Consider the following 56,032-nt stretch of genomic DNA (forward strand, 5'->3'; position numbering starts at 1 on the left):
AGATCTCGTAGATCGCCTTCATGACGTCCTTCCCTCGGGCTCACGGCGCAGCACGCCGGCCATGCCGTTGTCGAGCAGCTCCCGCCCGGTCAGGCCGGCGAACAGGTTGGGGAAGACCGCCACCAGCCCGGTCCAGCCGGTCTGGTGGGCCGCGCCGAGCCCCGCGCCGTTGTCGCCGTGGAAGTACTCGGCGAACAGGATGTGATCCTTCCAGTGTTCGCTCGCGAAGATCGCCTGGCCTCCATGGCAGGGCCGGTTGCCGTTCTCGTCGGGCACGAAGGTGCGGGTGAGCCGGTCGGAGATCTCCCGGGCCACCTCGAACAGGGTCATCTGATGCCCGGAGCCGGTCGGGCACTCCACGGTGAACTCGTCGCCGTATCCGACGTAGAGGTTGAGCAGCGCCCGGATCATCAGCGCGTTGACCGGGAACCAGACCGGGCCGCGCCAGTTGGAGTTGCCGCCGAACATGCCGCTGTCCGACTCGGCCGGCTGATAGGTCACCCCGTAGGTGCGGTCGCCGACCGGGAACTCGAAGGGGTGCTCGGCGTGGTGCTTGGAGACCGACCGGATGCCGTACGGGCCGAGGAACTCGTTCTCGTCGAGCAGCCGGGCCAGGATCCGGCGCAGCCGTGTCTTCTCGAAGAGCGCGAGCAGCCTTTCCCCGTGCGGGCCGGGAGCCAGGCCGGGCTCGATCATCTCGCGCACGATCGGGTGCCGCTCGGCGAACTCCAGCACGCCCTTGACCAGCTCGGGCCGGTTCTCGATCAGGCGCGGCTGATAGACGGTGGCCGCGGCCAGCGGCAGCAGGCCGACCATCGAGCGCACCTTGAGCCGGCGCGTCGAGCCGTCGGGCATCCGCAGCAGGTCGTAGAAGAAGCCGTCCTCCTCGTCCCACATGCCCTCGCCGGCGGCGGCGTGGTTGACCGCCACCGAGATCCAGGCGAAGTGCTCGAAGTACGTCTGCGCCTGCTCCAGATAGACCGGGTCGGTGGCCGAGAGCTCCAGCGCGATCGACAGCATGGTCTGCGCGTACAGCGCCATCCAGGCGGTGCCGTCGGCCTGGTCGAGGTGCCCGCCGGTGGGCAGCGGGGCGCTGCGGTCGAAGACGCCGATGTTGTCCAGGCCGAGGAAGCCGCCCTGGAAGATGTTGCGGCCGTCGACGTCCTTGCGGTTGACCCACCACATGAAGTTCTTGGCCAGCTTGTGGAAGGTGCGCTCCAGCCAGGCGTGGTCGGCGCGCCCGTTGCGGGCCTTGTCGAGCTCGTAGATCAGATAGGTGGCCCAGGCGTGCACCGGCGGGTTGACGTCGCCGAAGTTCCATTCGTAGGCCGGGATCTGCCCGTTGGGATGCTGGTAGCGGCGGCTGAGCAGCAGATCGATCTGGTTCTTGGCGAAGCCGAGGTCGACGGTGGCCAGCGCGACCGCCTGAAAGCCCAGGTCCCAGGCCGCGAACCACGGGTATTCCCAGGTGTCGGGCATGGAGAAGACGTCGGAGGCGGACAGGTGGTACCACTCGCCGTTGCGGATGCCGGAGCCGCCCAGGGTGTCCTGCCCGTGCTCGGCCAGCCAGCGCTCCACGTCGTACTCGTAGTACTGCTTGCTCCAGAGCAGCCCGGCGACCGCCTGCCGGGTGATCTTCCGTTCGGCCTCGCGGAGGTCCGGGTGCAGGATGTCGGCGTAGAACTGGTCGGCTTCGCTCCGGCGCGCCTCGAAGATCGCGTCGAACGCTTCCTCGCCGGGGCGGCGCGGCTCTTCGCTGATCATGACCCGGATGATCGTCTCGCCACCGGCCGGCACTTCCAACGCGATGTCGGCCGCCGCCTTGGTGCCCGATTTTTCGGGATTCACCGCCTCCTTTTCGCCCTGAACAACATATCGATCAAAGGCGTCCTTGACGTACGGGGTCCGGTTCGTCCCGCCGAAGAGGCGCTCATTGTTCGTCTCGTTCTCGGTGAAGATCAGCGGATGGTCGCCGATGACGGTCCACCACCGCTCCCCCAACTCGGGATGCTCCAGCTTCACCGCGCCGTCCTGCTCGCGCAGGATCGGCCGGGGCGCGCCCTCGTCCCACGACCACGTGTTGCGGAACCACACGGTCGGCAGCAGGCGCAGCATCGCCGGGTCGGGACCGCGGTTGGCCACGGTGATCCGGGCCAGGATGTCCTCGGGGCCGTCCTTGGCGTACTCGATGGCGATGTCGAAGTAGCGGTCCTCACCGAAGATCCCGGTGTCCAGCAGCTCGTACTCGAACGACCTTCGGTCCCGCCCGGCGTTGGTGGCGACGAGGTCGTTGTACGGGAACTCGCGCTGAGGATATTTGTAGACCATCTTCATGTACGAGTGGGTGGGCGTCCCGTCGACGTGGAACCAGTACTCCTTGACGTCCTCGCCGTGGTTGCCCTCGCTGTTGGTCAGCCCGAAGTAGCGCTCCTTGAGGATCGGGTCGTTGCCGTTCCACATCGCCAGGGCCAGGCAGACCTGCTGCTTGTCGTCGCTGAAGCCGGCGATGCCGTCCTCGCCCCACCGATAGGCCCGGGACCGCGCGTGATCGTGGGTGAGGTAGGACCAGGCGTCCCCGCCGGGGCTGTAGTCCTCGCGGACCCCACCCCACTGCCGGTCACTGAGATACGGTCCCCATCGCCGCCAGGCGGTGGCTTCGATGTCGGCGTCGTGCAGGCGCCGTGCTTCGGCGCCGGAAGAGTTGGCCATGCGGTCAGCGTCGGCCTGACCACACAGCGTCACACCACCCGAGGCGGATGACTCCAGGCCTGACCGTGGCGCCGCTGATAGGCCGCCACCGCGTCCTCGACGGTCGGGAAGAAGTGCTCCTCCTCGATCTTCCCGGTCAGCTTGTAGCGGTCGAGCTTGGCCCGCACCGGGTGCTTCATCTCGGCGAACACCAGCGCGACGCCCTCGGCGTCGAGCTCGGCGTCGAGCTCCTCCAGCATGTCGGCGGCCGTGGTGTCGACGTCGGTGATCGGCTCGGCCGCCACGACGATCCACTTCGGGGCCGGGTCGGCATTCGCGATGTGCCGAATCTCCTCGCGGAAGCTGCGGGCGTTGGCGAAGATCAGCGGCGCGTCGAACCGGAACAGCACGAGGCCCGGCATCAGCTCGGCCGCCGGGTGTTCCCGTACGTCATGGAAGCCGTTGATCCCCTCGGCCCGCCCCAGTGTCGTCCGGTAGGGCCACCAGGTGCGCCGGAAGACGTTGAGCACCGAGAGGCCGACCGCGACGGCGATGCCGGGCAGCACGCCGAGCAGCGCCACACCGAGGAAGGCCGCGACCGCGAGCGAGAACTCGACCCGCCGCTGCTTCCACAGCCGGCGCAGGCCCGGGAAGTCGGTCAGCGACATCGACGCCGTGATGACCACCGCCGCCAGCATCGGCTGCGGCAGGTCACGCAGCAGGCCGGGCACGAGGACCAGCATCAGCGTGATCGCGGCCGCGCCGACCAGCCCCGTCACCTGCGTCCGGGCGCCGGCCTGGAAGGCCACCGCCGTGCGGGACCCGCTGGTGCTGACCGGGAAGCCCTGGAACAGACCGGCCGCGAGGTTGGCCGCGCCGATGCCGGCCATCTCCTGGTTGCCGCGGACCTCCTGGCCGGTACGGCCGGCGAAGGCCGAGGCGGTGGAGATGGTGTCGGTGACCGAGACCAGGGTGATGCCGAGCGCGCCGGCCGCCAGCAGGCCCAGCTCCGACCAGCTGACGGTCGGGACGGTGAACGGCGGGAAGCCCTGCGGCAGCGGGCCGACCAGGTCGACGCCCTTGTCCTCCAGATCGAAGACGGCCACGGCGATGATGGCCAGCACCACCGCCACCAGGATGCCGGGCACCTTGGGCAGCCAGCGGCGCAGCACGCCGATCACGATCAGGCCGCCCACGCCGATGGCGAGCGCGGCCGGCACGGTCTCGCCGTCGGCCACGCCCTTGACGAAGCCGCCGGCCTCGGCGAACAAGCCGTCGGCGTCGACCGAGAAGCCGAACAGCTTGGGCAGCTGGCCGATGAGGATGGTCAGCGCCAGGCCGTGCATGTATCCGAGCTGGGTGGGATGCGAGAGCAGGTCGGCCACGAAGCCGAGCTTGGCCACGGCCGCGATGGTCATGAACAGGCCGACCAGCAGCGCCAGCACCGAGGCCAGCGCGACCGCCTTCTCGGGGTCGCCGCCGGAGGCGACCAGCGGGATCACCACCGCTGCGATCATCGGGCCGAGCGACGAGTCCGGGCCCAGCACGAGGACCTTCGAGGGGCCGAAGACCGCGTACGCGACCAGGCACAGGATCGACGTGTAGAGGCCGGTGATCGCGGGCAGGCCGGCCAGTTCGGCGTACGCCATGCCCTGCGGCACCAGCAGCGTGGTCAGCACGATGCCGGCCACCAGGTCGCGGGGCAGATAGCCGGACTTGTAGGTGGCCGCGACCCGCAGGCCGGGAATCCAGTCGGAGCGCGCCATCTCCCACCCCTCTCACGGCGGACGCCGCCCTGCTCTCGCGGGCGGCGTCCTTTTGCTGCGTCAGCTCATTACTGGGCGGCGGTGTCGCCCTTGCCGTGCAGAGCGTCCTGGAGCTCGGCCTCGGCCTCCTTGGACAGCGAGGACTTGATCACCGTACCGCCGTACTGGCTCAGCGCCTCGACGGCCTTGTCCGGCGTGACCGCCTCGACGACCAGGAACAGCGCCGACGTGCCTGGCTGGAGCTCGTCGCGGATGCGGTCCTGGAACTCCTTGCTGATGGCGTTCTTCGTCAGCTTGCCGGTGAGCGCGCCCAGGCCGGCGCCGATGGCCATGCCGAGGATCGGGATGAAGAACAGGACACCGAACAGCAGGCCCCAGAACATGCCCCACGTCGCGCCGGCGCCGACCGGCTGATGATTCGTGGTGACGTGGAACTTGCCCTCCTTGTCCCGAATGATCACCGCGATCGCGTCCGGCTGGATGATGAGATCCTTGGCCAGACGATTCGCCTCCAGCGACGCCGCCGTCGCCGTGGTCTCGTCGGGGTACCCGATGGCGACCAGAGTTGCCATGATTGACCTTCCCCTTCGTACCGCGTGGTAACTGCCGTCGCCGCCGTAGCGGCGGCGTCCCGCACAGTCAGCCATGCGCCGGCGCCCCGGCGACTCACCTCGCGAGGATGAAACCGCCGAGCGTTCATCCCTGTCGGAGGAAGGATCGGCCAGGGCTTTCGGCGAAGGTCGGACGGTATGGAGCAGTACGAGTTCCGGGTCCGCGGGTTCCTCGGCCCCGTGCTTCGCATAGCGCTGGGCGGCCTGCGCTGCCGCGCCGTGCCGCGACAGAGCGTCATTCAGGGCCGGTTGTCCGAAGAGGATCTCGAGCGGCTCATCGAGCGGCTCGACCGGTCCGGGGTGGAGGTGCTGTGTCTGAGCCGAGTTCCCCGCTGAGTCCCGGTCTGGGTCCGCCCATCCCGCGCGGCGTCATCGTCCTGCTCGGCACGGCCTGCCTGGTCGTCGTCGTGGCCGGCATGAAGGGCATCGCCGGCCTGATCGCGCCGGTCATGCTCGCGCTGATGCTCGCCGTCACGGTCAGCCCGCTCACCGAGTGGATGCGCCGGCGCGGCAGCCCGGTGTGGCTGGCCGCTCTCACCACGATCGTCGTCGTCAACGTGGTGCTGTTCGCCCTCGGCGGCGCCCTCTATGTGTCGGCGGCCCGGCTGCTCGAGCTGATCCCGACCTACCAGGACCAGTTCGCGCAACTGCGTGACGACCTGGCCGGGCAGCTCGCGGGCCTGGGCATCAGCACCGAGCAGGTGCAGTCGGCGCTGGCCGGCATCGACTCGGGCACGGTGCTGCACTTCGCCGAGAGCATCCTGGGCGGCCTGGCCGGCGCGCTGTCGAACACCGTCTTCCTGCTCGCCGTGCTGCTGTTCATGTGCCTGGACACCGTCGACTTCCCGCGGCGCCTGGTGTCGTCCGCCGGCGAGCGGCCCGAGGTGGTCGGCGCACTGCGGTCGTTCGCCCAGGGCACCCGCCGCTACCTGCTGGTCTCCACCGTGTTCGGCCTGATCGTGGCGTTCATCGACATCATCGGGCTGTGGGCCCTCGGCGTTCCCCTGCCGCTGCTGTGGGGACTGCTGTCGTTCATCACCAACTACATCCCGAACATCGGCTTCGTGATCGGCCTGGTCCCGCCGGCCCTGCTCGGCCTGCTCGAGGGCGGCCCGGGCCTGATGGTGGCCGTCATCGTCATGTACTGCGCGGTCAACTTCGTGATCCAGTCGGTGATCCAGCCGAAGATCGTCGGCGACGCGGTCGGCCTGTCGGCCACCGTCTCGTTCCTGTCGCTCATCTTCTGGGCCTGGGTCCTGGGCGGGCTCGGCGCGCTGCTGGCCATTCCGCTCACGCTGCTCGCCAAGGGCCTGCTGATCGACATCGACCCCAGCACACGCTGGGTCAACGCGCTGCTCTCGAACTCCGTACCGGCCGAATCGCCCTCTCCGGATGAGGCGCCCCCGGCGCGCTCCAACGGACGATGGCGGCGTCCCCGACGATCCGCTAGGAGCACCCCATGACCACCTTCACGGTGTGGAAATTCGACGACCCGAAACGCGCTGAGAACGTCTTCGGCATCGTCAAGAACGCGGCCGGCGATCACCTGATCCATATCGTCGACCACGCGATCGTCAGCTGGCCCGAGGGCGCCGAGAAGCCCGACATCCACCACTCGCACGACAGCGCGAAGCACGGCATCGGCTGGGGCGCCTTCTGGGGCATCGTGGTCGGCGGCCTGTTCCTCGTACCCATCATCGGCGGCGCGGTCGGCGCCGGCGTCGGCGCGCTGGCCAAGGCGACCGAGGGCACCGGCATCTCCAAGGAACAACTGGAGAGGATCCGGACCGAGGTCACCGAGGGCACCTCGGCGCTGTTCCTGGTCACCGACAGCGGCGACCTGGACCGGCTCGGCGAGCGTTTCCGCGGCGAGCACAGCCAGCTGATCGCCACCAACCTGACCGAGGGCGAGCGCGACATCCTGCTCGAGACCTTCTCCGACGCCAAGGCCTGACATGACACCTGACGAACGGGCCGCGGCCGGCCGACACGCGCTCGAAGAGGTGCCGCTGGAGGCACACGCCGAGGTTCCCACCCCGGCCGGCCGGGACGCCAACGGCGTGCTGGCCGAGCAGGAGCAGACCCGGCTGCCGGAGCTCCTGCCCATCCGGCACGAGCGGATGAGCACCGACCCGTTCGCCTTCTACCGGGCCAGCGCCGCCGTGATGGCGGCCGACCTGGCCGCCGGACCGTCCACCAGCCTGCGGACGCAGCTCTGCGGCGACGCGCACCTGGCCAACTTCGGCATGTTCGCGTCGCCCGAGCGGCGCCTGGTCTTCGACCTCAACGATTTCGACGAGACCCACCCCGGCCCGTTCGAGTGGGACCTCAAGCGCCTGATCGCCAGCCTGGCCCTGGCCGGGCGGGCCAACGGCCTCAAACGCAAGGAGCGGGCGGTCATCAGCTCCGCCGCCGCCCGCGCCTACCGCGAGGCGATGGCCTCGTTCGCGGCCATGGGCAACCTCGATCTGTGGTACGCGCACGCGGACGTCGAGTCGCTGCGGTCGCAGCTCGACAAGACCCGGAGCAAGAAGGTCGCGGCGGCGGGGGCCAAGGCCCGCGGCCGTACGAGCCTTCAGGCGTTCCGCAAGCTCACCGAGGTCGTCGACGGCAAGCGGCGGATCGTCGCCGACCCGCCGCTGCTGGTGCCGGTGCGCGACATCATGCAGGGCGAGGAAGACCTCGAGGACCAGATCCGCGAGCTGCTCGACGGCTATCGCGACACGCTGCCCGAGGACCGCCGGCGCCTGTTCGACGGCTTCACCTACGTCGACATGGCCCGCAAGGTGGTCGGCGTCGGCAGCGTCGGCACCCGGTGCTGGATCATCCTGCTCACCGGCCGCGACGACGAGGACCCGCTGCTGCTGCAGGTCAAGGAGAGCGGCCCGTCGGTGCTGGCCGACCACATCAAGGCCGGCGAGTGGGACAACCACGGCCGCCGGGTGGTCGCCGGCCAGCGGCTCATGCAGGCGCACAGCGACATCTTCCTGGGCTGGCAGAGCTACGGTGGCCGCGACTTCTACGTGCGCCAGCTGCGCGACTGGAAAGGCACGATGGAGTCCTCGACGTTCAAGCCCGAGGGGCTGCGCCTCTACGGCGAGATCTGCGCGTGGACGCTGGCCCGGGCCCACGCCCGCGGCGGCGACCGCATCGCGATCGCCGCCTACCTGGGTGAGAGTGACGCCATGGACCGCGCCCTGGTCCGGTTCGCCGAGTCCTACGCGGACCGGACCGAGAGCGATCACGCCGCTTTCAAAACCACTTCCTGACGCCGGGCGATCAAGGTCACCGCGACCTCGTACGCCGCCAGCAGCACCAGGATCACGAGCAGGCTCATCCAGGACGACCAGATGAGGGCCGCGATCCCGGCGACCACAAGGCCACCGATCCGCACCGCGTCCAGGTAGCGCGCGATGAAGCCGGGCGCGTGGTCGCCGGCTACCCGCGCGCCCCGCCACGCCCACTTGGCGCCGATCACGGCCTGCCGCCGCAGCCACCGCGCAATGCGCCCCGGCCCGGCCAGATAGGCGATCACGGCCAGGATCGCGCCGATCCAGATGAGCTGCGTGCCCCGCTCCCGCAGCACCGAGAAGATGCTGTCGACGGCCGCGTTGACCCCGTCCCGGTAGACACCTTCCGGCACCTGCTCGACCACCTGCCGGCGCACCGCCCGCACGATGGCGGTCACCGCCACGGCGGCCACGACGAGCCAGATTCCCAGTTGTACGGCGGTCCGGCGCCGCCGCGGCGACACCACGAAAGCGGCCAGCACCAACACGATCGTCGAGGCGACGAACAGGGCCAGGTAACGCTTCGAAGCGGCCACCGTGTCCTGGAGCGCCTTGAGCTGGCCGCCGTCGTACACGGTGAACTGCGCGAAGTTGGCCGGCAGACTCACGCCCAGCGCGTCCTCCACCCGTACCCGCAAATTGTCGGGAATCGCCCCGGAACTCAGGTCGGGCAACGTGATCGTCTTGCCGAACAGCGTCGGCAGCTGCGCGCTGAGCTCCCGCAGCGCCTGGTTGATCAGCGGCAGCAGGTCGATGGTGATCTGGTCGCCCTGCGCGGTGACCACCTCGCTCTCACCCTCCACGACAGCCATGACGCGGTCGTGGACGCGGCGGTTGAGCTCGATCCACACGGTCTGGAAGCCGTCGCTGCGCAGCACGTTGGTGACGACGTTGCGGACCTGGGTGCGCAGCTGGCCGGCGATCGGGCCGGCCGCGAAGGCGGCCTGCTGAGGCAGGACGTCGCGCAGGCGCTGCTCCACGTCGAGGACCGAGAAGGTCTGTGCGGTGGCGTATTCGGCGACCGCGGCCGAGATCTGCGGATCCTGCGGCAGCGGGGCGACCGTGCTCACCCAGCGGTCGGTGCTCAGGGTGGTGCGGGCGGCCCAGAGGCCGACCACGCTCAGCACGAGCGCGAAGGCGGCCACCGCGGCCAGGATCGCCGCGACGACGCCACGCACCCTCCGGCCGACGGCCCTCTTCTTGACCGGCTCGCCCTTCGTGGCCAGCTCGTCGTTCTTCGTGGCCAGCTCGCGGCGCAGATCGGCGACCTCGGTGCGGAGCCGTTCGAGCTCGGCGTCGCCTCCCACCGGCGTACTCACCGGCGTCTCTTCACCGCTCTTTTCGCCGCTCGCCGGGGCCGGGGCCGTCACGGCGTCGCGCTCCATGTCGCTCGCCGCCCGGTTGGGTTGGTCGCCGTTGCCGGCAGCCTCGGCCGCCGTGGGCACGCTGCTCGTCATGCTCCGACCGTCGCCGATCGGCCTGGCGTGCCGATTCATCCCTGCCGGATGAATCCCGTCACCCACCGCGCGGCGCACGCTGAGACACATGGCATTGGGGCCGCTGGAACTCATGGTCTTGTCCTTTCCCGCGGAGGATCTCAACGACGGCGTATGGGCGACTTTGAACCGGCTCGATCGGGCCGACCAGATGTGCGTCGTGGACGCGCTGGTGGTCCGCAGCGACCAGGCCGGTGGCACCCGCGCGGTCGAGTTGTGCGACCTGCCCGGCATCCGCGGTGATCCCGATGTGCTGTCCGCCCTGGCGACGGGGCTGATCACCGAGTCCGACATCACCGACGTGGCGGAACTGCTCGACGACGACGCCACGGAGGTGCTCGCCGTCCTGCTGGAACACCGCTGGATCGGCGACCTGGCCGGCGGGGTCGCCGCGACGCGCGGCCAGATCGTCGCTCTCACCCACATCTCGGGCGCTCCGAGCCCGGTGCACTGAAAGGACAGACATGCCCGAAGTCGACGAGTTGGGCCCCATCGACTACCTGTGCGTCGAGCTGCCGCCGGGCAGCATGGACGGCAAGGCGTTCTCCCTGCTGGAAGACCTGGTCGACCGGCACATCATCCGGGTGCTGGACATCGCATTGGTCCGCAAGAGCCCGAACGGCCAGGTGACGGTCCTCGAGGAGGCCGAGTTCGACGTGAACGGCCTCGGCTCCTTCCACGGCGCCGCTTCCGGCGTGCTGGGCGGCGAGGACCTCCAGGAGGCCGGCGAGCTGCTGGAACCGGGCGCGGCCGCGGTGATCCTGATCTACGAGAACACGTGGGCGGCCCCCTTGGCCCGCCAGCTGCGCCACGTCGGCGCGCAACTGCTGGCCAGCGGCCGCATCCCCGTGCAGCAACTGCTCCAGGCCCTGGACGACTCGGAGCCGCAGTACGCGGCCAAGGGAAGGTGACCCGATGCCCGGACTGCTCCGAGGTATAGCCCGCACCGCGGTGGTGGCCGGCACGGCATCGGCCGTCTCCGGCCGCGTGCGCCACCGCCAGGACGGCCGCTGGGCCCGTCAGGAGGCCGAGAACGACATGCTGCAACAGCAACAGCAGCAGCAGTACGCGCCCCCACCCCAGCAGGTCTACGTCGCGGCTCCGCCCGCCGCCGCCGCGCCCGCCTCACCCGACATGGCCGCCAAGATCGACCAGCTGAAGCAACTGGCCGACCTCAAGGCACAGGGCATCCTCACCGACGCCGAGTTCGAAGCTCAGAAGGCCCGCATCCTGGGCCAGTGACACGATCGCGCCGGCCGCCCCCGATCGCCCGGGGCGGCCGGCGGCCTGTGCCCGCGTGCCGACGAGCATCGTGACCTCGACGGGCTCGGCGTACGAGCCGGCGCACGGACCTGCTCCGCGAAGGCGGCGCGTTCGCCCGGAGCGGGCAGCATGTCGGCGGAGAAGGCCGAGTACAGCCCGCCGAGGAGCTCATGGAAGCTGATCGTGTCCACATACCCGGCCCTGGACTCCGACACCTGCCGACGGTCCCGGCCGAAGTACAGAGTTTTCGCTGAGAGCGACACCGCGTTCATAGTCGCCACGGGCGATGCCCGGCGTGACACCCCTTTCGCGGTCCAAAGGGCGGCACTGATCGCGATCGCAGCCGCGCTCGGCCGCGGGGCTGGCCGCGTTCGCCGCGGATCGGGGTGTTCGGAGTTCAGCCCGCCGCGGTTGGGAGTTGAGAGGCCTTTGCCGGTTGGGCGGGGCACGATCTCGATGGCGACGCCGAGGTGGGCGGCCCATCTGGACAGGCCACCGTGTTTGACGCCGCGCATCAGCGGAGCCGTCTGCTTGCCGAAGAGCCCGCCTTGAGTGGGCGCACGCCGCGCTGACGTCAGCTGTAGGTGCGCGGGTACGGCCGGGGTGACGGGGGCGGCTGCGGGACGCGGATGACGGCCGACTTCGCGACGCCGGCCACGAGGGAGCCGATCGCGATGCCCAGCACCATGTTCAGGCCCGCCGTGTAGATGCGGGCGCCCAGGCTCGCGTCCGTCACGAACGGCGCCAGCATCGCCACCACCGTGGCCAGGCCGACCACCCAGCCGAAGAAGCGCATGGGCCTCGGCGTGGTCAGCAGCAGCAGGTGGACCAGGCCCGTGGCGACCAGCGCCGCCATGCCCGCGCCGAAGGCGTACCAGCCGGTGGACGCGTCGCCCCACGTGCCCTGGCCTTTCGGGGCGAGCACGTCGATGTCGAACAGGCCTCGGCCGAACAGGATCCCGGCGATCGCGATCAGGGCCGCGACCACCGCGGTGGCGGCGCCGCCGGACCAGAGCTTGCCGGCGTTGACGGCCGGGCGAGTTTCGTTGATACCGGTCATGGGCTTGAGCCTCTTCGACGCCGCCGCCGGGACGCTTCACCCCAGATGGATGGTTCCTGATATGTTGGCCGGGCACGCCGACGAGTAGCCGAAGGGAGGTCAGAACGATGTCCGATGTTCTGCGCCCCTTCCGCGGCCCGGCGTCCCCGCGGTTCTAGCGAGGCGCGCTCCATCCTGGAGGCCCGCATGACCGTTTTGACGTTCCGCCCGCTCGCCGCGGGTGAGGAAGATCTGTTCGATTCGCTGCCCGATCCGCTGCCCGAGCTGCGCCAGGCGTCGTTCGCCGACGGCCTCGCCTCCGGCGGTTTCGCCCATTCTCGCGCGTGGATCGCCTTGGCGGACGACAAGCTTGTCGCCCGCGCCGCCTGGGTCCTGCCGCCCGGCGCCGTCGGCCGGCCCTGGCTGGAGCGTTTCGACGCGGCCAGTCCCGAGGTCGGTGCCGCTCTGCTCACCGAGGCCCATGCGGCGCTCGGCGGTCCCCTGCCCTACTACGCCGCCGCTCCCGCGCACTGGCGGCAAAGGCCCGAGTCAAAAGCGGTTGTTGACGTACGCCGGGAAGCCGCGCGACGGGCGGGTCTGGTCGAGCGGGGTGAGCGTCTGCGCCTGACCTGGGCCGGCGCGAACCTGCCGGCCACCAGCGGGCGGCACACCTTCCGGCCTGTCACCGGCGAGGACGAGATCAGGTCCCTGGTCGCCCGGATCGGCCGGCCCGACATCGTCACCGGGGCCGAGACCGCGCTCGCTGTCCTGGGGGCCGATCTTGCCTCGGCTCCGCTGCCCTGGCTGCGTACGGCCAAATGGTTGGTCTCCGAAGAAGTGGGCCTTGTCGCCGCCGCCGGTGATCATTGCTATCCGCTGATCGGCTACCTGGGCCTGCTCGACGCGGGCGCCCGGGAGGAGTTGATCGCCGAGGCCGTCCGCGTGCTCAGCGGCGCCGGGGCCCGGGAGGTGGTGGCCGACGTCGACTCCTACCGGGTCGAGGTGCTGGCCGCCTTGGAGCGGACCGGCTTCCGCCAGGTCCGCTCCCGGATCGTGCTCACCTGATCAGCTGTTGATCGAGGCCTGACGCGCCTCGATCGCCTTGACGGTGTTGTGCAGGGCCTTGACCAGCACGCCCTTGCCGACGCTGCCGAGCAGCAGCCCGGTCACCTTGCCCTTGAGGTTCTTCCCTTCGCGCACCACCACCGCGTCCAGGGTGGTGGTGCCGTCGGGCTGCCGGGTCAGGGTGTACGTGTGGCCCGAGTCGCCGCCCCAGATGTTGGAGTCGGTGGTCTTCATGGTGACGCGGGCCGGATCGGACCAGTCGTAGGTCAGGCGTTCCCAGACTCCGCCGCCGCCTTCGGTGACGTCGGCGTGGGTGGCGCCCAGCTCGTGCACCTTGAGGTCGGCGTCGGAGCTGTTCGCGAACAGCTTCTGGCGGCCCGGGCCGAAGTCGGTGAGCCCGGCGACGAACTGCTCGGGGGTGAGGGTGGTGGTCTCGTGCATCCGGATGATCGACATGTGAACAGCTTGTCGGCTCAAGCACCTCCGCCGAGCCGGTAGGAGACCCTGGTGAGTCCCGGGCCTGCCCTGGGGCGACCCCCGGGTGACCTGGGACTCACTCGCTTATATGGGTATGCCGTCATACCTAATACTTCCGGGCGTGAACGAGATCGCCGCCGCCGTCGTGGAGCTCGCGCCCGCGCTGCACCGGGCGCTGGAGCGCCGCGCCGACACCGAGATCGACTTCCCGCGCCCGCCGGACCTGCAGCTGTCGGCGCTGCGCCTGGTCCGGCGGCATCCCGGCACGACCGTGCGGGAGCTCGCCGGCGAGCTCCAGCTCAAACCGAACAACGCCAGCGCCCTGGTCACCGCCATGGTCACCCAGGGGTTGCTGGTCAAGGAACACGACCGGGCCGACCGCCGGGTCGTGCGCCTGCGCCTGACCGATCAGGCGCGGCAGCGGCACGACGCCGTGCAGGGGTTGTTCACCGGCTATGTCGAGGCGGCCCTGGCCGCCCTCACCGACTCGGAGCGCCGTGATGTGGCCGCGGCGCTTCCGGTGCTTCACCGCATCGTGGAACAGATCAAAGCAGGAGAGTAAGTGACCACCCTGACCAAGGCGCCCACCGCGCCCGCGCCCGTCTCGCGGCGCACCAAGCCCTGGCTGTCCCTGATCGCCGTCGCGTTCGGCCTGTTCATGGTCGGACTGGACGGCAGCATCGTGTCGATCGCCAACCCGGAGATCGGCCGCGACCTGAACGCCAGCACGGCCGGCCTGCAGTGGGTGACCAACTCCTATCTGCTGGCCCTGGCCGCCTCGCTGATCCTGGGCGGCAAGCTCGGCGACCGGTTCGGCCGCCGCACCTACTATCTGGTCGGCGTGGCCGGCTTCACCGTCGCGTCGGTCGCCATCGGCCTTTCCGGCTCGATCACCGGCGTGATCGTCTTCCGGGCCGTGCAGGGCTTCTTCGGCGGCCTGCTCATGCCGAACACGCTGGGCATCCTGCGGGCGGCCTTCCCTCCGAAGAAGTTCGGCATGGCGGTCGGCATCTGGGCCATGGTGTCGTCGGTGTCGACAGCGCTCGGCCCGATCATCGGCGGCCTGCTGGTCGAGCACGTCAACTGGGAGTCGGTCTTCTACGTCAACGCCCCGATCGGCGTCATCGCCCTCGCCGTGAGCGCTTTCGTGCTGCCGCAGAGCAAGAACTCGACCGGCCGGCACAGGTTCGACATCCCCGGCATCGTGCTGCTGGCGGCGGGCCTGGTCGTCATGGTCTTCGGCGTGGTCAAGGGCGAGACGTGGGGCTGGGGTTCGGCGGCGACGCTGGGCACGATCGCCGCCGGCCTGGTGATCCTGGTGGTGTTCGGCTGGCACGAGACCCGGGTCGAGCACCCGCTGCTGCCGATGCGCCTGTTCCGCAACAGGGCGCTGACCATCGGCACGGTGCTGACCGCGGTGAACTTCTTCGTGCTGCTCGGCTCGATCTTCTACGTGATGCTCTACCTGCAGAACGTCCGCGGTTACACGCCGGTCATGGCGGGCGTGCTCACCTTGCCGCTGAGCCTGGCCTCGGTGGTGGCGTCGCCGCTCGGGGCGGCGCTGACCGACCGTTTCGGCCCGCGACTGACCATGCCTCTCGGCATGGCGTTGCAGGCGCTGGCTTCGTTCGGCCTCTTGCTCTTGCAGACCAATTCCTCGTACGCCGTGATGTGGCCCTCGTTCATCCTGTTGGGCCTGGGCGTCGGTATGATCATGGCCGCCTCCTCGGAGGCCATCGTCGGCAACGCCCCGGTCAGGGACGCGGGCGTGGCCGGCGGCTTGCAGGCGACCGCCTTGCAGATCGGCGGCGCGCTGGGCACGTCAGTGCTGGTCTCCCTGATCAGCAGCAAGGCCGGCGCCACCCTCTACACCTCACTGACCGGCGCCGGCGTCCCCGCCCCACTGGCAACCGGTCTGCTGGAGGCGAAGGACGCCGTGGCCATGGGCGTGGCCCCCGTCTCCCCCGACATGACAGCCGACATCAGGTCCGCGGTCGTCGACGGCGCCGCCCAGGCTTTCATCAACGGCTTGCACGTGGCCGCCCTGACCACAGCAATCCTGTGCCTAGCCGCCGCCGCGGTCGCCGTGGCAGGCGTCCGCCGAGGCCCGTCCCCAACCGAGGGCGTGGCCGCACACTGATCCCCTGGTGCGGGTGCGGCCCCCTCCGCACCCGAACCCGCGGCCGCGCCGTGTTCCCCGCGCCGTCTTCGGCTTCCGAACCCGTGGCCGCGGACTCCCGGGTGCGGTGCTACCGGCTTGCACCCGGAACGCACCCGGATAACGCCCCGGGCCGCGCAGGCTTCAGGGGTGCCGATGGCCTTGTTGAACGCGCCGCTCCGCCGATGGGCGGGATGGCAGCTCATCCTTGCCCTCGGCGCCCCGGTGATCGTCCTGTACTACTGGTTCCTGCATCTGGGCCCCGCGTGGGGCGGCCTGCAGGTGGCCCTTTACACAAGCGCGAACGGTGCCCTCGCGGTGAGCTGTCTGGTCACCGCGTGGCGCCGGCGTGACCTGCGCGCCATCATGCTGTTGTTCGCCGCCTCGGCCCTCACCTCCATCTTCGGCGACGTCGTCTTCTACTTCCTCGCCCTGGTGGGCGGCGAGGTGGCGTATCCCAGCATCGCCGATCTGGGTTATCTGACGGCATATCCGCTGCTGGCCAGCGGCCTGCTGCTGCTCGTACGCCGCCGCACCCCGGGCCGTGACTTCGCGAGCGCGCTCGACGCCGCGATCGTCGCGGTGAGCGCCGGCTACCTCGTGCTCGAGTTCACGATCCTGCCCACCATGGAGATCAGCTCGGCGAACATCGTCACGCTCGTCTCCGTCGCCTACCCGGTCGGCGACCTCATGCTCATCGTGGTCGGCGCCCGCCTCATGATCGGCGGCGCCCGCACGGCTCCTCTCCTGATGATCGGCGCCTACCTGGCGCTGGTCTTGTTCTCCGACACCTTCTACATGGTGCAGACGCTCGACGGCTCGTACCGTGCGGGCAATTTCCTCGACGCCGTCTGGATGAGCGCCGCTTTCATCCTGGCCGCCGGCGTGGCCCACCCCGAAGCCCCGAAGCTGCTGATCCGCAACGGCACCGTGACGGCTGACGCCACCGGACGCCGCCTGATCGTCCTGGCCGTGGCCGCCGTCATGGCGCCGACGGTCATGATGGTGCAGTACCTGCGCGGCGCGACCCCGCACATCATCGTGGCGGGCCTGGTCTGCAACCTCCTCTTCCTGCTGGTGGTGGGCCGCATGGCCGGCCTGGTCCGCGCGCAGCGGCACGCCGCCATCACCGACGCGCTGACCGGCTTGCGCAGCCGGCGCTTCTTCGAGCAGTCGCTGCGCTCGGAGGCGTCCCGGGCTTCCCGCCACGACGCCGACCTGAGCATGCTGCTGCTGGACATCGACCACTTCAAAACCGTGAACGACACCTACGGCCACGGCGGAGGCGACCGCGTGCTGGTCGAGGTGGCCGACCGCCTGCACGCCGCCGTCCGCCCCGGCGACCTGGTAGCCCGATACGGAGGCGAGGAGTTCGCCGTCCTGCTCCCCGGCGCCGGCCCCGCCGAGGCCGCCGACATCGCCGACCGCTTGCGCCGAGCCATCGCCGCCACCCCCATCGCAGTCACCGAAGACCAGAACCACCACGTGACAGTCTCCGTAGGCGTAGCAGGCACCCAGATCCCCGAGGAAATGGTCCTCTCCGCCGACCGGGCCCTGTACGCCTCGAAGAACGCCGGCCGAGACCGGGTCACCATCGCCGACGCCATCCCCACCCCGGTAGCCGCCTGACCCCGGCCGCCACCGACCTCAGCCGTTGAGCGCGACCACGAGCCGCCCCGCGAAGCGCGGATCGAGCGCCTCGCCGGTCATGGCGCCCACCACCGCCGCGCGGCTCACCCGGGCCGGGAAGAGCCGGCGCGGGGCGTCTTCCAGGGGCAGCGTGCGGTGCGCGGGCGGCCCGCCGGTCATCGGGCCGACATGGAAGACCGTGCCACCGGCGGACAGGATGGCCGCGTCGGCCGCCACCTTGTCCGGGATCTCGGCCCGCATGACCAGCCCGAGCAGCCCCCGCGTCAGAGCACCGGCCGCCGCCGCCGACGGCCCGGTGCCGTAGGCGCCGAGCCACACGATCCGCCCCACCGCGGAGGCCACCACGGCCTTGGCCCCGGCAGTCAGCACCCCCGGCAGGTCGCCTTTCGTCATCCCGAGGCCGGAGACGAGCACGTCGGCCCCCTCGACCGCCCGGACGATCGACGCCGGGTCGTACACGTCGGCCGCGACCGCGGTCAGCCCGGGCCGCGCCCGCACCCGGGCCGGGTCACGCGCCAGCGCCGTGACCTGCACACCACGCGCGAGCCCCGCCTCCACGAGCAGGGACCCGACCGCCCCGGTCGCACCGAGCACCGCGATCCGCATCGTCACGCCACCCCACGCTCAACGCCAAGGCTCGCCGCACCCGCAACCGCCGCACCCGCAACCGCCGCACTCGGAACCGCCGCGCCCGGGGCGCCGGGGAGGTCGAAGACCGCGGCGCGCAAGGCGTCGAGGGCGGCCGCATGCAGGCCGGGCGCCGCCGCCAGGTAGCCGCTGCTCGTGATGTCCCACGGGTCGCCGGTCAGGTCGGTGACCACTCCGCCGGCCTCGCGGACGATCAGGAGGGGGCCGATGTGGGAGCGGACGTTGTCGAACTGCCACACGGCGTCCATCCGGCCAGCGGCCAGCTGGGCCAGCTCGTGCGTGACGGGGACGGACATCCGGACGTACAACGCCTCCTTCATCATCGCCGCGATGCCGGCGCCGACCCGCTCGGCGGCCCGGGCGTCGCGGCCGGGTTTGGCCTGGCCCGTTCCGGCCAGGGCCGCCGCCAGCTCCTTCTTCGCCGAGACGCGCAGGGGTGTGCCGTTGAGGTGCGCGCCCTCGCCCGCCACCGCGGTGAACATCTCGCCGGTCAGCGGCGCGTAGAGCACAGCCAGCTCCGGGCGGCCGTCCCGGACCAGCGAAACGCCGATGTTCCAGTCGGGCATGCCGTGCACGGCGTTGACGTTGCCGCCGACCGGGTCGACCACCCACCAGTCGCCCTCGGGCATCGGGCCGGTGGCGTGCTCGTCCTCCTCCCAGCGGGAGCCGGGCAGCGCCGCCGTCAGCACGGGCCGGAGCAGGCCGGCCACGGCGGCGTCGTTGGCCCGGACGGCGGCGACGAGCTCCTCGAAGCCCGCGGGTCGCGCGTCGACGGAATAGCGGGTGAGCAGCCGGGCCCCGGCCTGCCGGACCGCCTCGGTGACTACGGAAAGGTTCATGCGTCGAGCCTCGCGGGAGGGAGAGATTAAGTCCAGTGCACTCTCGTTAGGCTACGATTTACCGCCATGCAACTGGATCTGAACCTGCTCACCGCGCTCGACGCCCTTCTCGAGGAGGGCAGCGTGACCGGCGCCGCCGACCGGCTGCGGCTCTCGCCGCCCGCGCTGAGCCGCACGCTGGGCCGGATCCGGCGGCACACCGGCGACGACATCCTGGTGCGCACCGGGCGGACGATGACCCCCACGCCGTACGCGCTGGCGATCCGCGACCAGGTGCGCGACCTGGTCCGGCAGGCCAACCAGGTGCTGACGCCGAGCCGCGAGCTCGACCTGGCCGCCCTCGAACGGACCTTCACCCTGCGCTGCCACGACACCCTCGCCACGGCCCTCGCGCCGGCTCTGCTGAGAATCGTGGCCGACCAGGCGCCGGGGGTGCGGCTACGTTTCCTGGCCGAGACCGCGGTCGACACCGACGACCTGCGCCATGGCCGGGTCGACCTGGAGGTGGGGGCCGATGCCCCCGCCTCGCCCGAGTTCCTTTCCGAAACCATCGGGCACGACCAGCTCGTCGTTGCCATGCGGCGCTCACATCCGTACACAAATGGAATTGACCTCGAGCGTTTCGTGACGCAACCGCATGTGCTCGTCTCGCGCCGGGGCCGCCTGGCCGACCCGGTCGACGAGATCCTGGCCACGCACGGCCTGCACCGGCGCGTGCTGGCCTCGGTCGGCACGGGCGCGGCCGCCGCCCATGTGATCAGCGGCAGTGATTTCCTGATGACCGTCCCGCTGGGTATGAGCCTTCCGCTGATCGAGGCGTTCGGGCTGGTCACGACGCCTCTTCCGGTTCCGGTGCCGGACATCGCGATCGTCGGCGTGTGGCATCAGCGCTACGACACCGATCCCGGGCACATGTGGCTGCGCACACAGGTCCGGGCCGCTTTGACGTCGGCAATGCGACAACTTCCGGAAACCTGATTGAGGCAGGGTGCACGCATGGACCTTCGCAACGGGGTGGAACTGCGGTCGCTCGGCAATACGCCCGACGAGTTCCGGCAGGACATGCTGAGCAATCTGTACTACCGGCGCGGCACGACCGTGGAATCGGCGAGCGCGCAGGACGCGTACGAGACGCTGGCCCTGACCGTGCGGGACCGCCTGGCCGAGCGCCGCGCCCGGACCGCGGCGGCGCAATACGAAAGCAATCCCCGGTGGGTCTATTACCTGAGCGCCGAATATCTGCTGGGCCCACAGCTGGAACAAAATCTGCTTTATTCAGGTACGTCGGAAGCGGCGCACAAGGCTCTGGAAGCGTGCGGCTTCAAACCCGAGGAAATCGCCGCGCTCGACGTCGAGCCCGGTCTGGGCAACGGCGGCCTCGGCCGGCTCGCCGCCTGCCTGCTCGATTCGCTGGCCACGCTGGACATTCCCGCGGTGGGCTACGGCATCCGGTACGACCTCGGCATCTTCCGCCAGGAGTTTCAGGACGGGCGGCAGATCGAACGGCCGGACGACTGGGCTTTCCAGGGCGACCCGTGGGAGTTCCCGGCGCCGGACGACGTTCAGACGGTGGGCTTTTACGGTCACGTCGACGAACGGGACGGCCGCAAGGTGTGGCAGCCGGGCGAAGTCGTGCTCGGCGAGCCCAGCCATTTGCTGGTGCCCGGCTATGGCACGACGACCGTCAATATCGTACGGCTGTGGCGCGCTCGCGCCCATCAAGCCTCGTTCGACCTGACGCGTTTCTCGGCCGGGCAATACGCCGAGGCCGTGCAGGACGCGGTCCGGGCCGAGAACATCAGCAAGGTCCTCTATCCGGACGACAGCACGGCGGCCGGTCGCGAATTGCGCCTCAAGCAGCAGTACTTCCTGGTCTCGTGCTCGCTGCGGGACATCGTGCGGCGGTTCCGGCTGCGCAACTCCGATTGGGACGCGTTCGGTTCGAAGACGGCGATCCAGCTCAACGACACCCATCCGGTGCTGGCCATTCCGGAGCTGATGCGCCTGCTGGTCGACGAGGAGGGCCTCGACTGGGACCACGCGTGGTCACTCGTGCGGCAGACGTTCAACTACACGTGTCACACGCTTTTGCCGGAGGCGCTGGAGACGTGGCCGGTGGACATGCTCGGCCGCCTTCTCCCCCGCCACCTGGAGATCATCTATCTGATCAACGCCGGTCTTCTCGAGGAGGTCCGGTCGCGCTTTCCCGGCGACATCGACCGTGTACGGCGGATGTCGCTCATCCAGGAGACGCCGGAACGCCTCGTTCGCATGGCCAATCTCGCCGTGACCGGCACGACCATGACCAATGGCGTGGCCGAATTGCACACGCAGCTTCTGACCTCGACCGTCCTGCGAGACTTCCACGACCTTTGGCCGTCCCGTTTCGCCAACGTGACGAATGGCGTTTCCCCGCGCCGATTCGTCCGGCTGGCGTCGCCGGGGATCTCAGCGCTGATCTCTTCAGGCCTCGGCCATGATCGCTGGCTCACGGATTTGTCACTCCTGTCGGGCTTGGAGGCGCTCACCGGCGACGCGTCGTTCCGGGAGCAGTGGCGTGAGGTGAAGAGGTCGGCCAAGGCGGCCCTCGGGCTCGGCGACCCGGGCGCCCTGATGGACGTGATGATCAAACGCTTCCACGAGTACAAGCGCCAGCAGCTCAAACTGCTCCACGTGATCACGCTCTACCAGCGGATCAAGGCCGGCGGCTACGACGGCGTGCCCCGCACGGTCCTGTTCGGCGGCAAGGCGGCCCCCGCCTACCAGGCGGCCAAGAACATCATCCACCTGATCAACGCGGTCGCCGCGGCGGTCAACGCCGACCCGGCCGCGGCGGGCCTGCTGCGCGTGGCCTTCCCGGCCAACTACAACATCACGCTGGCCGAGCACATCATCCCGGCCGCCGACCTGAGCGAGCAGATCTCCATGGCCGGCAAGGAGGCTTCCGGTACGGGCAACATGAAGCTCACTCTGAACGGCGCCCTCACCATCGGCACCCTCGACGGCGCCAACATCGAGATCCGCGACCGCGTGGGCGCCGACAACTTCTTCCTGTTCGGCCTGGACGCCCCCGCCGCGCTGGCCCTGCGCTCCGGCCCCTACCAGCCGCGCGACCACTACCACGCCGACGACGAGCTGCGCGCCGCCCTCGACGCCATCCGATCCGGCGCCTTCGGCGGCGTAGGCCACGACGTGGCGGCCTCCCTGCTCGACCGCGACGAATACCTGACGTTGGCCGACTACCGCTCCTACGTCGACGCCCAGGCCGGGGTGGACGCCGCCTGGCGCGACCAGGACCACTGGACCACGATGTCGATCCTGAACACGGCCCGAGCCGGCTTCTTCTCCTCCGACCGCACAGTCACCGACTACTTGGACCGCATCTGGCACGCCACCCCGGTCCGGGTGGAGGGCTGAGCTCGGAAGGGTGCATTTCTCGGTGCCGGGCCCGTCACGGCGGCTGTCCGCTTAGCCTCAGTGGGCGAACGGAGGTGCCGTCATGGCCGCAGGGACCCGGGACGATCCGTGGCAGTTGCGAACGCCGCCGGGCTCGTCAGCGTACTCGATCCACCGCGACGAGACCGTCGATCCGCCCGTCCTGGTCTGCCAGGTCGGATCGACGAAGCTGGCATATCACGCACGGGCCGTCGAGGACCTGCACGCGTGGCTCCGCGAGCGGGGCGACTGGGTGCCGCTCGGAGCGGCCGACGAACAGAAGGCCGCCGCCGAGGGCACGGTGGAGGCCTGGGGTCGCTCGGCGGACAATCCGGTCGGCGGTTGGTACGGGCTGCGCAAGGGCTATCGCGGCCGCTTCGGGATGTACCTGCCGCCGCTGCTGGAGGAGCTCGGCCTGGCCGAATTGACCCACGAGGCCCGGAACAACCGCATGCGGGCGGTCTGAGGCAGCGCCGAAAAATGTCATACCCCACTGGAAGACTCCTGGGCATGTTCACAGTGGAGTTCGAGCGCATCGGCTATGCCCCTTTCATCCTTCGTGCGGTGTCCAGCGCGACCCGGCCGCTGCTCGTCGAAGAGGTCTATGCGGCGTGGGCCGCTTCGGTGACCTCGTCGGCGAGCCACCTGGTGCGATGGCCGGCGCCGGGCCGCGCGTGGGAGACCTTCGAGTCCGACGTACGGGCCCTGGTCCGCTCCGGCGACCTGGTCACCTGCGCCGACGACGAGCCGGCGTCCCACCCCCACCATCACCTGACCCGCGGCCACGAGGGCCACGCGCCCTTCCGCCACGGCCCCGCCCCCACGGTGCTGCGCTATCTGGCCACCCCCGCCGGCGCCGAGGCCTGGCGCTCCTCGCTGAGCGACCCGTTCCTGCGCAAGGCTGTGCTCGCCCTGACTCAGCTCAGCCCGCGATCGACCCCGGTCGGCGCCGGCCGCCGATGAGCCGGCTCCCACCCCGCGCGCTCCGGGCATGGGAGTCAGTCGGCGTAGAGACCCCGTATTCCGTGGCGGCGCATCAAGCCGGGAAGCGGGTCCGGCGCCGATCTTCGGCGGGCGGGCCAGATTCCCGCCACCTCGACCGGCGAGTTGGGGCCGGGCACGTCGTACGGCTTCCCGGCCGGGCACACGGTCAGGCTTGCGCCCCAGGGCGGGCTGGCCGTCCAGCCGATGCGCTCGATCGCCGTCCACGCGTACGAGCGGCGCAGGCCGTGCCGGTCGCGGATCAAGAGCCCTTCCTCGTCGGCCAGGATCGCGTTGCGCCGGCGGGCCAGCGCGACGATGACCGCCGCCGCCACGATGGCGAAACCGGCCGTGAAGAACGCCTTGCGGAAGGCAAGGGCCACCATGAGCAACGCCGCCGGCAGGACGATCGCCGGCCAGGCCCGCGACTCCCCCAGCACGACGACCTCACCGACCGGCTCCGTGCCCTCTTCCGATGTGATCGCTCTGCCCTCCCGGCGTCGACGGATCAGCCGTCCTGGACGGACAGATCGTGCCTGCGGTGGGTGAGGCGCTCGGCCAAGGATGCCGGTGCGACGCGGCGCAGGGCGAAGACCAGCGGGGCGTTGCTGCCCACCGCGTAACGCTGGCGGGGGCGGCGGGCGGAGATCGCCTTCAGGATGGTTTGGGCTACACGTTCCGGTGGGGTGCCGGCGCGCTCGTTGCGGTCCAGGGCGGCCAGCATCGTCTCGAAGCGGCGGCGGTGCGGGGAGTTCTGGTTCACGTAGACCGTGCGGCGCTCGCTGATGCCGGTGGCGATGGAGCCCGGTTCCACGGTGGTCAGCCATACCCCGTACGGGGAGAACTCATGTCGTGCCCCGTTGCTGAAACCTTTGATCGCGGCTTTCGAAGCGACGTACGACGAGCGGTAGGCCAGCGGGAACGAGGCCAGCATCGAGCCGACCATCACCACCCGGCCGTAGCCGCGCGAGCGCATGCCCGGCAGGGCGAGCTGGGCCAGGCGCACCGGGCCGAAGACGTTCACCTGGAAGACGCGCCGCAGCGCCTCGTCCGGCAGCTCCTCGAACGGGCCGGACTGGCTCTCGCCCGCGTTGTTCACCAGCACGTCGACGCCGGCGAGCGTCCCCGCCAGCGCCTCGACCGACGCCGGGTCGTCCAGCTCCAGCGGCAGATATTCCACGCCCGGCAGCGGATCGGCCACCGACGACGGCTTGCGCGACGTCCCGTACACCCGAAAGCCGGCCGCCACCAGGGCCGAAGCCGTCGCCCGGCCGATTCCCGACGAGGCACCCGTGACCAGAGCAGTGCGATCCATCGATGCACAATATCGGGCGTGAATCTCTGGGAGGTCAAGCGCTCCGGCGAACGCGCCCAATGGACCGTCACGCCGCTGGTCAGCGTCGGCCCGCTGAGCTTCGGCGCGACGCACGGGGAGGTGGTGGCCGCGCTCGACGGTGAGAAGGCGAGCATCACGTTCGGCGGTCCGCCCGAGGAAGCCCACTTCGATGACGCCGGTGTGACCACCTACTACGCCGGCGGCCGCCTGTACTGCGTGGCGGTCGACGCCCTCAGCGGCCCTCAGGTGCTGCTGGAGGGCACCGCCTTGGCCGGGCGCGCCCCCTCGGCCGTCGAGCAATGGGCTGTCGACCAGGCCCGGACGCGACAGCTGGAGTTGCGTTACACCCACGCCGGCGATCCCCTGATCACCGAATACAGCGTGATCCTGCGAGCACAGCGCGCGGGCGACATCGTTCTGAGCCGTCCGGTTTTTCTCGAAAAGCCCTGTGATGTCGCATGGGACTACGTCCCGCCGAGAGAGTGGCAGACTTTCTGACCATGGTCGATATCGATGCGCTTCTCGCCACCTACGACTCGCAGATGCGGATGCCGCCGGGCGCCGTCCCGACCGGCATGACGTACGAGCACGACGGGCCGGTCCTGCGGGTCGTCGGCGGCCACACGGGACGCGTCCGGGCGCCGCGCGACGTCGGTGTCAGCGGGGAGGCGCTGGATCGGCTGATCGTCCGGCAGGTCGACTACTTCCAGGCTCGGGGCGAGGGCGTCGAGTGGAAGGTACGGGGCCACGACCTTCCCGCGGATCTCCCGGAGCGCCTGGTCGCCGCGGGCTTCGTGGCGCAGGACGAGTCGGCGGTGCTGATCGGTTTCGCCGACGAGGTGGCGGCCGAACCGGTTCTGCCCGACGGCGTCGCGCTGCGGCGGGTCAGCGAAGCCGGGGATCTCCGCCGCATCGCCGACCATCAGACCGAGGTGTGGGGTTTCGACGTTTCCTGGGTCGAGGGCCATCTGGCGGCCCAGGTGTCGGCCGACCCCGAGCAGATCACCATTCTGGCCGCCGAGGCCGGCGGGCGGTTCGTCTGCACCGCCTGGTCGATCTACCATCCCGGCACCGACTTTGTCGCGTTGCTGGGCGGCACGACGCTGCCCGCCTGGCGGGGGCGCGGTCTCTATCGCGCGATGATCGCCGCCCGGGCCCGGGAGGCCGTCGCCCGCGGTTTCCGGCTGCTGCACGTCGACGCTTCCCCGGACAGCGCGCCCATTCTGCGCCGGCACGGCTTCCACCAGATCACCACGGCGACGCACTACCAGCGGGTCAAGGACGGGGCAGGTCGCGGGTGAGGACCTTCCCGGTGGCGTTGCGGGGCAGGGCTTTCAGGAAAACCACGTCCCTGGGTACGCAGAAACGGGCGCGATGCGAACGCACGTGCTCGCGGATCTGGTCCTCGTCCAGGGTGGCCCCGTCCCGCGGCACCACGTAGGCGGCCAGGCGCTGGCCGTATTTCTCATCCGGCACGCCGATCACCGCCACCTCTCGCACCTGCGGCAGGTCGGCCAGGAGGTTCTCCACCTCGGACGGGAAGACGTTCTCCCCACCCGACACGATCATGTCGTCGGCCCGCCCGTCGATGAAGACGCGCCCGGCCTCGTCGAGGTGCCCGACGTCGCCGGTGGCCAGCAGACCGTCGTGGACGTCGCCGGAGGACGCGTTGGTGTAGCCCTCGAACAGCATCTCGTTGCCCACGAAGAGCCGCCCCGTCTCACCGGCCGGCACCGGCCCGCCCTCCTCGTCGAGCACCCGCACCACCGTCCCGTGCGGCGGCCGCCCCGCCGTCGACGGCGCCGCCCGCATGTCGGCCGGCGTGGCGATCGACGCCCAGGACGCCTCGGTCGACCCGTACAGGTTGTAGAGGATGTCCCCGTACCGGTCCATGAACCGTGTGGCCAGCCCACCGGGCAAAGCCGACCCGCTGACCGCCACCACGCTGAGCGGCACGTCCCGTACCGGCTGCTCCATGATCTGCTGCACCATCACCGGCACACCGATGAGCGCCGAACACTTCTCGCGGGCGACCGTGTCCAGCGCGTCCCCCGGCTCGAACCGCCGCCGCAGCACGATGGTGGCCCGCAGCGCGATCGCGATCTGCAGGGCCGCGAACCCCCACGTGTGAAACAGCGGCGCCGCGATCAGCACCCGCACCCCGGCCCGCAACGGAATCCGGTCGATGATCGAACACAACGGCGAGAACCCACCCGGCGTGGGCCGCCGGGCACCCTTGGGCGTCCCGGTGGTGCCCGACGTCAACACGATCGTCCGCCCGGCCCGCACCGGCGGCCGAAGCACCCCAACGTCGCCGGATTCGGCGATCAGCCGCTCGAGCTCGCCTTCGCCCAGAAACGCTCCCGAACGCAGACCCCGCCCTCCCAGAGGGGGACCCCCGCCCAGAGAGCCATCAAACCCCAAAACCCCAAGATCGTGCCGACACCCTGTGGACAACCCCTCCGCCGCAATCGGCTCGCCTGTGGAGGAGTGAGCCGCCGGTTCGCGCACGGAGGGCAGGGCCGCAGCGAACTCGTCGTCGTAGATCAAGCCGCTCAACTGCTGGTTCTCGACAACGACGGCCAACTGCGCCGCCGACAGCCCCGTGTTCATCAGGACCGGGTCGGCGCCGATCTGGGTGACCGCTATCAGGCTCTCGACCATCGACGCCGAGTTGCGGCGCAGCAGGCCCACCCGGTCTCCCGGGCCGAACGGCAACGCCGCGGCCAGGCGGGACGAGCGGTTCAGCAAGTGGGCGTACGTCGTCGGGCCCTTCTCGTCGATCACCGCGACCCGCCCCGGACTGCGCGCCGCCGCCTGGCGCAGCTCGCCGGCCAGGCCGAAGCCCCAGCGGCCCAGCGCCGCGAACTGCCGCACGATCCGTACGGGATGGCCGGGGTTCAGCAGGCCCCGCCGGGCCATGGTCCGCACGACGAACATCAGCGGATCTGCATGCCGGTGATCGCGCGGGAGATGACCAGGCGCTGGATCTCCGACGTGCCCTCGAAGATGGTGTAGATCTTCGCGTCGCGGTACATGCGCTCCACCGGGTGGTCGCGCAGATAGCCCGCCCCGCCCAATATCTGCACCGCCTTTTCGGTGACCGCGACCGCGACTTCGCCCGCTTTCAGCTTCGACATGGAGCCTTCGCCGGCTTCGAACGGCTTGTCGTTGCGGCCCATCCACGCCGCCCGCCACACGAGCAGCCGGGCCGCGTCGATCTCGGTTTTCATGTCGGCCAGGGCGAACGCGATCGCCTGGTTCTCCACGATGGGCCGCCCGAACTGGACCCTTTCCCGGGCGTAGGACAGAGCGTATTCGTACGCCGCCCGCGCGATCCCGATCGCCTGCGCGCCCACCGCCGGGCGGGACAGCTCGAACGTCCGCATGGCCGCCTGTTTCGACGCCCGCTGCCCGCCACGAGCCCGGGCGAGCCGCTCGTCGAGCGCTTCCTTACCGCCGAGCAGGCACGACCCGGGCACCCGCACGTCGTCGAGGAAGACGTCGGCCGTGTGTGACGCCCGCAGCCCGAGCTTTTTCAGTTTGCGGGACGCGGCCAGCCCGGGCGTGTCCGGTGGCACGATGAAGGCCGCCTGCCCCCGCGACCCCAGCGCCGGGTCGACCGACGCGGTGACGACGTGGACGTTGGCGATGCCGCCATTCGTCGCGTACGCCTTCTGCCCGTTCAGAACCCACGTGTCGGAAGCCTCGTGATAAACGGCCCGCGTGCGCATGGCGCCCACATCGGAACCCGCCTCAGGCTCCGTTGTGCAGAAAGCGCCGACCGCCGGCGCGGATGCGTCCCCGAAGCACTGCGGCACCCATTCGACGAGCTGTTCCGGGGTGCCCGACCCATAGATGGCCGCCACCGCCAGTGACGTGCCGGAAATGGCCATCCCGATGCCGCCGTCGCCCCAGAAGAGTTCCTCGTTGGCGATCGGCAGCGACAGCCCGGCCATGTCGGCCCACGTGTTGACCAGGAACTCGAAGCCGTACAGCCCGATCTTCGCCGCCTCCTGCAGGACGGGCCAGGGCATCTCCTCGCGCTCATCCCATTCGGCCGCCGCGGGCCGAATGACGTTCGCGGCGAAACCGTGCACCCATTCGCGCAGGTCGTTTTGCTCTTCGTTCAGATCGAGCCAGAACTCCATGCGAAACCTTCCCCAGGAGAGACGGGGCTGACCCTACCCAGGAGTAACTTGGCCCGCAAGATGGGGACGCTTGCCGTAGAGTTCGAATTGCCGGGAAGGCGAAGCGTGGAACGACACCGTGGACGGCAGCAGGATCGGCTGTTTGAAGGACACTTCCACGGTGTACGCGGCGGGGAGCCGGCCCTCGAAGAACGCCAGGCACCGGGCCAGGCTCCACATGCCGTGCGCGATCGGCCGCGGGAACCCGAACAGCCGCGCCCCGATCCGCGACGTGTGAATGGGATTGCGATCGCCGCTCACGCCGGCATAGGAACTGCCCACCCCCGCCGGCACCCGCCAAACCGCCGACGCGGGGGAAGGCGAAGGCGCGGAGGCGGGCGAAAGGGCGGCGGAAGGCGAAGAGGCGGGCGAGGGGCGGCCGGAGCGCGACGAATCCCCGGCACGAGAAAGATAGGTCGAAACGGCCGACCACACGGGAACACCCGCGACGGAAGCGGAGACGACCACGTCCACCTGCTGCCCGCGGGAATGTGGGCGCAGGTCGGCCGCCCGTACGGTGAAATCAAGAATGTCATCGGCCGGAACGGGCCGGAAGACCGTGATCCGGTTGGCGATGTGGACCAGCCCGATCGCCGGGAACGGAAAGTCCGGCGCCGTCAGCAATCGCATCGCCAACGGAAACGCCAGCACATGCGGATAGGTCGCCGGCACCGTGTCGGAGAGCCGGAATCCGCACACCTGGTCGTACCGAGCCAGGTGATCGCGGTCGATGGCCACCCCGCGCCGAATCAGTTCCAGCGACGGCAGCGCAGTGCGCCGCCCGCGCGGAATCAGCCCCAAGGCCGCCCGCAGCGTATTACCGGCCGGATCGGACGTCAGCTCCTCGACCGCCATCGCGTCACGCCCCCAGCAGACTCTGCCCGCAGACCCGCACCACGTTGCCGGTGACCGTCCCGGAGCCGGGCGAGGCGAACCACGCGATCGTCTCGGCCACGTCGACCGGCAGCCCGCCCTGCGACACGCTGTTCATCCGGCGCCCGGCCTCGCGCAGCATCAGCGGCATCTTCGCGGTCATCGCCGTCTCGATGAAGCCCGGCGCCACCGCGTTGATCGTGATCCCCTTCTCCAGCAGCGCCGGCGCCGTCGACTGGACCAGCCCGATCACGCCCGCCTTGCTGGTCGCGTAGTTCGTCTGCCCGCGGTTGCCCGCGATGCCGGCGATCGAGGACACCCCGACGATCTTTCCGCCGGTACGGATGAGGCCGCGCTCCAGGAGCACTTCGTTGATCCGCTCCGGCGCGGTCAGGTTGACCGCCAGCACGCTCCCCCACCCGCCGGCGTCCATCTTGGCGATCGTGCGGTCGCGGGTGATGCCGGCGTTGTGCACGACGATGTCGAGCGGGCCGCTCAGATAGGCCGCCAGCCGCTCCCCCGAGTCGGCCGCGGTCAGATCCAACTGCAGGGCCCTTCCGCGTACGTCGTTGGCCACCCCCGCCAGCGCGTCACCCGCCGCCGGCACGTCCAGGGCGATCACGTCCGCGCCGTCGCGCGCCAGCACCCGGGCGATCGCCGCCCCGATGCCCCGCGCCGCGCCGGTGACCAGGGCCGTCTTGCCGGCGAGGGGCCTTTCCCAGTCGGCCGGGGCCGGCGGCGTTCCGGCGCCGATCCGGATCACTTGACCCGAGACGTACGCGGACCGGCCGCTCAGCAGGAAGCGGGTCGTCGACTCGAGCGCGGTCTCACCGCCGGGCGCCACGTACACGAGCTGGCTGGTGATGCCCCGCCCGAACTCCTTGCCGATGCTGCGGGTCAGGCCTTCGAGGGCGCGCTGCGCGGTCGCCTCGCGCGGGGAAGCGGCCTCCGACGGCGGGGTGCCGAACACGATGACCCGGCCCGAGCGGGCCAGCGAGCGCGCGTTCGGGTGGAAGAAGTCGTAGAGCTCGCTCAGGGACGCCGTGCTGGTGATCCCGGTGGCGTCGAACACCAGCGCCCCATGGGGACCGGCCGGGGTGTCGAGCACCTCTGTCCCCGTACCGGAAAGAACCTTGCGAATCTCCTCGCCGAGCCGTCCGCCCGGAGCGCCGCCGAGCAGCACCGGGCCCGCCGCCGGCGGATCGCCGGCCTGGTATCGGCGCAGCCGCGGCGGATCGGGCAGCCCGAGCCGCTTGACGAGGTTCCGGCCCGCGCCGGAGTTCGCGAAACTCGCGTACCTGTCACCCATGGGCCGCAGCCTACTCGGGCCCGAGGTTGGTAGCCTACTGATCGGTAGCTATGCGACTTCCAAGGAGGCAACCGTGCCACGCAAGGTCGCGGTGCTGGGCGGCAACCGGATCCCGTTCGCCCGTTCGAACGGCAAGTACGCCCGGGCGTCGAACCAGGACATGCTCACCGCCGCCCTCGACGGCCTGGTGGCCCGCTACGGGCTGGCCGGCGAGCGGCTGGGCGAGGTGGTCGCCGGCGCGGTGCTCAAGCACTCCCGCGACTTCAACCTGACCCGCGAGGTGGTCCTGGGCTCGCGCCTCGACCCCACGACGCCGGCTTATGACGTGCAGCAGGCCTGCGGCACCGGCCTCGAGACGGCCATCCTGGTCGGCAACAAGATCGCGCTCGGCCAGATCGACGCGGGCGTGGCCGGCGGCGTCGACACCACCTCGGACGCCCCGCTGCAGCTCAACGACGACCTGCGCCGCACGCTGCTCGAGCTCAACCGGGCCCGTTCGCTCGGCGACCGCCTGAAGGTGCTGGCCAAGCTGAATCCACTGCTGGCCTTCAAGCCGGACGTGCCCCGCAACGCCGAGCCCCGCACGGGCCTGTCCATGGGCGAGCACGCGGCCGTCACCGCCGTGCGCTGGCATGTGGACCGTCAGGCCCAGGACGAGCTGGCCCTCGCTTCCCACCAGCGCCTGGCCGCGGCGTACGACACGGGCTTCTTCGACGACCTGGTGACCCCGTATCTGGGCCTGACCCGAGACCAGAACCTGCGCGCCGACACCAGCCTGGAGAAACTCGGGAAGCTGAAGCCGGTCTTCGGCGGCGAGAACGGCACCATGACCGCCGGCAACTCGTCCCCGCTGACCGACGGCGCGTCCACGGTCCTGCTCGGCTCCGAGGAGTGGGCCGCCGCCCACAACCTGCCGGTCCAGGCCTACCTGGTCGACTCCGAGACGGCCGCCGTCGACTACGTGCACGGCGACGAGGGCCTGCTGATGGCCCCCGCCTACGCGGTCCCCCGCCTGCTGGCCCGCAACGGCCTGACCTTGCAGGACTTCGACTACTACGAGATCCACGAGGCCTTCGCCTCCCAGGTTCTGGCCACCTTGGCCGCCTGGGAGTCACCGGAGTTCGCCAAGGAGCGCCTCGGCCTGGACGCCCCGCTGGGCTCCATCGACCGCGCCAAGCTCAACGTCAACGGCTCCTCGCTGGCCGCCGGCCACCCCTTCGCCGCCACCGGCGGCCGCATCGTGGCCACCTTGGCCAAGCTCCTGGCCCAGAAGGGCTCCGGCCGGGGCCTGATCTCCATCTGCGCCGCCGGCGGCCAGGGCGTGGTGGCCATCCTGGAGAGGTAAAGTCCGGCTCCTCTATGGACTCGCGCGCATCCGGCTGATATCTGGGTAGGTGCCCGGTCCGGACGCCGCTCGGGGGGATCATGACGCGCGCCAGGGGCTTCAGCGACGAACCGCCGGAGCCGGAGTCCTTCTGGTCCGGCGTCGCCGAGCACGTCGCGCGCGTCTGGGACCGCTTGCCGGGCGCCGTCGGCCCGGACTGGCCGGTCGTGCGGGAGGAACTGATCGGCCTGCTCGGCGAGATGGCGCGCACCGGCGACTCCGTTTCGCGCGACGAGCTGGCCTTGCGGATCGCCGACCTGATCGGGCCGTACACGGAGGCCATGTACACCCGCTACAACTCCCCGTCCGTCCGTGGCATCCCGCACGGCGACGAGGGAATATGGGAGGACGAGACCGGCCCGGCCCGGCGGTACGTCAACACGAGGCTGTGCCGGCACGGCACCGAGACCGACATCGCCCGCGACGCCGCGCTCCTGCCCGCGACCGGCTACGACGTGCTCGTCAACATCGGCCGGCGCGACGACCGCAGCCTGCTCCCGGCGGACGAGGCCGGCTTCCCCCGCGACCGGCTCCCGCCCGGCGGTCTCTGGCTGATGCTGGTCGTCCACACGCCGGCCGGGTTCGAGCAGCGCTGGCTCTACCTGCCGGAGGACGGCGACAGTTACGTCTGCCCGTGCTCCCCGCGAACGGCGTCCCATGTCTGCACGGCCGAGCAGCGCCGGCCCTTCGCGGTGGTCACCGTGACCACGCCCGCCGAGCCGGCCCGCCTGACCGTCCGGCTCGCGGTCTACCACGGCGCGGCGGTGGTCCACGTGCACGAGGTGGGCTTGCCGATGACCTCGCCGGCGCGCCTCTCGGCGACGGTCGTCTACTCGCTGACCCGTTCGTTCACCGACCTCGGCCCTTTCCGCGACCGCAAGCTCAGCGTCTTCACCTCGCCGTCGGCCGCCGGCACCGACGGGCGCGTCTACGTCAACGGGGTCAGTGCCGAGCCGATGGCGTTCTCCTACAGCGACCAGCAGGCCGAGAACGCTTGCAAGACCGCGCGGACGCAGTTGTTCCAGACGCATCTGGTGAAGGTGGCAGACCGGTGGACGAGCACCTATGACGACCAGCAGGCCAAGAAGCAGGCCGAGTTCGAGGCTGATCTGCTCGCGCTGGCCCGCGTCGGCCGCGCCCTGCACGCGAGCGTCTTCGGTCGCGGCGACGGGCCGCAGATCAGGCAGATGCTGCTGCACGAGGCGGGTGCCGGCCCGGCCGTCGTGCAGTGCGGGCGCCTGGCCAACGAGAAGCTGACCATCCCCTGGCAGATCGTCTACGACCTGCCGATGCAGTCCGCCGACGAAACGCCGTACGTCTGCCCGAGCGTGCGGGAGCTCGGCGGCCCGAAGCCGGGCGTCTGCCCCTACGAGGACGACCACAAGCCCGTGGGGCGCTCGGTGCTGTGCCCGTACGGCTTCTGGGGCCTGGCCCACATCCTCGAGGTGCCACCGAACCTGGGTGAGGAACGCGCCCTCAGGCACGTCGTGTCCGAGCAGGCGAACCTGCCCGTCGCGACGGTGCTCGGCTGGAACCCGCAGCCGAGCCCGGCGGAGGAGAGGAGCAAGGTCGAGGCGCTACGGCACGTGCAGGTGCTCCGCGAGGGCGCCCTGGGCGTCGTGTCGCCGGTGATCGACAAACGCCGCACCTTCGGCGAGCGGCTGGCGTTCGCCGACATGGACGTGGTGTACGTCTACGCGCATTGCGAGCGGCAGAGGGACGAGGGGGCCACCGCGTCGACGGCGAAAATCGTCTTCGGCACCGGGGAGACCTTCACCGCGGTCGATGTCCGCGGCTGGAACGAATACTACGACTGGCCTGCCCGGCACTGGGAGGACCGCGAGCCGCTGGTCGTGCTGAACGCCTGCCACACGGGCGAGATCCTGGCCGCCACGCTCACCGGCTTCGTCGACGCCTTCGCGCAGACCGCGGGCGCGGCCGGCGTGGTCGCCACCGAGGTGACGCTCGAGCAGTGCCTGGCCGGGCTGGCGATGGAGCTCTTCCTGGCCGAGCTGGCCCGCAACGTGCCCGTCGGCGAGGCCATGCGGCGCATGCGCTGGAGCCTGCTGGCCCGCGGCAACGTCATGGGGCTGGCCTACACCCCGTACTGCGCCGCCGATCTGACCCTGCGCCTCGGAGGTACGAATGGGAACTAGCCAGACCGTCATCAGCGTCGGCGCCGTCTGTTTCGGGATGGTCGTCGGCTTCGTGACCTACCGCTCGCTCGCCCGATCGGGTCCCACCTCGAGCGTCTCCGACATCGCGGCCGTGGTCGGCGTGGTCGGCGGCGGGGTGGTGACCTCGCTGTTCGATCCGACGCAGGGCGACGCCTTCGGGTGGTACGCGATCGGCCTGGTCGCCGGCATGGCCCTCTATCCGGTCGTCGTGCTGACGCTCGGCAAGAAGGTGAGCCAGGACTCCGGCGGCTCGGTCCTGCTCGGAAGCGACAGCGACCCGTCCCCCGAGTGAGGGTTCTAACTCGCGAGCTGGCGCGGACGGGCCGTCTCGGGGAACGGGAGCATCAGCTCGAACTCCGAGGCCGGCAGTGGGCGGCCGAACAGGTAACCCTGGCAGGACGGGCAGTCGGCGGCCTGGAGGGCCTTCCAGTCCTCCGGGTCCTCGACGCCCTCGGCGACGACCGTCATGTTCAGGGAGCGGGCCAGCCACAGCACCGCCGAGATGATGGACGACTTGCGCGGGTCGGCGGCCAGGCCGGCCACGAACGAGCGGTCGAGCTTGACCACGTCCGCCGGGACCGACTGGAGCCAGGTCAGCGAGCTGTAGCCGGTGCCGAAGTCGTCCAGGGCCACCCGGACGCCGAGCGCCTTGATCGACTCCAGGCGTTCGCGAACGTCGACCGAGGAGCCGAGCAGGGCCGTCTCGGTGATCTCCAGCACCACGCGGGACGGGTCCAGGCCCGGGTTCTCGGCCAGCACCGCGGCCACCATCGGGACGAAGTCCGGCTCGGCGAGCTGGCGCGGGCTGACATTGACCGAGATGTACGGCAACTGGTTCTTCCACGCCATCAAATGCCGTACGGCCAGGCGCAGTACGTGCTCGCCCAGCGCCACGATGAGGCCGGTCTCCTCGGCGGCCGGGATGAAGTGTCCCGGGCCGAGCAGGTTGCCCTCGGGCGTGAACATGCGGACCAGGGCCTCGGCGCCGACGATGCGGCCGGTGGCCGTGTTGACGATCGGCTGGAACCAGACCGGCAGCGCCGCCTCGCGGTCGCCGGCCAGCGCGGCCCGCAGCCGGGCCTCGGCCGCGATCCGCTCCTTGACCGCCACCCGCATCTCGTCGCTGAAGACCTGCAGGCGGTGGCCGCCGGCCCGCTTGGCCGCGTACATCGCCGTGTCCGCGGCCAGCACCGTGTCCTCGGCCTGCTCGGGCGTGCGGCCCACGGCCATGCCGATGCTGAGCGAGATCTGCATGTGGCCGCTGCTGAGGGTGAGCGGCTCGGTGAAGGCGGCCAGGATCTCGCGGCCCGCCTGGCAGCCGGCGTCGACCGCGCCGGTCAGCGCCACCACGAACTCGTCACCGCCGAGGCGGGCGACCAGCGAGCCGGCGGGCACGGCGGCCCGCAGCCGCACGGCCATCGCGCGCAGCAGCTCGTCGCCGGCCGCGTGGCCGAGACCGTCGTTGATCGACTTGAAGCGGTCGACGTCGAGGTAGAGCACGCTGACTCCGCCGCCGCCCTCGGCGAGCAGGCCGGCCAGGTCGCTCTCGAAGCCGGGCCGGGAGAGCAGGCCGGTGAGCGCGTCGTGGCGTACCTGGCGACGCAGCTCCTCCTCGTGCATGCGGCTGTCGGTGACGTCGAGGCAGTGCACGAAGACCATCTCGAGGTTGCCGGCGGCGTCGCGCAGGCCGGTGCTGTGCACCTCGACCCAGAGGGTCGAGCCGTCGTCGTGGCGCCGGTACTGGCGGGTCAGCACCGCGTCGTCCGGCGAGGCGACCAGCTCGGCCAGGGCACTGCCCTTGACGTCGAGCGGCGTGATCGGCAGGTCGGCGACGCGGAAGCCGGCCGGCAGCTCGTCCGGCAGGCGCAGCCAGGACCGGTAGGCGGAGTTGGTGCGCAGCAGCACGCCCTCCGGCGAGATCATCGCCATCGGGACCGGCGTCTCGTCGAAGGCCACGCCGAGCTGGGCCTGGCTCTTGTCGAGGCGGAGGTTGGCCCGCGCCTCCTCACCCTCGGTGAGACGCCACGCCACCACCTGGAAGGCGGCCGCGAACAGCACGGCCACGCCGTGCAGGACGGCCCAGAACAGCGGGTGCTGCTGCGCCGAGTGGTGCCCGTAGGTCGCCTCGGCGTCGAAGACGCCGAAGAACGCGTGGTGGGCCGTGGTGGCCACCAGGACCATGCCGAACGGCGCCCAGTCACGGTAGAGGGCGAGCGCCGCGACGGAGATGAAGAACGTGAAGTGGGCCTCGGTCTGGCCGTGGCACATGACGACGAAGTCCGCGCACGCGGCGGTGAAGCCGAACGACACGAACGACGACGACAGGCGCCGGCCGCTGACCAACCGGCCCCCGACCACGCAGCCCAGGGTCAGGAACAGCAGGACGAGCGTGAGCGGGTCGCCCAGTTCGTCCTTCCAGGCGCCGAAGACGGTGAGCGCGCCCACGCAGAGGGCGAGGATCAGCGTCAGCAGACGGTGACGGCGCGTCCAGTCCTCATCGCGCAGTCCACCGCCGGCCGGTAGCCAGGTCCTGATGTTGAGCATGCCCCGACGATCGGCGGCCCGTGGTGCGGGTCTCACCGCCGGTGGGTTGCCGGACGGTAGCAATCGTGACCGGCCCCACATTCCGATACGGATACGTCTCGTTTCGCTTAGGCTCCACGAATACGGAACAGTCTCGTATCGAAACGTGGGGGAAACGCCAGATGGACCAAACCGTGACGGCACCGGCCGGGCACCCCCGGCGCTGGGCCATCCTCGGTGTCCTGGTCATCAGCTTGCTGGTGGTCGTGCTGGACAACACCGTTCTCAACGTCGCCCTGCGGACGATCGCCGACCCGGTGCACGGGCTCGGCGCGACGCAGAGCGAGCTGGAATGGTCGATCAACTCGTACACGCTGGTCTTCGCCGGCCTGCTGTTCACCGCCGGCATCCTGGCCGACCGGCTGGGCCGCCGGATCACCCTGGTCACCGGCCTCGCGATCTTCGCGATCGCCTCGCTGGTCTCCAGCTACGCCGACTCGGCGAACCAGCTCATCGCCGCCCGCGCCCTGATGGGCCTGGGCGCCGCGGCCGTCATGCCGGCCACTCTGTCGATCATCGCGAACGTCTTCGAGCCGCGCGAGCGCGGCCGCGCCATCGGCGTCTGGGCGGGCGCGGTCGGCCTCGGCGTGGCCATCGGCCCGATCGTCGGCGGCCTGCTGCTCGAGCACTTCTGGTGGGGCTCGGTCTTCCTGATCAACGTGCCGATCGCCGCCGCCGGCGTCATCCTCGTGCTGGCGCTCGTGCCGGAGTCGCGCGACCCGCGGCCCAACCGCATCGACATCGTCGGCGTGGTCCTCTCGGTCATCGGTCTTACCCTCCTGACGTACGGGGTGATCGAGGGCGGAGACGCCGGGTTCGGCGATCCCCAGTCGTGGGGCACCCTGGTGGGCGCGGCCGTCGTGCTGGCCGGCTTCATCCTGTGGGAGCTGCGGGTCGAGTTCCCGTCGCTGGACGTGCGCCTGTTCGCCAACCGGCAGTTCTCGGCCTCGACCGGCGTCATCGGCCTGATCTTCTTCGCCGCGATGGGCGCGATGTTCTTCGGCGCGTTCTACCTGCAGCTCGTGCGCGGTTACGGCCCGCTCGCGTCCGGCGCGCTGTTCGTGCCGTTCGCGGTCGCCCAGATGGTCTTCGCCCCGCGCAGCGCCGCGATGGTCAAGCGGTTCGGCCCCAAGGCGGTCAGCACGGTCGGCCTGATCCTGGTCGCGGTCGGCCTGGCCGCGTGGCTGTTCGTCGGCGAGACCACGCCGATCTGGATCGTCGGCGCCGCGTTCTTCATCATGGGCGTCGGCATGGCCAACGTGATGCCGCCCGCCACCGAGTCGATCATGGCCGCGCTCCCCCGGGAGAAGGCCGGCGTGGGCTCGGCCGTCAGCAACACGATCCGCCAGCTCGGCGGCGCCCTGGGTGTGGCCGCGCTCGGCGCGGTGCTCTCCTCGGTCTACCGCGACCAGCTCGGCTCGGCCACCGACGGCCTGCCGCCGGCCGCGGCCGAGGCCGCCCGGGAGTCGATCTCCGGGGCGTACGGCGTGGCGTCGCAGGCCGGCCCGGCCGCGCCGCAGCTGCTGTCGCACGCCAACGAGGCGTTCGTCACGGCCATGCACTGGGCCTCGGCCGGCTCGATGGTGTTCGCCGTGCTCGGCGCCCTGGTCGCGCTGATCTGGATCCCCGGCAAGCGCCCGGCCGGCGCGCCCGCCCCGACCAGCGCCGAGGGGCTGGCCGAGGAGCAGGGCGTCGAACTGGTCGAAGCGTGACACGTCGGCAACAATGATGGACATGACCACGGCCGAGGCCACATCCGAGACCGCCCAGGAGCGTAAGGCTCCTGGGCGGCCCCGCAACGCCCAAGCGGACGAGGCCATCCTCGACGCCGTCCTCGACCTGCTCGCCGAGGGCTCCAGCGCCGCCGCCGTCTCGATCGAGGCGGTCGCTGCCCGGGCCGGGGTGGGCAAGGCGACGATCTACCGGCGCTGGGCCAACAAGGACGCGCTGATCATGGACGCGATCCGCGGCATGAAAGGCCCGCTGCCCGAGCCGGTGGGCGTGTCGGTCCGCGACGACCTGATCATGCTGATCAAGGCCAACCGCAGCGGGCGGGCCAAGCGCTACAGCAAGGTCACGGCCTGCCTGCTGCCGGAGTTCCTGCGCGACGACAACCTGTTCGACATGTGGCAGGCGGTCATGGAGCCCCGGCGCGACGTGACCCGCCGGGTGCTGCGCCGCGGCGTCGAGACCGGTGAGCTGCGGGCCGACCTCGACATCGAGCTGGCGGTGCTGATGATGACGGCGCCGTCGATGATGCACGGCATGCTCCGCTGGGCACCCAAGGTGCCCGAGGAGGGATTCGCCGAGTCCCTGGTCGACGCATTCCTCCGCGGAGCCGCCGCGTCTTAGCCCCCTGCCAGAGGCCGTCTATGGGGCGCGGCCGGTCGTGCCGCTCCCGCCACGTGGGAACGACCCCCCGTTACCGATCCGGCCGCGCCTCATCACTCTGCGGCAGAATTCGCCCGCGCGGGCGGAATCCGAACGAATCCGAATGTCCGCCGCCCGACAACCGTGGTAGCGCGCGGCGACTACCGTCGATGATTCGCCGCCCCCACATCCCCCTCGGAGCCGCGACGTGCCCTCCGCCGATCGGTTCGCCATGCTGCCCGATCCGGGGCAGGCCACGACGCTGGACGAGTTCGCCGCCGGCCTGCGGCTGCTGAAGGCCTGGGCGGGCAACCCGTCGTACGAGACGATCACCGGCCGGGTCAACGCCCGGCGGCCGGCCGCGCGGGCGGTCGGCAAGACCACGGTGGTCGACTGTTTCCGCTCGGGCCGGCGCCGCCTCGACGACGAGCTGGTCGTCGCCGTGGTCGAGGCCCTGCACAGCGACCTCGGCTACGTCACCCAGTGGCGGCACGCGCTGCGCGTGATCAGCGGCGAGTCCCGGGCCGCGGCCCAGGTCCGGGTGCAGGACTTCCTGCCGGACGACCTGCCCGGCTTCACCGGGCGCGAGGCCGAGGCCGACCGGGTGGCCGCCGCGGTCCGGGACGGCTCGGCCGTGATGATCTCCGGGATGGCCGGGGCCGGGAAGACCCGCCTGGCCGTGCACGTCGCCCACCGGCTGGGCGACTTCGACCACATCCTGTTCGTCACGCTGCGCGGCTTCCACCCGGACGAGACCCAGCCGCCGGCCGACCCGTCGGCGGTGCTGGACGCCTTCCTGCGCCTGCTCGGCGTGCCCGGGCAGCAACTCCCGCATGATCTCGGCGCGCGCTCCGCCGCGTACCGGAAAAAGCTCGTGGGAACCCGGACCTTGGTCATCCTGGACGATGCGGCGTCGGAGGAGCAGGTGCGGCCGCTGCTGCCGCAGGCCGAGGGTTGCGTCGCGCTGGTCACGAGCCGCCGCAGCTTCCCCGGCCTGGCCACCGTCGACGTGGGTGTCTTCACCCCCGGCGAGGCGCTGGCCTTCCTCGCCCGCGACGTCCCCGGCGTGCCCACCGGCACCGACCCGCGTGCGGCCGAGCGCATCGCCGCCCGCTGCGGGCGTCTGCCGCTCGCGCTCGCCCTGGTCGCCGGGCACATGCGGGCCAAGCCCGGCTGGACGCTGACCGATCACGCCGACTGGCTCGACGAACGCCACCGCGCGGGCCGTCTCGACTCGGGGGTGCAGTTCGCCCTCGACGTCTCGTACCGCAACCTGCCGCCCGCCGAGCGTGACCTTCTCCGCCTGGTCGCGCAGCACCCGGGCCAGGACTTCGACGTCTACGCGGCGGCCGCGTTGTCCGGCTGTTCCCTGCCCGCCGCCGATGCCCGCCTGCGCGAGCTTGCCGCCCACCACCTCGTCCAGCCGTCCACCGGCGGTCGTTTCACACTGCACGATCTGATTCGGTCGTACGCCGCGGGCCGCGCCGGCGACGAGGACCGCCGGGCCGATCGCCGCGCCGCCCTGACCCGCGTCTTCGACCTGTACCTGGCCGCGGCGGCCGCCGCCATGAACCGCCTCGACCCGGTCGAGGCCCACCGCCGCCCGGCGATCGACGCCCCCGCGACCCCGCTGCCGGACGTCACCGACCCGCTGCGCTGGCTGGCCGCCGAGCGGGCCAACCTGATCGCGGTCACCGCGTACACGGCCGCCGAGGGCTGGCCGTCGCACACGACGAGGCTGGCCGCGGTGCTGTTCCGCTATCTGATGGGCGGCTTTCACGCCGAGGCCCTGGCCGTGCACGGTCACGCCCGCGACGCCGCCCGCGCCTCGGGCGACGCGCACGGCCACGCCCGCGCCCTGGCCCACCTGGCCGTGGCCGAGGTGCAGCTGGGCCGGCACGAGGACGCGGCCGCCCACCTCGAACAGTCACTGCAGCTCTTCCGCCACGCCGGCGACGGCGTCGACCAGGCCCGCACCCTGAACAACCTCGGCGTCGCCGAGACCCGGCTGGGCCGGTACGAGCGCGCGGCGGGCCGCCATCGCGAGGCGCTGTCGCTCTACGAGCAGGCCGGCGACCGCACCGGTCAGGCCCGCGCCCTGGTCAACTTGGCCAACTTGGAGTCCCGTACGGGCGACGACACGGTCGCCGCGAGCCAGTATTCGGCGGCGCTGGCCCTCTACAAGGCGACCGGCGACGAGCTGGGCGCCTGCGGGGCCTTGTCCAACCTGGGCGAGCTGGAGACCCGCCTCGACCGTCACGACGACGCGATCGCCCACGTCGGGGAGGCGCTGTCGATCGCCCGCCGCCTGGGAAACCGCAGCCTGGAGGCGTGGGCCTTGGACAGCTTGGGCACGGCTCACCGCGGCCGAGGCGACCTGGCCGAGGCCACCGCCTGCCACCGCGCGTCGCTGGACATCTTCGAGCAGACCGCCGACGTCGACGGCCAGGCCTGGGCCCACAACGGCCTGGGCGAGGACGCACAGAGCGCGGGCGACCTGCCCACCGCCGTCGCCGCCCACACCGCCGCCCACGAGGCCGCGGTCACCGCCGCCGACCGCCAGCAGCAGGCCCGGGCTCTGACGGGCCTGGGCGACTGCCACTGGACGCTGGGCAACCGCGACCTGGCCCGCAAGCACTTCTACGAGGCCCGCGCCCTGTGGATCGTGCTGCGCTCCCCCGAGGCCGACCGGATAACCACCCTCCTCGAGGCCGTCCCTTCCTAGGCCCTCGCCGTTGACCTTGGTCCAGCCCGGGCTGCCGCCCACCGCCGCCGCCTGCACCGGAGCGGAAATACCAAGGACTCCCATACCGAGCACCACCGCGAACACTGAAACGGCCCGCCGACCCCGCTCCTCGATCGATTTCGTGCGCGGCAGCATAGTGGACCATCGATCCCCGATCGGCCCCACCAGATCACCGCCAGAAACAGCCACCGAACAGCACTGTCCCGCCTCCGACCCGACGGCCGACAGCTTCCCGACCTACCATCCCGGCGGCGTCGAACCTCCCGGAGCGTGCCATCCAAGCCGGAAATACCGTCATCGACACCCTATGCACCCGTGGGGATATTCTTCATCACTGCACCTAATCCCCCACGCCCGGGAGACATTTTCCAAGACCCCTCGAATGGCACATCGAATTAGTGTCCGGTGACTCGCTTCAGGCCGCGGCGAAATCGCCACGCGCGCAAGTCCCATATCGCCGTTCACCGCGTGATACCGCCCGTGGGCGAGACACCGCACGCGTGCACCGCATGCCCGAACCACGCCCGAACGGTCGATGGCCGACGGCGCCCGCCCCGGAATTCCACAGCGCGACCGGAAAGCCATACCACCCGACGAACCCGGCCCACGCAGCGACCTTCGCCACACCGGAACCGCTGCCTGCACCACCGCCACAGCTTGGGCAGCCATCTCGCCGGGCACCACCGCCTCGGCTCGCGCCGCCATCCCGGCCTGGGCCGCCATCCCGGCCTGGGCCGCCATCCCGGCCTGGGCCGCCATCCCGGCCTGAGCCGCCATCCCAGCCTGGGCCGCCATCCCGGCCTGAGCCGCCATCCCAGCCTGAGCCGCCATCCCAGCCTGAGCCGCCATCCCAGCCTGGGCCGCCAGGTCGGCACGCACCTCCGCCACCACAGTCGGCACCACCGGCCCAGCCTGGTCTGCCGTCCCGGCCTGAGCTGCCATCCCAGCCTGACTTGTCGGCTCGCCCTGGGCTGCCATCTCCCCGCGGACCGCCGTCTCATGCTGGACTGCCGCCTCCGCCGGCGTGGCCATCTCGACTCGCGCTACCGCTTCGGCCTCGACGGGCTTCTCCTCACCGCCAACAGGCGAGTGACCAGCACCTGCCGCCGGGTCAACCGGCCCGCTCGGACCCGGGCGCCGCACCCACTCGATGTCGTCGTCCCTGAGCAGCGGCGGTATCCGCTCGAACGAATCGTGCAAGCCCAACTCCCCGCACACCCGCGAACAACCATGCATTCGACACAACTTCAGCGCATGACGCCGTTTCAGTCCCCACCGTCGCCGCTCCGCATGACCACGCCGGAACTCCACCATCTCCGGCGAATGACTCGGCACTCCCGACCAATCGCGCCAAACAGCAATGTCAGACCTAGAAAAGAACCCCAGCTGCGCCATGAACCATTATCCCGTACCCGGAAGATCGGGAACAATTAAACGATCATGCCAATCGAAAAGAGCATGATCCGCCGATACGAGGCGGGTGGGGCAATACGGTGCCCGAGCAGTGAGATGTGCATTTTCGTGCCGCTACGTAGCGTTATGAAACCTGGGGCCGCGCTCGCTGGAGCGCTTAGTTACCGGCGAGGAACTAAGGAATCAGAGTGCACCCAGTCGGGCATGCTTGTATTGCATGTCATGGCCAACCCTTTGCAGTGCCGCGCCGGTCACCCCGGGTCGCGCATCCTGAGCGTCGCCGCGTACCGCCCACGGACCGAGGTGGGCAACGAGGCGATCGCCGCGCTGATCGACTCGAGTGACGAGTGGATCCGCCGCCGCTGCGGCATCGAGTCGCGCCGGCGCGCCGCACCCGACGAGGACCTGGTCACGATGGCCACGGCGGCCGCCTCCAAGGCGCTGGCCGACGCGGGTGTCGAGCCGCGCGACGTGTCGGCCGTCCTGGTGGCGACGATGTCCCACCGCGGCCGCGCGACCACCGTGGCGCCCCTGGTGGCTGACGCTCTGGGGGCGACCTCCGCCGCCGCCATGGATCTGGGAGCGGCGTGCGCCGGATTCCCGTACGCACTGGCGACCGCCGACGCCCTCGTCCGCAGCGGCGCGGCCGGCCACGTGGTCCTGGTCGGCGCCGAGCGGATGACCGACATCATCGACGAGCGCGACCGCGGCACGGCGTTCCTCTTCGGCGACGGCGCGGGCGCCGTGGTCGTCGGCCCGGCGCCGACGTGCGGCATCGGCCCGGTGGTGTGGGGCGCCGACGGTTCCAAGAGCGAGGTTCTGCGGTACGACGAGTCGGGCATCCTGCGCATGGCCGGCCCCGAGGTCTTCCGCTGGGCGACCTCCGTCATTCCCGATCTGGCCCGGCGCGCGCTGGACGCCGCGGGCATCGCCGCGGCCGACCTCGCCGCCTTCATTCCCCACCAGGCCAACCTGCGCATCACCTCGGCCGCCGCCAAGGCCCTGGAACTCGGCCCGCACGTCAAGGTGGCCACCGACATCATCACCAACGGCAACACCGGCGCGGCCTCCATCCCCCAAGCGATGGCCGCCCTGCCCGACACGACGGGTCCCGCGCTGCTGGTGGGCTTCGGCGCCGGCCTCTCGTACGCGGCTCAGGTCATCACATTGCCTTGATATGCCCGAAATATCGGGCGGTCCGCCGGAGGGGTCGAGGGGGAAGGCCAGGGGCGGGAAGGCCAGGGGCGGAAAGCCGAGGTGGCCAAAAGGCCGAGGCCGCGGAACGTCGAGGCGGCAGAAGGCCGAGGCGTGAGAGGCCAAGGGGCAAAGCCAAGGTGCGGAAGCCCGACAGCGCGGAAGGCCGAAGCGGCGGAAGGTAAGAGGCCGAAGCCGCGGAAGGCCGAGGCCGCGGAAGGCCGAGGCGGCAGAGGGCCTAGGCCGCGGAAGGCAAGGGGTGAAAAGCGAAAGCGGAAGCTAAGGAGGAAGGCCCCGGGCGGCGAAAGGCCCCGGCTGGCGGAAAGGCCGGGTGGCGGCAGGCCGGGTGGCGGCAGGCCGGGTGGCGGAAAACTCGGGTGCCGGGAGGCCCTGCTGGCAAGAAGCCCGGGTGGCGGGAAGGCCCGGGGTGGCGGAAGGCCGCGCTGTGGGAGGCGGAGGGGCAACGCCGGGTGGGGTGGCTGGCTAGGGTATTGATGTGGATCGAGGTTGGGCGGGGGCTCGGATCTGGATTGTCGTGGGCGCCTCGGCCGATGTGGAGTGGCGGGCTGCTGTGGGGGCTCTGGCCTCGGCCGCTGAAGTGCCGGTGGGGCTGGTCAGCGTTGGGGCGGTCGTCGATGACGACGATCCGGCTCGGGGGCATCTGGCCGGTGTGCTTGAACTGCCTGAAGTGTCGCGGCTGGGTCTCGAGCAGGCGCGCGATCTGGTGGTGGCCCTGCGGCAGGCGCACGGGCTGGTGCTTGTCGTAGCGCCCGAAGGGCTTCTCGTTCCGCTCGGGGCCGACGGCTGGACCCTGGCCGACCTCGCCGAGGCTGTGCGGGCGCCGGCGGTCGTCGTCAGCGGGGGTGGCCCGGACGCGGTCAACCGCACGACCCTCATGCTCGGTGCGCTGGCCGGGCACGGCATCGCGGCCGCGGTCGTGACCGTGGGCGACGTCGACGAGCAGATGCTGCCCGTGCGGCCGGCCGGGCGACTCGGCGATGAGCAGTGGCTCGACGACATGCTGGTAGCTCGGGCCGCCGTGACGCCGGCGGTGCTGTACACCAAGCCGGCCGTGAGCGGACAGCGGATCGTGTTGGCCCTCGTGGCCGTCTTCGCGTTCATGGTCCTTCTGGTGTGCGGAATCGCCTGGTTCGGAAGGAGCACGGCCGAACTGTCGATAACCCGCGACGCGGCCCCGGTGCCTGTCCCCCGCCGTACACCTCAATCGATCTGCCCGGAAAACGCCGGCCCGGTCACCGTGACACGCCCGGATGCCGCCACCACCGCTCGGGTGGACAAGGCCTGGCAGCGCATCGAGGCTTGGCTGGCCGCGCACGCTCCGGTCAGCGCCGGAACCCTCGGCCGCCCGGCGCCCCACGATCGGATCGACGCCCTCCAGCGGCGGATGTCCGTGGCGTTCCCGGCCGACCTGGTCGCCTCGCTGCGGCGGCACGACGGACTGTCCGCGGCGTTCGGTTTCGACCTGCCGCCGTTCTACATGCCGGCCGCGCTCAACGGCATCCTGGCGGAGTGGCAGGCGAACTGCCGCACCAGCGGCGCGTGGGACAAGGGGCTCGTGCCGTTCGCGCGGACGCTCGACGGCGGTTGCCTGCTCGTCGATCAGCGCCCGGGCGGCCACGGCCGGGTCGGCGAATACTTCCCGGAGGACGGCGTGAGCTTCGAACGCTGGCCGGCCTCGGTCACCGAATTTCTGGAACAAACGGCCAAGGCCTTGGAGACCGGCCGGCCGTACGGGGGTCATTTCCGCCCCCGCGTCGCCGACGGCACCCTCGACTGGGAGATCGTCTGAATTCGCAGGGAAGTCCCAGCTACCGGTAGCTTCGCGAGCCCGACACGAGGCTGACACCGGCCGCGGCGAGGATCACCTGGATCCCCAGCTCGATCCAGTCGACGCCCGGCGTCTGCGCCACACCCATGGCGGCGGCGATGAACGTGCCGAGAACGGCCGCCACGACACCGATCAATATAGTGAGCCAGATCGGGATGCTCTGCCGCCCCGGCACCACGAGACGCCCGAGGGCGCCGATGATGAGACCGACGATGATGGCGCTGATCAACCCCGAGAAATGCACGGCGCTTCCTCCACTATGAGCCCGCCCGGTCGGGCGTGACCCCAATGTGCCGCGCCGCCCTGAGAGAAACTTGTGCGCCGCCGATGCTTTTCAGCTGACCAGCAGGCCGAGGGGGGTGCCCGCCTTCTGGAGCCGCGACACCGCGTACGGCAAAGAGATCGGGGGTGAAGCCGGACGCGCCTCACCGGCCGAGGCCAGCACCCGGCTGGCGTGGCCGGGTGCCAGCGGCAGCATGGGGTAGCGGCTGGCCGCCAGCTGGTCGATGCGGCCCCGTTCGCGGCCGAACGACGTCAGCGAACGCCAGTGGGCCAGCGTGGCCACCTGGTCGCTGTCGTGGCCGGGGGCCTCGGGCAGCACCGTGACCTCGTCGAAGGCGGGGCTGCCGGCCAGCCACCACTCGGCCGCCTCGACCGCCGGGCGGGCGGCCGACTCGCACCAGTACGGCACCAGGCCGTTCGCCCGGGTCTGCCAGGGGTCGAGCAGCCGGCCACAGGCCACCGCGCAGCGCTCCCGCGTGGACGTCTCGCGGAGCAGGTCGGCCACGCAGGCGCTCAGGGTCTCCGGCTGGGCGTAGAGCACCCGGTGCGAGGGGCGCCCCGTTTCGACAGCGATCCGGTTGAGGTCCATGCCGAAGGCCGGCTCGCCGGAGCGCTCGGCGTAGCGGGGCGGCGCCTGCGACGGCATCGGCCAGCGGTCCACGCCCAGGTCGTCCAGGACGACCCGGAAGGCCGGGTTGCCGATCGTGTAGTCGTCCGGCTGCCAGCCGCCGACCGGGCTTCCGAGCTGGAAGCTGTGCCGGGAGGTCAGCGACCGGGCCGGCCAGGTGCGCAGGTCGCGCAGCAGCAGCGAGGCGCCGTCGTCGGCGATCCGCTCGCGCAGGAACGTCTCGTACGCCTCCGGCATGCTGTGCCAGCGCAGGTAGAGCCGGACCGTCGAACCGCACGGCGGTCCCCCGCGCAGCGGGTCGTGCACCTGCCGCACGCTGACGCCGGGGTTGCGCTCGAGGATCCGCTCCGCCAGCGACGCGCCCCATTCGAGCGCGCCCGGCCAGTCCCCGGCGTCGCCGCCGGGCCAGGTCAGGGCGGTGGTGAAGCTGGTCGGCAGCCAGGCCGCGCCCAGCGCCACGGCCAGGTGGGCCGCCGCGCCGTGCGGCGACCCGAGCAGCACGGCCGGATAGGTGGCGTCCCGATAGTGGCCGGTCACCCATTCGGCGACGGCCTCGGCGTCGATCGCCGCCGCCGCGTAGTGGGGCACCGCCTCGGCGTGGGCCTCGCGGGCCAGCTCGTCGCGACGCCGTTCCGGCGGGAGCTGCCCGAGCCGCCCCAGCAACGGGATCCGGCCGGCCGTCTCACCGTGGTCGCGGGCCACCGCGGTCAGCAGCGACCGGCCCAGACTGTCCCCGCACACGACCCGATCAACCGGCAGGCCGGACAGCGCCCCAAACGGGATCACCCGCATCAGCTCCCTCATTCGCCGCAGCGGCCTACCCTTTTTCCGCGTTGGCAAACCAGGGAATCTCAGCGAGGTGCGGGTGTCTCCCGATCGGTACCGGCCCGAAAGCGGACGGCCTTGTGCGTACCGTCGCAGAACGGTTTGACCGCCGAGCGCCCGCAGCGGCACAGGGCGATGGTCCCGCGGCCGGGGTCGATCGGCTCGCCGTCGGGGGTCTCCAGCTCGAAGTCGCCCCGCACGATCAGCGGGCCGTCCTGGTACGGCACGATCTTTGTCGACATGGCCCGGCGGATGCCCGCTGAGCTGCGACTCAAACAGATCGTTTACGGCACCGGCCACGGGGAAGCCTTGCGGCCATGAAGCTCCCCACGGCCCGCGGCTCCGTCTCGGCCGCACTGATCGACGCGCTGGGCGGGCGGGGTGGTTCCCTGCCCGCGACGCCGGTCTTCGACGACGACGAGGACCTGCACCTGAGCCTGTTCATCTGCTACGAGCTGGCCTACCGGGGCTGGGACGGCGTCGACGACCTGTGGGAGTGGGACCCGGACGTGCTGCGCGTGCGGGCGGCGGCCGAGCGTGTCTTCGAGGCGACGCTGACCGAGCTGGCCGGCCCGCCCCCGCGGGTCGACCCGGCCACGGTTCCGGCCGAGCTGGCGAAGATCGTCGAGGAGGACGACGGGCCGTCGCTCTCCGGTTACCTGCGCGGCCGGGCCACGCTGGAGCAGTTCCGCGAGTTCGTCGCCCACCGCTCGATCTATCAGCTGCGCGAGGCCGATCCGCACACCTTCGCCATCCCCCGGCTGGGCGGCAAGGCCAAGGCCGCGTTGATCGAGATCCAGGCCGATGAGTACGGCGGTGGGGAGCTCCCGAAGATGCATCAGGAGCTGTTCAAGCAGACCATGGGCTGGCTCGGGCTGGACACGACCTACGGAACCTATGTCGACTCGGCCGGTGCGGCCACCCTGGCCGTGAACAACGTGATGTCGCTGTTCGGGCTGCGCCGCCGGTGGCGCGGCGCGATGCTGGGCCATCTGGCGGCGTACGAGATGACCTCGACCCTTCCCAACCGGGCGTACGGCAACGGGTTGCGCCGCCTCGGCGGGGACGCGGCGTCGACCGCGTACTACGACGAGCACGTGGAGGCGGACGCGGTGCACGAGCAGATCGCCGCGCACGACCTGTGCGGCTCGTTCGCCGCGGCCGAGCCGGAGCTCGCGGGCGATGTCCTGTTCGGAGCGCGCTGCGCGCTGAAGCTCGATGAGCTGTGGGCGCGCGGCGTACTCTCGGCTTGGGAGTCCGGGCAGTCATCTCTTCGTCACTGTGTGGTGTAGAGCGGGAGTGGTGTAGAACGGGGACAAATGGGAAGGCCCCTCGCATGCAGTCCAGCGTCACTTTTGTCGGAAATGCCACCACGATCCTGCGGTTGGGCAGCTTCACCCTGCTCACCGACCCCGCGTTCGGCGCGGCCGGGAGCCGCGTCTACCTGGGCAACGGCGCGTGGACGAAGAGACTGCGCGACCCGGCCATGGACGCGGTCGACATGCGCGAGGTCGACGCCATGCTCCTGTCGCACCTGCACGGCGACCACTTCGACCTGGCCGCGCGCCGGGTCATCGAGCCCACCCTGCCGATCCTGACCACGCCGCAGGCCGAGCGCCGCCTGCGCCGCCGCCGCTACCTGGCGGTGTGCGGCCTGCCGACCTGGGAGTGCCGCGAGTACACCCGCGACCGTCAGCGCCTGCGCGTCACCGCGGTGCCCGGCCGGCACGGGCCCGGCTTCGCCGACCGTCTGCTGCCGGACGTGATGGGCTCGGTGATCGAGCTCGAGGTCGACGGCCGGTGCGCGCTGCGCCTCTACATCACCGGCGACACGCTCTTCGACGCGGCGCTGGCCGCGATCCCCCGCCGCATGGGCGAGATCGACGCCATGCTGATTCATCTGGGCGGCACGAAGATGCTCGGCATGCTGCTGACCATGGACGGCCATCAGGGCGTCGAGCTGACCCACCTGATCCGCCCCACGATGACCCTGCCGATCCACTACGACGACTACAAAGTGATGAAGTCCCCCTTGACGGACTTCCTGACCAGAGCAAAAAACCAGGGCCTTTCCGGTGTACGCCCGATCGAGCGCGGAGCGACCATGACCCTCCCGCTGCGCCGCGGGGTCGCCGGCGAAGTGGCGTGATCAGAGCGCCGCGATGGTCCGCGGGGCCCGCTCGGCCCGGCTGAGCGCGCGAAGGACCGCCGGGGCGCCGTGCCGCTCGACGGCGAGCCGGCAGAGGACGCCGATCGTGGTGTCGAGGGCGGCTGGGGGCATCGCGGGTGGTTCGGCCCCCACACTGGCGGCCAGGTCGTCGACGTGCACCGTGAGCTCGAGCAGTCGCGTGGTGAGGTAGTCGGCCAGCGTGAGGGACCAGGGGCCGAACGGCAGCTGGACGGCGCGATCGGGTTCCTCGGCCGGGAGCCGGTGGCGCAACTGGGCGAGGGCCGCGCCGGCGGCGTCGGTCACGGCGGCGTGGCCGGCGGTGGCGGCGTCCTCGGAGATGCGGCGGATGTAGGTGTTGACCTCGCTGTCGAGGTCGCCGTCGGTCCAGGTGGAGCGGGCGAAATGCTCGGACAGGGAGACCCGGTCACCGGTGACCGGGGCGTCGAGCACGGGCGGCACCTGGACGAGCTGGCTGGCCAGGTGGGCGGCGAGAGGGCCGGTGCGCAGCCGAGCCAGGGCGCTCGGGTCATCCCAGCGCTCGGCCACGGCCGGAAGGCCGAGGAAGGCGCAGGCGCTTGCGGCCGTTTCGAGATACACATCTATGACCGTCACTTCTTCAGTGTGGAGGCGGTCGCGATCGCATACCAGCGGGGCAGTGCCCGGGGCGATTGTCTGCGATCATGCGGGCCATGACGGCCGCCGATTGGTATGACGATTTCGCCGAGCGCCAGGCGCGTGGGGTTTCGCTGACATATGAGCGGTTGGCGCGGTCGGTAGCTCGCGACAACGGCCTGCTCGCGCTGCTGGACACCGTGCCGCTGCCGAAACGCCAGCCGAACCTGCTGTTCGGGGTCGTGCGGCTGCTCGGCGGGCCGGTCCACTCGCCTACGGCGTTCGCGGCTTTCGTCCGGTCCCATTGGCCGTCGGTTCAGCGCGAGCTGCTGACCCGGGCGACCCAGACGAACGAGGTCAACCGCTGCGCGCTGCTGCTGCCGATCCTGGCCGCCCTGCCGCAGCCCCTGGCCTTGCTCGAGGTGGGCTGCTCGGCCGGCCTCAACCTTTACCCGGACCGTTACTCGTACGCCTACGGGCCGCACCGGGTCGGCACCTCCGGGCCACTGCTGACGTGTGAGGCCTCCGGCGTGCCCCTGCCCACGTCGCTGCCGACGGTGGTGTGGCGGGCCGGCATCGACCTGAACCCGCTCGACGTCACGAAGCCGGCCGACCTGGCCTGGCTCGACGCCCTGATCTGGCCCGAGCACGACCACCGCCGCACCCGCCTGCGGGAGGCGGCCGCCATCGCCGCCGCCGACCCGCCCGACCTGGTCCGGGGCGACCTGGTCGACCACCTGCCCGGCCTGGCCTGGTCGGCGCCGCGGGACGCCACCCTGGTCGTCTTCCACACGTCGGTGCTGTACCAGGTGCCCGACGAGACCCGCCGCCGGTTCACCTCCCTGGCCGGCTCGCTGCCCGGCCACTGGATCGCCGTCGAGGACCCCGAGGTGCTGGTCTACCCCGACCTGCCGCCGTTCCCCGGCAAACACAAGAACGTCCTCGCCCTGGACGGCAAGCCCTTGGCCTGGACCGCCGGCCACGGCGAGGGAATGACCTGGTTCGGCGCTCCTACTTTGTAGGTGGGAGATGCATGTTGACGGCATGAGCGTCACCGACTCCCTCCTCGAGAACGCCGCCGCCTACGCCGCCACCTTCGACAAGGGCGGCCTGCCCCTGCCGCCCGCCAAGCACGTCGCCGTCGTCGCCTGCATGGACGCGCGTCTCAACCCGTACGGCCTGCTCGGCCTGTCCGAGGGCGACGCGCACGTCATCCGCAACGCGGGCGGCGACCTCGACGACGACGTACGCCAGTCGATCCGCCGCATCGTGGCCGACCCGTTCATCCCGGTGAAAGAATCGGTCCGCGGCTTCGTCTACGACGTGACGACCGGCGAGCTGCGCGAGGTCAAGGCCTAACGGTTGTCGCCGCTGCCGCCGAGGACGCCTCGATTCTGGCGGTCGGCCAGCTTGGCGATGTTGCCGGCGGCGACGTCCTCGAGCGCCAGATCGAAGTGGTCCGCGATGACGGCGACGTACCAGAGCACGTCGCCGAGCTCCTTGGCCAGATCGTCGCGGTCCCACCGGCTGAAGTCGCTCCTCCGGTCCCGCACGATCTTCTTCGCCTTCTCGGCGATCTCGCCCGTCTCCCCCACGAGCCCGAGCAGCAGGTGGAAGACCTCGTTGTGCTTGTCCCGCGGGGCGGCGGTGCGCAAGGCCGCCTTCTGATAGTCGTTCAAGTTCATGGGTGCTTCTTACTAGAGTCGCGTCGTGACTTCACAACAGGTGCGTGACGCGTACGGGTCGGTGTCCACCCTCTACATCGACCTGTTCGGCACGCGGGAGCAGACCCACCCCGACGACCTGGACCTGCTCCGCCGGCATCTTTCCCTTCCCGGCCGGGTGCTCGACCTGGGATGCGGGCCCGGCCACCTGACCGACTACCTGCGCTCGCTCGGCGTCGACGCGGCCGGCATCGACATGGTCCCGTCCTTCGTCGCCCACGCCCGGGCGGCCTTCCCGGACGGCGACTACCGGTTGGGATCGTTTCTCGAACTCGACGCCTCCTCCCTCGCCGGCATCCTGGCCTGGTACTCGCTGATCCACATCCCGCCGCCGGAGCTCGACGACGTGCTGGCCGGTTTCCGGCGGGCCATGGCGCCGGGCGGCGTCCTGGTGACCGGCTTCTTCGACGGCGGCGACCGGCTGGAACCGTTCGACCACAAGGTCGCGACCGCCTACCGCTGGCCGGTCGACGAGTTCTCGGCCCGCCTGCGCCGGGCCGGCTTCACCGAGATCGAGAGGCAGCAGCGCCCCGCGGACGGCACGCAACGGCCGTTGGCCGCGATCGTTAGCCTCGCGTCGTGAAGCGCGCACTCATCCTGCTCATCGTCGTCGCGGCCGCGGTGGCTCTGGCCGGTAAGGCCGAGGCTCCCGCGCCGCAGGCGAGCGACCTGATGGTCGACGAGTCGGTGCCCGAACAGACGCTGGTGATGGACGCCCTGCGCATCGACTTCGACCGCCGTCACGGTTCGCCTCAGCATTTCGCCCTGGTCCCCCGGACCCGCCCACCGGGCCTGCTGAGCATGAGCATCGGCTCGAACGGCCCGAACTCCGTCGTCGACTCGTACCATTTCGGCGAGCAGAAGCTGGGCGCCCTGGTCGAATTGGCCACCCGGCCCACCGACACGTGCGCCACCGTGGAGATGTGCGTCCGCAACGACGATGAGCACGTGACCGTGTACTTCAGCGGCAACGTGGCCACCACGCCCCGGGCGGGCGACCCGGAGACCGACGCGGCGCGGGCGTTCTGGTCCAAGGCCGAGATGGTCCCGGTCGCCGAGGCGGCCTGGTTCACCGAGCTGCTCGCACGGGGCCGGGAGTAGAACGGATGCGGGTCGCGATCTCCGGGACGCACGGAACCGGAAAGACAACGCTCGCCGAGGCGCTGTGCGCACGTCTGCCCGGCCATGTCCTGGCCGAGGAGCCGTACTACCTTCTGGAGGAGCAGGGCTACGAGTGCGACTTCCCGCCGTCGCCGGAGGACTACCGGGCGATGCTGGCCTGCTCGGTACGGAGCCTGCTGGCGCCGCCGTCACCGCCCGGAACCGTCTTCGACCGGTCACCGCTCGACTATCTCGCCTACCTGGCCGCCATCGGCGCCGACCCGTCCGAGCAGACCGAGGCCGCGGAGCTGCGCCGCGCCTTCGCCACCCTCGACCTGCTGGTCATCACGGTGATCACCCCGGAGACGGAACGCCTCCTGCCCGCCACGGAGCTGCCCGGCCTCCGCACGCGCATGAACGACGCACTCCTGGAGCTGGTCTACGACGACCCGCTCGAAGCCTGGGAGAACACCCCGGTGCTGGAGTTGAGCGGCCTCCTCGACAACCGGCTGGACGCAGTCCTCGGCCGTGTCCGGCCGATCACCGAAGCCGGATCGAGGCCGAGATGAGCGGTTGAGGACGGCACGCCAGGCCGGAGCGGTTGCGAGGGCTCGTCGGACCGTTCGGGGATGGCGTGGCGGATGCTTCGCCGGCGCAGGCCGGTGCGTGTCGGGTCATGGGCGTGGGCCTTGTCCGCGATCGGCCATGCCCGGAGGCTCCCCAACTCCGCCGGAAGAAGCGGAATCTGGCGCCTATTGGAAACGGGCACCCCCAAGGCGGTTCTCGGGCCGAGTCGGTCGGCCGCGGCGCGGGTCTGGCTGGCAGGGTAGGGGCGTGACTGATCGGGAGATGTTGCAGGACAAGCCGCATCGGCAGGTTGTCCGGGTCGGTGACACCGTGCGGCGGCCGCTGCAACCCTGGTCGCCGGCCGTGCATGAGCTGCTGCGGCATTTGGAAGAGGCCGGGTTCCCTTATGCGCCCCGGGTGCTCGGGATCGACGGCGAAGGCCGGGAAGTGCTCACCTACGTCGACGGTGAGTCCGGGCCCGACGGGTGGGCGAAGGTGGTCGACGAGGCCGGGCTGGTGGCCATGGGACGGCTGCTGCGGGACTATCACGAAGCGGTGAAAGGCTTTCGGCCCTCGGCCAGCTGGGCGGGGCGTACCGAGCCGATGACCGAGGACGAGGTCGTCTGTCATGGGGACTTCGGGCCGTGGAACCTGGTGTGGCACGGGAATCAGCCCGTGGGGATCATCGACTGGGACTATGCCTGGCCGGCGAGACCGGTTCACGACGTGGCGTACGCGCTGGAATATGTGGCTCCGTTCCGCGACGACGAGACCTGCGTGCGCTGGCTGCGTTATCCGGCGCCGCCGGACCGGGGACGCCGGATGGCTCTGTTCGCCGCGGCGTACGGGATGGCCGTCGACGTGGACGAGGTCATCGCGCAGCAGGAGCTGGTCTGGCGGCGCGCCACGCTGCTGGCCCGGCAGGGGCGGCAGCCGCAGGCCGGGTGGCAGGCCAGCGGCTTTCTCGACGAGACGGCCGAGCGGATTCGGTGGAGCCGCGCGAACCGGGCTCTCTTCGCGTGACTTTCCGGGGGCGTGGCGGATCTCGCGGACAAGTTACTGACAAGTCGGTGGCGAGACGGCGTTTCGCTGTGGAGGCTGTCGCCATGACTACGACGTTCGATCGTGCTGCCGCGCGGGGCAGCGCGGAGCTTCTGCGCGAGAAGCGGCTCGAGCTGTCCGCCCTGACGATCCCCTCCGGGCGGGGCTGGGCGCCGCTCGGCTCGCAGGTTACCGAGTGCCTGGTGAAACAGCCGACGACCATCGGCGAGGTCATCGCCATGCTGGTCACGA

55 protein-coding genes (2 of these 55 running past the window's edge) are annotated in these 56,032 nt (G+C 70.9%); 34 read left to right on the top strand and 21 right to left on the bottom strand.

Going from position 1 to position 56,032, the window contains the following annotated elements; genetic code table 11:
- The 4 genes from CRP55_RS27505 to CRP55_RS27520 all read right to left on the bottom strand — a co-directional run.
- Positions 1–22, bottom strand: the 5' end (the start) of a protein-coding gene (locus CRP55_RS27505) for an alpha-amylase family protein (RefSeq protein ID WP_097323026.1). It extends 1,427 nt beyond the left edge of the window; the window shows 22 of its 1,449 coding nt (coding positions 1–22); its start codon is at positions 20–22; its stop codon lies off the left edge, out of view.
- Positions 19–2,709 (bottom strand): MGH1-like glycoside hydrolase domain-containing protein, encoded by a 2,691-nt coding sequence (locus CRP55_RS27510; protein ID WP_097323027.1) that lies wholly within the window; start codon positions 2,707–2,709, stop codon positions 19–21. Before CRP55_RS27510 ends, CRP55_RS27505 begins: the two co-directional genes overlap by 4 nt.
- 29 nt (positions 2,710–2,738) lie before the next feature.
- Positions 2,739–4,454 (bottom strand): SulP family inorganic anion transporter, encoded by a 1,716-nt coding sequence (locus CRP55_RS27515; RefSeq protein ID WP_097323028.1) that lies wholly within the window; start codon positions 4,452–4,454, stop codon positions 2,739–2,741.
- Positions 4,455–4,522: 68 nt separating this feature from the next.
- A complete protein-coding gene (locus CRP55_RS27520; protein ID WP_097323029.1) occupies positions 4,523–5,026 on the bottom strand; it encodes a DUF1269 domain-containing protein in 504 nt (167 codons plus the stop codon).
- A 177-nt stretch (positions 5,027–5,203) separates the two neighbouring features.
- Between CRP55_RS27520 and CRP55_RS54950 the strand changes: the two genes are divergently transcribed.
- The 4 genes from CRP55_RS54950 to CRP55_RS27535 are packed head-to-tail and all read left to right on the top strand — an operon-like array spanning position 5,204 to position 8,334.
- On the top strand, positions 5,204–5,401 hold the full coding sequence (locus CRP55_RS54950; protein ID WP_245923401.1) for a DUF8691 family protein: 198 nt from the start codon (positions 5,204–5,206) through the stop codon (positions 5,399–5,401).
- Positions 5,377–6,528, top strand: coding sequence for an AI-2E family transporter (locus tag CRP55_RS27525; protein ID WP_245923402.1), 1,152 nt, complete (start codon positions 5,377–5,379; stop codon positions 6,526–6,528). Before CRP55_RS54950 ends, CRP55_RS27525 begins: the two co-directional genes overlap by 25 nt.
- Complete coding sequence (locus tag CRP55_RS27530; protein ID WP_097323031.1) at positions 6,525–7,019, top strand: DUF1269 domain-containing protein; 495 nt, start codon at positions 6,525–6,527, stop codon at positions 7,017–7,019. The genes CRP55_RS27525 and CRP55_RS27530 overlap by 4 nt, the downstream gene beginning before the upstream one ends.
- Position 7,020: 1 nt before the next feature.
- Positions 7,021–8,334 carry a DUF2252 domain-containing protein gene (locus tag CRP55_RS27535; RefSeq protein WP_097323032.1) on the top strand — a complete coding sequence of 438 codons (1,314 nt, stop codon included), beginning with the start codon at positions 7,021–7,023 and terminating at the stop codon, positions 8,332–8,334.
- Here the strand turns inward: CRP55_RS27535 and CRP55_RS27540 are convergent.
- Positions 8,307–9,812, bottom strand: coding sequence for a hypothetical protein (locus CRP55_RS27540; RefSeq protein ID WP_101536215.1), 1,506 nt, complete (start codon positions 9,810–9,812; stop codon positions 8,307–8,309). The genes CRP55_RS27535 and CRP55_RS27540 overlap by 28 nt on opposite strands.
- An 88-nt stretch (positions 9,813–9,900) precedes the next feature.
- On the opposite strand from CRP55_RS27540, the gene CRP55_RS27545 reads away from it, so the two are divergent.
- From CRP55_RS27545 to CRP55_RS27555, 3 genes are read left to right on the top strand one after another with little or no spacing between them, the layout of a single operon-like run.
- On the top strand, positions 9,901–10,305 hold the full coding sequence (locus CRP55_RS27545; RefSeq protein ID WP_097323033.1) for a DUF6325 family protein: 405 nt from the start codon (positions 9,901–9,903) through the stop codon (positions 10,303–10,305).
- Between the two features lie 10 nt (positions 10,306–10,315).
- Positions 10,316–10,762, top strand: coding sequence for a DUF6325 family protein (locus CRP55_RS27550; RefSeq protein ID WP_179855351.1), 447 nt, complete (start codon positions 10,316–10,318; stop codon positions 10,760–10,762).
- 4 nt (positions 10,763–10,766) lie between these two features.
- Complete coding sequence (locus CRP55_RS27555; protein WP_097323034.1) at positions 10,767–11,093, top strand: SHOCT domain-containing protein; 327 nt, start codon at positions 10,767–10,769, stop codon at positions 11,091–11,093.
- Between the two features lie 595 nt (positions 11,094–11,688).
- On the opposite strand, the gene CRP55_RS27560 is transcribed toward CRP55_RS27555, so the two are convergent.
- On the bottom strand, positions 11,689–12,174 hold the full coding sequence (locus tag CRP55_RS27560; RefSeq protein ID WP_097323035.1) for a DUF6069 family protein: 486 nt from the start codon (positions 12,172–12,174) through the stop codon (positions 11,689–11,691).
- A gap of 186 nt (positions 12,175–12,360) precedes the next feature.
- Here CRP55_RS27560 and CRP55_RS27565 point away from each other — a divergent pair, with 186 nt between their 5' ends.
- Positions 12,361–13,218, top strand: a complete 858-nt coding sequence (locus CRP55_RS27565; protein ID WP_097323036.1) for an acetyltransferase — start codon at positions 12,361–12,363, stop codon at positions 13,216–13,218.
- On the opposite strand, the gene CRP55_RS27570 is transcribed toward CRP55_RS27565, so the two are convergent.
- Complete coding sequence (locus tag CRP55_RS27570; RefSeq protein WP_097323037.1) at positions 13,219–13,674, bottom strand: hypothetical protein; 456 nt, start codon at positions 13,672–13,674, stop codon at positions 13,219–13,221. It abuts the gene before it with no gap.
- Between the two features lie 142 nt (positions 13,675–13,816).
- Here CRP55_RS27570 and CRP55_RS27575 point away from each other — a divergent pair, with 142 nt between their 5' ends.
- The 3 genes from CRP55_RS27575 to CRP55_RS27585 all read left to right on the top strand — a co-directional run bounded on the left by CRP55_RS27575 (position 13,817) and on the right by CRP55_RS27585 (position 17,482).
- Entirely contained in the window at positions 13,817–14,257 is a 441-nt protein-coding gene (locus CRP55_RS27575) for a MarR family winged helix-turn-helix transcriptional regulator (protein ID WP_179855352.1), read from the top strand.
- Positions 14,258–15,835, top strand: a complete 1,578-nt coding sequence (locus CRP55_RS27580; protein WP_097323039.1) for a DHA2 family efflux MFS transporter permease subunit — start codon at positions 14,258–14,260, stop codon at positions 15,833–15,835.
- Between the two features lie 174 nt (positions 15,836–16,009).
- Complete coding sequence (locus tag CRP55_RS27585) at positions 16,010–17,482, top strand: GGDEF domain-containing protein (RefSeq protein ID WP_097323040.1); 1,473 nt, start codon at positions 16,010–16,012, stop codon at positions 17,480–17,482.
- Between the two features lie 18 nt (positions 17,483–17,500).
- Here the strand turns inward: CRP55_RS27585 and CRP55_RS27590 are convergent, their stop codons facing one another.
- Complete coding sequence (locus CRP55_RS27590) at positions 17,501–18,109, bottom strand: NAD(P)-dependent oxidoreductase (RefSeq protein WP_097323041.1); 609 nt, start codon at positions 18,107–18,109, stop codon at positions 17,501–17,503.
- A gap of 2 nt (positions 18,110–18,111) precedes the next feature.
- A complete protein-coding gene (locus tag CRP55_RS27595; RefSeq protein ID WP_097323042.1) occupies positions 18,112–18,990 on the bottom strand; it encodes an inositol monophosphatase family protein in 879 nt (292 codons plus the stop codon).
- A gap of 66 nt (positions 18,991–19,056) precedes the next feature.
- Between CRP55_RS27595 and CRP55_RS27600 the strand changes: the two genes are divergently transcribed.
- From CRP55_RS27600 to CRP55_RS52290, 4 genes are all read left to right on the top strand, one after another.
- Positions 19,057–19,968, top strand: a complete 912-nt coding sequence (locus CRP55_RS27600; RefSeq protein ID WP_097323043.1) for a LysR family transcriptional regulator — start codon at positions 19,057–19,059, stop codon at positions 19,966–19,968.
- A gap of 18 nt (positions 19,969–19,986) precedes the next feature.
- Positions 19,987–22,407, top strand: a complete 2,421-nt coding sequence (locus CRP55_RS27605; protein WP_097323044.1) for a glycogen/starch/alpha-glucan phosphorylase — start codon at positions 19,987–19,989, stop codon at positions 22,405–22,407.
- Between the two features lie 82 nt (positions 22,408–22,489).
- On the top strand, positions 22,490–22,891 hold the full coding sequence (locus CRP55_RS27610; protein WP_097323045.1) for a DUF6855 family protein: 402 nt from the start codon (positions 22,490–22,492) through the stop codon (positions 22,889–22,891).
- Between the two features lie 44 nt (positions 22,892–22,935).
- Positions 22,936–23,388: a hypothetical protein gene (locus CRP55_RS52290; RefSeq protein ID WP_097323046.1), complete on the top strand. Its 453-nt coding sequence runs from the start codon at positions 22,936–22,938 to the stop codon at positions 23,386–23,388.
- 35 nt (positions 23,389–23,423) lie between these two features.
- On the opposite strand, the gene CRP55_RS27620 is transcribed toward CRP55_RS52290, so the two are convergent.
- Complete coding sequence (locus CRP55_RS27620; protein ID WP_097323047.1) at positions 23,424–23,846, bottom strand: hypothetical protein; 423 nt, start codon at positions 23,844–23,846, stop codon at positions 23,424–23,426.
- A 68-nt stretch (positions 23,847–23,914) separates the two neighbouring features.
- A complete protein-coding gene (locus tag CRP55_RS27625) occupies positions 23,915–24,721 on the bottom strand; it encodes an SDR family oxidoreductase (protein ID WP_097323048.1) in 807 nt (268 codons plus the stop codon).
- An 18-nt stretch (positions 24,722–24,739) separates the two neighbouring features.
- On the opposite strand from CRP55_RS27625, the gene CRP55_RS27630 reads away from it, so the two are divergent.
- Positions 24,740–25,240, top strand: coding sequence for a hypothetical protein (locus CRP55_RS27630; RefSeq protein ID WP_097323049.1), 501 nt, complete (start codon positions 24,740–24,742; stop codon positions 25,238–25,240).
- Between the two features lie 2 nt (positions 25,241–25,242).
- Entirely contained in the window at positions 25,243–26,043 is an 801-nt protein-coding gene (locus CRP55_RS27635) for a GNAT family N-acetyltransferase (protein ID WP_097323050.1), read from the top strand.
- Here the strand turns inward: CRP55_RS27635 and CRP55_RS27640 are convergent.
- From CRP55_RS27640 to CRP55_RS27655, 4 genes are read right to left on the bottom strand one after another with little or no spacing between them, the layout of a single operon-like run.
- Positions 26,018–27,682: an AMP-binding protein gene (locus tag CRP55_RS27640; RefSeq protein ID WP_097323051.1), complete on the bottom strand. Its 1,665-nt coding sequence runs from the start codon at positions 27,680–27,682 to the stop codon at positions 26,018–26,020. The genes CRP55_RS27635 and CRP55_RS27640 overlap by 26 nt on opposite strands.
- The gene (locus CRP55_RS27645) at positions 27,682–28,893 is read right to left on the bottom strand and encodes an acyl-CoA dehydrogenase family protein (protein ID WP_097323052.1); all 1,212 of its coding nucleotides are present in this window, start codon (positions 28,891–28,893) and stop codon (positions 27,682–27,684) included. The genes CRP55_RS27640 and CRP55_RS27645 overlap by 1 nt, the downstream gene beginning before the upstream one ends.
- Before the next feature lie 33 nt (positions 28,894–28,926).
- Positions 28,927–29,787 (bottom strand): MaoC family dehydratase, encoded by an 861-nt coding sequence (locus CRP55_RS27650; protein WP_097323053.1) that lies wholly within the window; start codon positions 29,785–29,787, stop codon positions 28,927–28,929.
- A gap of 4 nt (positions 29,788–29,791) precedes the next feature.
- Positions 29,792–31,114: a 3-oxoacyl-ACP reductase gene (locus CRP55_RS27655; protein WP_097323054.1), complete on the bottom strand. Its 1,323-nt coding sequence runs from the start codon at positions 31,112–31,114 to the stop codon at positions 29,792–29,794.
- On the opposite strand from CRP55_RS27655, the gene CRP55_RS27660 reads away from it, so the two are divergent.
- From CRP55_RS27660 to CRP55_RS27670, 3 genes are all read left to right on the top strand, one after another.
- The gene (locus CRP55_RS27660; RefSeq protein ID WP_097323055.1) at positions 31,113–32,459 is read left to right on the top strand and encodes an acetyl-CoA C-acetyltransferase; all 1,347 of its coding nucleotides are present in this window, start codon (positions 31,113–31,115) and stop codon (positions 32,457–32,459) included. The two genes, CRP55_RS27655 and CRP55_RS27660, sit on opposite strands and share 2 nt — an antisense overlap.
- Before the next feature lie 80 nt (positions 32,460–32,539).
- Positions 32,540–34,654 carry a CHAT domain-containing protein gene (locus tag CRP55_RS27665; RefSeq protein WP_097323056.1) on the top strand — a complete coding sequence of 705 codons (2,115 nt, stop codon included), beginning with the start codon at positions 32,540–32,542 and terminating at the stop codon, positions 34,652–34,654.
- Positions 34,644–34,967, top strand: coding sequence for a hypothetical protein (locus CRP55_RS27670; RefSeq protein ID WP_097323057.1), 324 nt, complete (start codon positions 34,644–34,646; stop codon positions 34,965–34,967). Before CRP55_RS27665 ends, CRP55_RS27670 begins: the two co-directional genes overlap by 11 nt.
- 5 nt (positions 34,968–34,972) lie before the next feature.
- On the opposite strand, the gene CRP55_RS27675 is transcribed toward CRP55_RS27670, so the two are convergent.
- On the bottom strand, positions 34,973–37,219 hold the full coding sequence (locus tag CRP55_RS27675) for a putative bifunctional diguanylate cyclase/phosphodiesterase (RefSeq protein WP_097323058.1): 2,247 nt from the start codon (positions 37,217–37,219) through the stop codon (positions 34,973–34,975).
- A 65-nt stretch (positions 37,220–37,284) separates the two neighbouring features.
- Here CRP55_RS27675 and CRP55_RS27680 point away from each other — a divergent pair, with 65 nt between their 5' ends.
- From CRP55_RS27680 to CRP55_RS27705, 5 genes are all read left to right on the top strand, one after another.
- Positions 37,285–38,970: an MFS transporter gene (locus tag CRP55_RS27680; RefSeq protein ID WP_143234908.1), complete on the top strand. Its 1,686-nt coding sequence runs from the start codon at positions 37,285–37,287 to the stop codon at positions 38,968–38,970.
- A gap of 13 nt (positions 38,971–38,983) precedes the next feature.
- The gene (locus CRP55_RS27685; RefSeq protein ID WP_097323060.1) at positions 38,984–39,610 is read left to right on the top strand and encodes a TetR/AcrR family transcriptional regulator; all 627 of its coding nucleotides are present in this window, start codon (positions 38,984–38,986) and stop codon (positions 39,608–39,610) included.
- A 226-nt stretch (positions 39,611–39,836) separates the two neighbouring features.
- Positions 39,837–42,353, top strand: coding sequence for an ATP-binding protein (locus CRP55_RS27690; protein WP_245923404.1), 2,517 nt, complete (start codon positions 39,837–39,839; stop codon positions 42,351–42,353).
- Between the two features lie 1,638 nt (positions 42,354–43,991).
- Positions 43,992–44,963 (top strand): beta-ketoacyl-ACP synthase 3, encoded by a 972-nt coding sequence (locus CRP55_RS27700; protein ID WP_097323061.1) that lies wholly within the window; start codon positions 43,992–43,994, stop codon positions 44,961–44,963.
- 514 nt (positions 44,964–45,477) lie between these two features.
- Entirely contained in the window at positions 45,478–46,791 is a 1,314-nt protein-coding gene (locus tag CRP55_RS27705) for an SMI1/KNR4 family protein (protein ID WP_143234910.1), read from the top strand.
- A gap of 19 nt (positions 46,792–46,810) precedes the next feature.
- Here CRP55_RS27705 and CRP55_RS27710 read toward each other — a convergent pair whose 3' ends face one another.
- The 3 genes from CRP55_RS27710 to CRP55_RS27720 form a co-directional block, all read right to left on the bottom strand.
- On the bottom strand, positions 46,811–47,074 hold the full coding sequence (locus CRP55_RS27710) for a GlsB/YeaQ/YmgE family stress response membrane protein (protein WP_097323063.1): 264 nt from the start codon (positions 47,072–47,074) through the stop codon (positions 46,811–46,813).
- A 90-nt stretch (positions 47,075–47,164) separates the two neighbouring features.
- On the bottom strand, positions 47,165–48,532 hold the full coding sequence (locus CRP55_RS27715) for a hypothetical protein (protein ID WP_097323064.1): 1,368 nt from the start codon (positions 48,530–48,532) through the stop codon (positions 47,165–47,167).
- Positions 48,533–48,591: 59 nt separating this feature from the next.
- Positions 48,592–48,807 (bottom strand): CDGSH iron-sulfur domain-containing protein, encoded by a 216-nt coding sequence (locus CRP55_RS27720; RefSeq protein ID WP_097323065.1) that lies wholly within the window; start codon positions 48,805–48,807, stop codon positions 48,592–48,594.
- A 75-nt stretch (positions 48,808–48,882) separates the two neighbouring features.
- Here CRP55_RS27720 and CRP55_RS27725 point away from each other — a divergent pair, with 75 nt between their 5' ends.
- Together CRP55_RS27725 and CRP55_RS27730 are read left to right on the top strand one after the other, a co-directional pair.
- Positions 48,883–49,857: an iron-containing redox enzyme family protein gene (locus tag CRP55_RS27725; RefSeq protein WP_097323066.1), complete on the top strand. Its 975-nt coding sequence runs from the start codon at positions 48,883–48,885 to the stop codon at positions 49,855–49,857.
- A 44-nt stretch (positions 49,858–49,901) separates the two neighbouring features.
- Positions 49,902–50,714 carry an MBL fold metallo-hydrolase gene (locus tag CRP55_RS27730; protein ID WP_097323067.1) on the top strand — a complete coding sequence of 271 codons (813 nt, stop codon included), beginning with the start codon at positions 49,902–49,904 and terminating at the stop codon, positions 50,712–50,714.
- Here CRP55_RS27730 and CRP55_RS27735 read toward each other — a convergent pair whose 3' ends face one another.
- Positions 50,715–51,347, bottom strand: a complete 633-nt coding sequence (locus tag CRP55_RS27735) for a maleylpyruvate isomerase N-terminal domain-containing protein (RefSeq protein WP_097323068.1) — start codon at positions 51,345–51,347, stop codon at positions 50,715–50,717.
- A gap of 77 nt (positions 51,348–51,424) precedes the next feature.
- Here CRP55_RS27735 and CRP55_RS27740 point away from each other — a divergent pair, with 77 nt between their 5' ends.
- Both CRP55_RS27740 and CRP55_RS27745 read left to right on the top strand, forming a co-directional pair.
- Complete coding sequence (locus CRP55_RS27740) at positions 51,425–52,369, top strand: DUF2332 domain-containing protein (RefSeq protein ID WP_097323069.1); 945 nt, start codon at positions 51,425–51,427, stop codon at positions 52,367–52,369.
- A gap of 22 nt (positions 52,370–52,391) precedes the next feature.
- The gene (locus tag CRP55_RS27745) at positions 52,392–52,706 is read left to right on the top strand and encodes a carbonic anhydrase (RefSeq protein WP_097323070.1); all 315 of its coding nucleotides are present in this window, start codon (positions 52,392–52,394) and stop codon (positions 52,704–52,706) included.
- On the opposite strand, the gene CRP55_RS27750 is transcribed toward CRP55_RS27745, so the two are convergent.
- Positions 52,703–53,032 carry a nucleoside triphosphate pyrophosphohydrolase family protein gene (locus CRP55_RS27750; protein ID WP_097323071.1) on the bottom strand — a complete coding sequence of 110 codons (330 nt, stop codon included), beginning with the start codon at positions 53,030–53,032 and terminating at the stop codon, positions 52,703–52,705. The two genes, CRP55_RS27745 and CRP55_RS27750, sit on opposite strands and share 4 nt — an antisense overlap.
- Before the next feature lie 25 nt (positions 53,033–53,057).
- Here CRP55_RS27750 and CRP55_RS27755 point away from each other — a divergent pair, with 25 nt between their 5' ends.
- From CRP55_RS27755 to CRP55_RS27775, 5 genes are all read left to right on the top strand, one after another.
- Complete coding sequence (locus tag CRP55_RS27755) at positions 53,058–53,654, top strand: class I SAM-dependent methyltransferase (RefSeq protein WP_097323072.1); 597 nt, start codon at positions 53,058–53,060, stop codon at positions 53,652–53,654.
- Positions 53,651–54,172, top strand: coding sequence for a hypothetical protein (locus CRP55_RS27760; protein WP_097323073.1), 522 nt, complete (start codon positions 53,651–53,653; stop codon positions 54,170–54,172). Before CRP55_RS27755 ends, CRP55_RS27760 begins: the two co-directional genes overlap by 4 nt.
- Positions 54,173–54,177: 5 nt before the next feature.
- Positions 54,178–54,741 (top strand): ATP/GTP-binding protein, encoded by a 564-nt coding sequence (locus tag CRP55_RS27765; RefSeq protein ID WP_097323074.1) that lies wholly within the window; start codon positions 54,178–54,180, stop codon positions 54,739–54,741.
- Positions 54,742–55,006: 265 nt separating this feature from the next.
- Positions 55,007–55,762 carry an aminoglycoside phosphotransferase family protein gene (locus tag CRP55_RS27770; protein WP_218854710.1) on the top strand — a complete coding sequence of 252 codons (756 nt, stop codon included), beginning with the start codon at positions 55,007–55,009 and terminating at the stop codon, positions 55,760–55,762.
- A gap of 83 nt (positions 55,763–55,845) precedes the next feature.
- Positions 55,846–56,032: the 5' end (the start) of a DUF5995 family protein gene (locus tag CRP55_RS27775; RefSeq protein WP_097323105.1), read on the top strand. Its footprint extends 764 nt past the window's final position; the window shows 187 of its 951 coding nt (coding positions 1–187); it begins with the start codon at positions 55,846–55,848; its stop codon lies off the right edge, out of view.

It is taken from the genome of Paractinoplanes atraurantiacus, assembly GCF_900215205.1.
Classification (GTDB): domain Bacteria; phylum Actinomycetota; class Actinomycetes; order Mycobacteriales; family Micromonosporaceae; genus Actinoplanes; species Actinoplanes atraurantiacus.

Coding starts and splice junctions, on each gene's coding strand:
- CRP55_RS27590 (WP_097323041.1), bottom strand. CDS start 18,109: ATGCGGATCGCGGTGCTCGGTGCGACCGGGGCGGTCGGGTCCCTGCTC.
- CRP55_RS27520 (WP_097323029.1), bottom strand. CDS start 5,026: ATGGCAACTCTGGTCGCCATCGGGTACCCCGACGAGACCACGGCGACG.
- CRP55_RS27645 (WP_097323052.1), bottom strand. CDS start 28,893: ATGGAGTTCTGGCTCGATCTGAACGAAGAGCAAAACGACCTGCGCGAA.
- CRP55_RS54950 (WP_245923401.1), top strand. CDS start 5,204: ATGGAGCAGTACGAGTTCCGGGTCCGCGGGTTCCTCGGCCCCGTGCTT.
- CRP55_RS27560 (WP_097323035.1), bottom strand. CDS start 12,174: ATGACCGGTATCAACGAAACTCGCCCGGCCGTCAACGCCGGCAAGCTC.
- CRP55_RS27640 (WP_097323051.1), bottom strand. CDS start 27,682: ATGTTCGTCGTGCGGACCATGGCCCGGCGGGGCCTGCTGAACCCCGGC.
- CRP55_RS27655 (WP_097323054.1), bottom strand. CDS start 31,114: ATGGGTGACAGGTACGCGAGTTTCGCGAACTCCGGCGCGGGCCGGAAC.
- CRP55_RS27570 (WP_097323037.1), bottom strand. CDS start 13,674: ATGTCGATCATCCGGATGCACGAGACCACCACCCTCACCCCCGAGCAG.
- CRP55_RS27530 (WP_097323031.1), top strand. CDS start 6,525: ATGACCACCTTCACGGTGTGGAAATTCGACGACCCGAAACGCGCTGAG.
- CRP55_RS27540 (WP_101536215.1), bottom strand. CDS start 9,812: ATGACGAGCAGCGTGCCCACGGCGGCCGAGGCTGCCGGCAACGGCGAC.
- CRP55_RS27765 (WP_097323074.1), top strand. CDS start 54,178: ATGCGGGTCGCGATCTCCGGGACGCACGGAACCGGAAAGACAACGCTC.
- CRP55_RS27720 (WP_097323065.1), bottom strand. CDS start 48,807: ATGTCGACAAAGATCGTGCCGTACCAGGACGGCCCGCTGATCGTGCGG.
- CRP55_RS27715 (WP_097323064.1), bottom strand. CDS start 48,532: ATGCGGGTGATCCCGTTTGGGGCGCTGTCCGGCCTGCCGGTTGATCGG.
- CRP55_RS27625 (WP_097323048.1), bottom strand. CDS start 24,721: ATGGATCGCACTGCTCTGGTCACGGGTGCCTCGTCGGGAATCGGCCGG.
- CRP55_RS27510 (WP_097323027.1), bottom strand. CDS start 2,709: ATGGCCAACTCTTCCGGCGCCGAAGCACGGCGCCTGCACGACGCCGAC.
- CRP55_RS27610 (WP_097323045.1), top strand. CDS start 22,490: ATGGCCGCAGGGACCCGGGACGATCCGTGGCAGTTGCGAACGCCGCCG.
- CRP55_RS27635 (WP_097323050.1), top strand. CDS start 25,243: ATGGTCGATATCGATGCGCTTCTCGCCACCTACGACTCGCAGATGCGG.
- CRP55_RS27740 (WP_097323069.1), top strand. CDS start 51,425: ATGACGGCCGCCGATTGGTATGACGATTTCGCCGAGCGCCAGGCGCGT.
- CRP55_RS27565 (WP_097323036.1), top strand. CDS start 12,361: ATGACCGTTTTGACGTTCCGCCCGCTCGCCGCGGGTGAGGAAGATCTG.
- CRP55_RS27665 (WP_097323056.1), top strand. CDS start 32,540: ATGACGCGCGCCAGGGGCTTCAGCGACGAACCGCCGGAGCCGGAGTCC.
- CRP55_RS27730 (WP_097323067.1), top strand. CDS start 49,902: ATGCAGTCCAGCGTCACTTTTGTCGGAAATGCCACCACGATCCTGCGG.
- CRP55_RS27545 (WP_097323033.1), top strand. CDS start 9,901: ATGGCATTGGGGCCGCTGGAACTCATGGTCTTGTCCTTTCCCGCGGAG.
- CRP55_RS27535 (WP_097323032.1), top strand. CDS start 7,021: ATGACACCTGACGAACGGGCCGCGGCCGGCCGACACGCGCTCGAAGAG.
- CRP55_RS27605 (WP_097323044.1), top strand. CDS start 19,987: ATGGACCTTCGCAACGGGGTGGAACTGCGGTCGCTCGGCAATACGCCC.
- CRP55_RS27585 (WP_097323040.1), top strand. CDS start 16,010: ATGGCCTTGTTGAACGCGCCGCTCCGCCGATGGGCGGGATGGCAGCTC.
- CRP55_RS27650 (WP_097323053.1), bottom strand. CDS start 29,787: ATGGCGGTCGAGGAGCTGACGTCCGATCCGGCCGGTAATACGCTGCGG.
- CRP55_RS27725 (WP_097323066.1), top strand. CDS start 48,883: ATGAAGCTCCCCACGGCCCGCGGCTCCGTCTCGGCCGCACTGATCGAC.
- CRP55_RS27515 (WP_097323028.1), bottom strand. CDS start 4,454: ATGGCGCGCTCCGACTGGATTCCCGGCCTGCGGGTCGCGGCCACCTAC.
- CRP55_RS27660 (WP_097323055.1), top strand. CDS start 31,113: ATGGGCCGCAGCCTACTCGGGCCCGAGGTTGGTAGCCTACTGATCGGT.
- CRP55_RS27745 (WP_097323070.1), top strand. CDS start 52,392: ATGAGCGTCACCGACTCCCTCCTCGAGAACGCCGCCGCCTACGCCGCC.
- CRP55_RS52290 (WP_097323046.1), top strand. CDS start 22,936: ATGTTCACAGTGGAGTTCGAGCGCATCGGCTATGCCCCTTTCATCCTT.
- CRP55_RS27600 (WP_097323043.1), top strand. CDS start 19,057: ATGCAACTGGATCTGAACCTGCTCACCGCGCTCGACGCCCTTCTCGAG.
- CRP55_RS27555 (WP_097323034.1), top strand. CDS start 10,767: ATGCCCGGACTGCTCCGAGGTATAGCCCGCACCGCGGTGGTGGCCGGC.
- CRP55_RS27675 (WP_097323058.1), bottom strand. CDS start 37,219: ATGCTCAACATCAGGACCTGGCTACCGGCCGGCGGTGGACTGCGCGAT.
- CRP55_RS27550 (WP_179855351.1), top strand. CDS start 10,316: ATGCCCGAAGTCGACGAGTTGGGCCCCATCGACTACCTGTGCGTCGAG.
- CRP55_RS27670 (WP_097323057.1), top strand. CDS start 34,644: ATGGGAACTAGCCAGACCGTCATCAGCGTCGGCGCCGTCTGTTTCGGG.
- CRP55_RS27700 (WP_097323061.1), top strand. CDS start 43,992: ATGCTTGTATTGCATGTCATGGCCAACCCTTTGCAGTGCCGCGCCGGT.
- CRP55_RS27595 (WP_097323042.1), bottom strand. CDS start 18,990: ATGAACCTTTCCGTAGTCACCGAGGCGGTCCGGCAGGCCGGGGCCCGG.
- CRP55_RS27750 (WP_097323071.1), bottom strand. CDS start 53,032: ATGAACTTGAACGACTATCAGAAGGCGGCCTTGCGCACCGCCGCCCCG.
- CRP55_RS27685 (WP_097323060.1), top strand. CDS start 38,984: ATGATGGACATGACCACGGCCGAGGCCACATCCGAGACCGCCCAGGAG.